Raw genomic sequence first — 55791 nt, 5'->3', positions numbered from 1 at the left:
CGCAGAGCTTGAGGGGTTGAAAACCGCTCTGCCCGCGCCAACCCTACCCAGCCTTGATACGCCCTACGACATCCTGATCACAGGCGTCGGCGGCACTGGAGTTGTTACCGTCGGACAGTTAATCGCAATGGCCGCGAACCTTGAACAAAAGGGCGCGAGCGTTCTTGACTTCATGGGGTTTGCGCAGAAATTCGGCCCCGTCCTCAGCTATCTGAGAATGAGCGCGTCAGAGAATGACGTGAATCAGGTCCGCATCGACACGGGCGCGGCAGATGCCCTGATCGGTTGCGATCTGGTGGTCAGTTCGTCGCCCAAAGCCTCTGTCACCTATCAAAAGGGCGTCACCCGCGCGGTGTTGAACACCGCCCAGATGCCGACCGGGGATTTCACCCGCAACCGCGATGCGGACCTGAAACCCGGACAGCGGATCGCCGAGATTGGCAAAGTGATTGGCGAGGACAGCCTGCGCACGCTGGATGCCAACACGCTCGCCGAACGGTTGGTCGGTGACAGCGTGTTCGCCAACGTCATGATGCTGGGCGCCGCGTGGCAGTCGGGCCTTGTTCCCCTCAGCGAGGAGGCGTTGATGCGAGCGATTGAGTTGAACGGGGTAAAGCCGGACCTCAATAAAGCTGCGTTCAACTGGGGGCGCGTTGCGGCGGAACGCCCGGAGAAAGTCGCGGACCTTGCGGGCGTTGAGGCGCCGCAATCGCAAACGCTTGACCAGATGATCGACCGCCGCGCAGACTTCCTGACCGACTACCAGAACGCCGCGTGGGCGCAGAAATACCGCGCCCGGATCGACCGCGTACAACAGGCCGAGGCCCGCGTGATGGGCGAACCTGTCGCACTGACCGAAGCGGCGGTGAAGGGTCTGTTCAAACTCATGTCCTACAAGGATGAATACGAGGTCGCGCGACTGCATACCGACACCGGATTCATCGAAGGATTGGCGAACCGATTTGACGGCGACTACACCGTCAAGCACCACCTCGCCCCGCCGCTGCTGCCTTCCGGGCGCGATGCGCGCGGCCGGCCCTTCAAGCGCGAATTCGGCGGGTGGGTGCGCAAACCGATGGCGCAGCTTGCCAGGCTGAAGCGCCTGCGCGGCACACCGTTCGACCCGTTCGGCTACACCGCCGAACGTCGGATAGAGCGGGCATTGATCGTGGAATACGAAGCGCTGCTCGACACGCTGCTATCGCACCTGACGCCGGAAAATCACGCCGACGCGGTGAAGATCGCAGGGCTTGTCATGGAAATCAGAGGATATGGTCCGGTGAAGGAAGAAGCGGCAACAAAGACCCGCGCCGAAATCACGACAGCCCTCGCCGCCTACACTGCATAAAAAACGCGGGGCAGCGCACAAAGGCGCCACCCCGCACCCAGTCAAACTGTGCCGCCCAGTGACCCTTCAAGCGTGGCCATTTCCTGACCGCCTGCCATCATGTCCTGAAGTTCCTCCGGCGTGATGTCGCCACGCTTGGCGGTGCCGAGCGTCTGCCCCCGGTTCAGCACGGTGAACCGGTCCCCAACCGCCATGGCATGACGAACGTTGTGGGTGATGAAAACCACGGCGATCCCCTGCTTGCGCACCTTGTCGATGGTCGCCAGCACGTTTGCCGTCTGCCGCACACCAAGGGCCGAGGTCGGCTCATCCAAGATCAAAACCTTCGCGCCGAAATGCACCGCACGGGCGATGGCGACTGTCTGGCGTTCACCGCCCGACAGCGTGCCAACCGCCTGATCCGGGCCGCGCAGGTTGATGCCCATCTTGCGCATCTCCTCCATCGTGACCTCATTGGCGTGGCCGTGATCGAAGAAGGTCAGTGGGCCGACTTTCTTGACCGGTTCATTCCCCATGAAAAAGTTGCGGCTGACCGACATCAAGGGGATCATCGCAAGGTGCTGGTGAACTGTCGCGATCCCGGCGGCGATTGCATCCCGCGGGTCCGAAAAGTTCATCGGCTGCCCTTCAAAGATGATCTCGCCCTTGGTTGGCTTGTGCACGCCCGACATGGTTTTGATGAAGGTCGATTTTCCCGCACCGTTATCGCCCAGAAGGCAATGACATTCGCCGGGCAGAACATCGACGGAAACCCCCGCCAGCGCGATAACGCTGCCGAAGTGCTTTTCTATATTCTTCATCTGGATGATGGCGTCTGACATATCAACGCTCCCCCGTGATGATGCGGCGAATATAAGTGTTCAGGATCACCGCGAACAAGAGAATCACCCCAAGGAACACCCGGAACAGCGAACTTTCGACCCCGGCAAAGAACAACCCCTGCTGCACCACGCCGAAGATCAGCGCACCCAACGCGGCACCAATGACCGAGCCATATCCGCCGGTCAAAAGGGCACCCCCGATGACCACGGCGATGATCGCCTCAAACTCTTTCAGCAAACCACGATCCGCCCCGGCAGAGCCGAACTCCATCACCTGACAGGTGGCGAACACCGTTGCGCAAAAGGCGGTGAACATGAACATCAGGACTTTCACCTTGTTGACCGGAACGCCTGAATTGCGGGCGGATTCCGCATCTCCGCCAGCGGCAAAGATCCAGTTGCCGAAACGGGTGCGGGTCAAGATTATGTGGCCCACGATCACCAACAGGATCGCCCAGACGATCAGCATCGGAATGCCATCGACCACAGGCTCCCCCTGGCGGTTGCCACGCTCAAACGTCGCGATGACACCTGCGTCGCCGAGCCATTGGAAGAAGCCCTTGAAAATCTTGCCACCAAAGGCCGCACCGAGCCAGTCGCCCTCTGCCGCCTCGCGAATGCCACCAATGATGGTCTTGCGTTCGATCGTCTGCGGCAGAAAGATCGTGAACCCGCGCAGGATGAACAGGAAGGCCAGCGTAACGATGAAGCTGGGCAACCCCGTTCGCACCACAATGTAGCCGTTCAGCGCGCCGATCGAGATACAGATGGCAAAGGTCACGAGGATCGCGATCCACATCGGCCACGCCATCGTGACCCCAAGGATTGCAATCATCATACCGGCGAAGCCGATCATCGACCCCACCGAAAGGTCAAACTCGCCCGCAATCATCAACAGACATGCGCCAACGGCGATAATCATGAACTGGGCCGAGACAACCGACCAGTTCATCACACCTTGCGAGTTGAACATTCCACTATCAAAGGCAAAGAGCAAAAAGAAGGTGAAGACAGCGACCGTTCCGACGATCCCACCGAGTTCGGGTCTGATCAGGGCCTTGCGTAGCCCGGACATTTCCTTGACGCGTTCGTCAACCACGGCATCCGAGGTATCCGACATGTCCCTTTCCTTTTCTTTTATATGTGTTGCAGGCGTTTCCAGATGGAAAAAGGGCGGCGCGGAGCTTAGCCCGCACCGCCCGGTGTCGTCAGGACTTAGCGGTATTCACCCGCGAACTCTTCGACTTTCTCAAGTCCGTCCGCGGTCACGAAACCGGGGCCCGAATTGATATTGTTGCCCGGCAGCACACCGTAGCGGTGGTAGTTCGTCAAAACCACGACCGGCAGGTAAGCCTGCAAGAAGGGTTGCTGGTCGATACCCCAGGCGATCACACCGTCCTTGATGCCCTGAACGATGTTTTCGCCCAGGTCGAAGGTGCCGAAGTAGATGTCACCGGCCATACCATTTTCATCCAGCGCCAGCAGCGTCGGGTCAGCCGAAGTCGGGCCGAGCGTCAGGATTGCGTCGGTGTCCGGGTTGGCCGACAGGTAGGCAAGAACGCGGTTCTTGATCTCGGCCGGGTCCTGGCCGCTGTCGATCATCTGATCGCCCAGTTCCACGCCGAGGCCATCAGCGAAGCCTTGGCAGCGTTCGGTCGAGGACGGCGAAGAGATGTAGTGATTCACGCAGAGGAAGCTGCTGACACCATCGCCCTTGGCGCGCAGACCGGCGGCGTGACCAGCATCATACTCCGGCTGGCCGACATACATGAGGGAGCCAACCTCGCGCGCCTGCTCTGGCGTGCCGGAATTCATGATGATCACATCAACTCCGCTATCAACCGCCGCCTTGATCGGGCCACTCAGCACATCGTAGTCGGAAAGGGTCGTGATGATCCCGTCCGGACCGGACGCTGCGGCCTGTTCGATGATGCGTGCCATATCGGCAAGGTCACCGGTCGGCGGGTTGCGATATTCAACCTCGACGCCCATCTGCTCTCCGGCGAGCGCGATGCCGTTCTTGATCGTGTTCCACCAGCTGTCGCTATCGGGTGCGTGGCTGACGAGGATGTATTTCTCCCCTTCTGCGGATGCGACCGTCGCGCCTAGCAGCGGTGCCGCAACCACAGCGGTCGCCAACACCAGTTTCTTGATGAGTGAAGTCATTTTATTCCTCCCTGAATTCACCGTCTATTCTTGGTAGAAAGAGCGGGCCCTGTCCGGCTCTCCAAATCGAAGAAAGCACGAATCGCACCATTTTGCAACCGGTTGCAAAAATCAGTGATTATTTCCATACTGCGAAGAAACGAGGACTGCGGTAAAACCGAACCCAATCGCACCAACGCCCGAGGAACCACGCCCATGCCCGCAACGCTAAAGGATGTCGCCGAACGCGCCGGGGTGTCGCGTTCCGCCGTGTCGCGCACCTTTACCGACGGCGCCTCCGTGTCGGAAAAAATGCGCCGCCGCGTTGAAAAAGCCGCGTCAGAGCTTGGGTATAGCCCTAACTTCCTCGCCCGCAGCCTGACGACCCGACGCACGAAACTTGTCGGCCTCGTGTCCAACAACTTCCACAACCCGATTTTCCTTGAGGTCTTCGATCTGTTCACCCGCAGCCTTCAGGATCGTGGCCTGCGCCCGCTGCTGGTCAATCTGACCGATGAAACCGATCCCGAACACTCCGTCAAAATGCTGCGACAGTATTCGGTGGACGGAGTCGTCGTTGCGTCCTCCACCCTGCCGCCGGGATTTGCCAAGGCGTTCCGCGACGCGGGTGTGCCGGTCGTCCATAGCTTCGGACGCTATTCCAGCGCACCGCAGGTTCACATCGTGGGGATCGACAACGCCGAATGTGGCCGCATGGCCGCCCGCGAATTGATCGCCCGGGGTTACAAACGCGTCGCCTTCCTCGGCGGGCCGGAGCAGGCGACATCGACCCAGGACCGACTAAAAGGCTTCGCGGCTGAACTGTCGAACCGTCCCGAAATCGCCTTCACCCACTCCTTCGCCGACGCTTATTCTTTTGACGCGGGCCGCAAGGAAATGCTGCGCCTGATCGCCAACAATCCTGCCGAGGCGTATTTCTGCGGCGATGACGTGTTGTCCATCGGCGCGCTCAGCGCGGTGAAGGATGCGGGCATGTCCGTGCCTGACGACATCGGCCTGATCGGCCTCAACGATATGGAAATGGCCGGGTGGGAGAACATAAACCTCACCACCATCCGCCAACCGATCCGACAAATCATCAACTCTTCCGTCGAACTGATGGTCGCGATGCTTGATGAGCCGGACCGCTACCCCGAAGCGCGCCTGTTCCCCTGCGAGGTGGTGGAAAGGGGGACGTTGAGGACGCGGGGATGAGGGTGCGTCGAAAGATCGACGAGTTATGCGTCATTATCGAACGGTTGGTACGGCCCCGTTAAGGCGTCGCACCGGTAGGTGTGCGGCACCCCCGCCGGACTTAGTTCTTTCGGGAGTCGTTTTGCGACTTAATCAGCGCTTCCAGCTCGCCCAAGCGGGTCAGCACCTCGTCACGATAGGTGTCCGTCTTTTCGACGTCCTCCTCGTGATGCGCATCCTGCATCGAGTTCACGATCAAGCCGACCAGCAGGTTTACCACCGCGAATGTGGTGACCATGATGAACGGCACGAAAAACGCCCAAGCGTAGGGGTAAACCTCCATCACCGGGCGCACGATGCCCATTGACCAACTCTCCAGCGTCATGATCTGGAACAGCGAATACCCGGACCGCGCCAACGTTCCGAACCATTCGGGAAAGCTCGCGCCGAAGAGCTTGGTCGCCATAACCGCGCCAATGTAAAAGATCAGGCCCATCAGCAGAAAGACCGACCCCATGCCGGGCAGCGCGCTGACCAGACCTTCGACCACCCGGCGCAGCGACGGGGCCACCGATAGTACGCGCAACAGACGCAGAATGCGCAGCGCGCGCAAGACGCTCAACCCCTGCGCGGACGGTATCAGCGCTATCCCCACAATGACGAAATCAAAAATGTTCCACCCCCGCTGGAAGAACCCGAGCCCGCGCGCGAAAAACTTCAGCGCGATCTCAACCACGAAGATACCAAGGCAGATTTTGTCCAGAAGCAGGATCAATGGCCCGGCCTGCTGCATCACCGCTTCGGAGGTCTCAAGCCCCAGAATCACGGCATTGAACAGGATCACGCCAAGTATGAAATTCTGCACGGCGGGCCGGTCGACAAACCGGGCCGCTAGCGTGCGAAGAGACAACGGGGAAAGTGCTTCATCATCCATACGCGCGTATATCGGCGGCTACCCTTGACTGCGCAAGGGGCCACGCCGCGCCGAACACCCTTTTTCGGGATAATTTCGCCAAGGGCGAAGCGGGCTTGTCGAGAAAGGCGGCATCCCGCCGAAGGATCGAAGACGACAAGCACCGTGACGAAGCCGGTGACGCCGCTAGCGAAACATCGGCGGCCTCGCGTCTACCCACGCGCCGTCCGCCTTCCCGCTCTCGGCAACGGCGAACACCGCTGCCATTGACCGCAGCCCATCCTCGGCCCTCGGGTATAGATCCGCTGCCGGGTTGATCGCGCGACCTTCTTTCTCTGCCCGAATCGCCTCTGCCAGATCGGTGTAGATATTGGCGAAGGCCAGCGGCATCCCTTCGGCATGGCCGATGGTGACCCGGGTGGTGCGGTCGGCTTCGGGGGACAGGTCTGCCTCACCTCGTTCGATCACTTGCAGGCGTTCGTTTAGGGGCATCCAGTAAAGCTGGTTTGGCTGTTCCTGCGCCCAGCGCAGCCCGCCTTTTTCGCCGAAGGCCTGCAGGGTCAACCCGTGCTGCCTCCCGATGGCCACCGACGAAGTCCACAGCCGCCCGACAGCACCTCCGTCCATGCGGAAGTTGACCATCGCGTCGTCCTCAAGCTCTCGGCTTTCGATGCACGACACCGTGTCGGCGGACAGTTTCGTGACCTCTTGGCCCGTCACAAAGCTCGCCATATGGAGCGCGTGAATCCCGCAATCTGCGAATTGCGCTGAAACCCCCGCCTGCGCTGGATCATAGCGCCAGCGCACGCGCGGGTTGTCGGCGTCGGCGGCGTCGGCGTGGTGGCCATGGGCGAATTCTGCCTTCACCAGCCGGATCTTTCCCAGATCGCCCCGCGCCACCATCGCCCGCATGTGGCGTACCAGCGAATAGCCGGAATAGCCGTAGTTCACCGCGCAGATACGCCCGGTGGATTTCGCGAGCTTCACGATCTCCTCCCCCTCCTCAACCGTCATCGTCATCGGCTTTTCGCAAAGCACGTGGAACCCGGCCTCAAGATAGGCTTTGGTGATCTCGAAATGGGTCGCGTTCGGCGTCGCCACGGTCACGAGATCGACGCGGTCCTCGCGTCCCTTCTCCCCCTCCAGCATCTCCTGCCAATTGCCATAGGCGCGGTCGGCGGCAAGGCCGAGGCGCTGGCCATATTCGCGCCCGACCTCGGGCCGATGGTCGAGCGCCCCGGCGACGAAATCGAAATGCGCGTCAAGGCCTGCACCCAGCCGATGCGCCGGTCCGATCTGGCTGCCTTCGCCGCCGCCGATCATGCCCCAGTTCAGTTTTGTCATGCTGCCTGCCCTCAGTTGAAGCCGATGGATTCAAGGTATTCCCGATTCGCCTTGGCGTCACCCACTGGGTCCGGGTCGAGCGTTGGGTCGCAGTCCTGCTCAACCGTGCACCAGCCCTTGAAACCGGCGTCCAATAGCACCTGCCGGACGGCGGGAAAATCAACGTCCCCCTGCCCGAGATTGCAGAAGATTCCCTGCCCGCAGGCATCATAGAACCCTGTGCGGTTGGCGATCACGTCTGCTTTGATCTTCGGGTCTATATCCTTGAAGTGCATATAGGAAATCCGGTCGATATGGCGCTTCATGAACGCAACGGGATCGAAGCCTGCGTAGGAATGATGCCCCGTGTCAAAGCAGATTTTCAGAATCGCCTCGTCCACCTCGCCAAGTAGCCGTTCCAGTTCAGGTTCAAAATCCATGAACCCCGCGGCGTGCGCGTGGATGCCGACCGTAAGGCCGTATTCCTCCGCCCCCAACCGGGCGACCGTCGCTATCCGGTCGCGATAGGCCGCCCATTCGGCCTGATCCATCTGTTCCGCTTCTTCGGCCCGCCCCGCCGTCGGCGCGCGACGTTCCGAGATGGAATCGATCAAGACCAGATGCTGCGCCCCGTGCGCCTTCAGCGCCTTGCAGGTCCGCATGGCCCCGTCTATCACGTTGTCCCACTGGTCAGGGTCGTGGAACGGGCGGAAAACCACGCCACCGATCAGTTCCAGATCATGCTCCGCCAAAGCGTCTGCCAACAGTGTCGGGTCTTCGGGCATATAACCAACGGGGCCGAGTTCGATCCCCTTATATCCAGCCTCCGCACAATCCTTAAGCACGCTGCGCCAAGGCGGATTGCGAGGGTCGTCGGGAAACTCCACACCCCAAGAACAGGGCGCATTGCCAATTCTGATGCTCATACAAACTTGCCTTTCAGATGCTCAGAATGTTTCAACGTCAAGCCAGCGTTTCTGGCGCGAAGATTCAAGGGCCGCGGCCACGATCCGGTTGACCTCCATACCGTCGCGGAAGGTCGGCCAGACCGGTTCGTCGGTCTCGATGGCTCGCAGGAAATCGCGGGCTTCGATGATGATCTGGTCCTGATAGCCGGTGCCATGCCCCGGCCCCTGACAGAACGGTTCATAGTCAGGATGAGCGGGGCCGGTCAGGATTTTGCGAAAGCCGCGCTCAGTCTCCGGATCGTCCATGCGGTAGAGCCAGATGGCGTTCTGATCCTCTTGGTCAAAGCGGATCGCCCCTTTGGTGCCCGTGACCTCATAGGCATAGCCCATCTTGCGGCCCGTCGCGATGCGGCTGAAATACATCTGCCCCATCGCGCCGTTTTCAAACCGGCACATCAGTTGCGCGTGGTCGTCGTTCGTGACCTCCCCGCCAGAGCGGGTTGTGTGGACCGTCTCAACCTCGGCAATCAGGCTGCCGACCGGGCCGATCAACGCGAGGGCCGCGTTGATCATATGGGGGGCGAGGTCGCCCATCGTGCCGTTCGCCATCCCCATCGTGCGCCATGTCGCGGCGGCGTTGGGATCGGCGTAGAAATCTTCGGTGTGTTCGCCGCGAAACCACGTGACGTCGCCGATCTCTCCGTCAGCGATCACTTGGCGCGCGAATTGGCTGGCAGGGGTGCGGATGTAGTTAAAGCCGACCATATTGACCGCGCCCGACGCCTCCGCCGCCGCGACCATCGCGCGGCTGTCATCCAGCGATGCGCCCAAAGGTTTTTCGCAGAACACCGGCTTGCCAAGCGCAAAGGCCGCCTCGGCAACCGGGCGATGCGTGGCTTGGGGGGTCGCGATCACCACGGCCTCAACCTTCGGATCGTTGACGAGGATCATCCAATCATCCGTCGCGCGGGCAAACCCGTAGGCGGCGCGGTATCGTTCGGCCGATTCAGGCGTGCTGGCGCAGACCATCTCAAGCCGTGGGCGGAGGGCGGTATCGAACACCGCGCCAACGGCTGACATGGCAACGGCATGTGCCTTGCCCATATAGCCGCCGCCGAGGACGCCAATCCCGATCTCTGACATAGTCGTCGCCTTCGTTTGAATTTCAGTTTGCAACCGGTTGCAAAATTTGTATCCTCAGAATCGAAACCGCGCAAGCGTCTATCGGCCGAAGGCACACAATCCCGACCGCTGAAAAGGAACCGACAAGCATGACCGAAGGTACGATCCGCCTGACCACCGCGCAGGCCATCATCCGCTATCTGGCCAACCAGTTTATCGAGGTTGATGGGAAGGAATATCGCCTTTGCGGCGGCGGCTTCGGAATCTTTGGCCACGGCAATGTAACCTGTCTGGGCGAGGCGCTGTATGCACGGCAGGATGAACTGCCGCTATATCGTGGGCAAAACGAACAAAGCATGGGGTTCGCCGCCGCGGCCTATGCAAAGCAATGGTTGCGGCAGCGGTTTATGTTCTGCACCGCGTCGGCTGGCCCGGGCACGTCGAACCTGCTGACATCGGCAGCACTCGCCCATGCGAACCGACTGCCGATGCTGATGCTGTGCGGGGACACCTTCCTGACTCGCCTGCCCGATCCGGTGCTTCAGCAGCTTGAACATTTCGGCAATCCGACCTTGGGCGTGAATGACGCATTCAAAGCTGTCACGCGCTATTGGGATCGCATCACCCATCCGGCGCAGATCGTCCAATCGCTTCCGAATGCGATCGCGACGATGCTGGACCCCGCCGATTGCGGCCCTGCCTTTCTGGGGCTGCCGCAGGATGTCCAGGGCTGGGCGCACGACTTTCCGGCTGAGTTCTTTGAAAGGAACACCCACCGCATTCGCAGGACCACGCCAGACGCTGATGAAGTCGCCGATGCCGCTGCGCTGCTGAAATCCGCCAAGCGCCCGATGATTATCGCGGGCGGCGGGGTGCAATACAGCCGCGCGGTGGCAGAACTGACGGCCTTCGCCGATGCGCACCAGATTCCGGTTGTCGAAACCATCGCCGGGCGGGCCAATATGCTGGCGACGCATCCGCTGAACATCGGGCCGATCGGCGTGACGGGATCGAACAGCGCCAACGCGATTGCCGAAAAGGCAGACGTGATCGTCGCCATCGGCACACGATTGCAGGATTTCACCACGGGGTCCTGGACGGCGTTTGCGAAGGACGCGCGCTTTATCGCTATTAACGCGGCACGCCACGACGCGGGTAAGCATCTGTCACTGCCGGTTGTTGGCGACGCGAAGCGCGCCCTGACTGTGCTTGGGGCTGAGGTTGCGGGCTACGCGGCCCCGCCCGCTTGGGTCGGCGAAGCGCAGGCCGAGCGCGCGAAATGGGACGACTACGTTGCCGACAACGTCGCACACGGGAACCGTCCGCATTCTTACGCGCAGGCGATTGGCGTGGTGAATGACCTTTGCGATCCACGTGATCGGGTCGTAGCTGCGGCGGGTGGCTTGCCAGCCGAAGTCACCGCAAACTGGCGCACGCTTGATATCGGAACCGTGGATGTGGAGTTCGGATTCTCATGCATGGGCTATGAAATTGCCGGTGGCTGGGGTGCCCGGATCGCACAGGCAGAGCGGGAGCCTGGCAGCGACACCATCGTCTTTGTCGGGGACGGGTCTTACCTGTTGATGAACTCCGATATCTATTCCTCGGTCCTCAGCCGGAAAAAGCTGATCGTTCTCGTGCTGGATAACGGCGGCTTTGCCGTCATCAACAAGCTGCAAAACAACACCGGAAACGAAAGTTTTAACAACCTGATCTCGGACTGCCCGACCGTGCATGATCCCTTCGCCGTGGATTTTGAGGCGCACGCCGCAGCGATGGGCGCAACTGCCGAAACAGTGGCAAATCCCGTAGAGCTGGGCGAAGCCTTCAAACGCGCCAAAGCAAGCGACAAGACGCATGTCATCTGTATGAAGGTCGACGCCTATGATGGCTGGACCGCCGAAGGCCATACGTGGTGGGAAGTTGGAACACCCCACGTCACCGATAGCGACCGCGTTCGCGCCGCGCACGAAGATTGGGAATCTTCGCGCGACAAGCAACGGAAAGGTGTCTGACATGAAGCGTTTTACCGCCGAAACTGCTGACCCCGATGTGATCGTGCAGGAATTGCTGCACGGCGGGGGCGCGGTTGTTATATCCGGCTTGTTCAGCGACGAAGACATCGCCGAGGCCCGCGCCATCGTGATGCAGCATTCCGAACATGAGGCCGAGAAGGTCACGCATTTCCAAGGCGCGGCTGAGGATGACGGCAAGATCAACCTGCAACGTCGGGTCTGGAACCTGCTCGCCAAGGGCGATGTCTTTTCCCGCATGGCCGCGCATCCGGTGCTGATGAAGACCTTGCGCAAATTTCTGGGAACGGAGTTCATTATGGGCTCCATCGCTGCGAACCGCATCCTTCCCGGCGGGCCGGGGCAAGAGCCGCATGTCGACTACCCTTATTGGGATTTTCACAGCCCCGAAACGCACCCAATCGGCCTCAACGGATCGTTCCCGATGAACGCTCAGGTCTCCGTCCTGCTCGACCCGTTCACCAAAGAAAGCGGCGCGACGGGTTACGTTCCCGGCAGCCAGAAGGAACTGCGCTATCCGGGGCCGGAGGATCGGTTCTTTGAGCGGTGCGAGCAGATGACCGGCAAGCCCGGTGATGTTGCGCTGTTTTACGGTGTCACCTGGCACTGCGCGATGCCGAACCGTGCGGATCACGACCGAAGCGCGATCCTGATTCAATACCTGCCGAAGTGGGTGAAGCCGATGGAGGATATGCCCGCCGCCCTTCCGCAAGAATTCGTCGATCGGGCCAGCCCCGACATGCGGCAACTGCTTGGGCTGAACTACCCCTATCCTGAGGTTCTCGACACAGCCCGCGCTGGCAACACCGAGGGGCGCACATGACGCTGCTCGATGGCATTCGGCGGAACAGGTTCCTCGTCATTGGGCGGGCGGGCATGGACATCTACCCCCATCCGCCCGGCACAAAAACCGAAGAAGCGACAGAGTTTCGATCCGGGCTTGGCGGGTCCGCCGCCAACACCGCCGCCGGTATCTGCCGCTTCGGCGGACAGGCCGATCTTGTCACGTCGGTGTCGGATGACAGCATCGGGCGGTATTGCCTTAATGGCCTCGATCAATACGGCGTCGGTCGGGCTTATGTGAAATCCGTGGGTGGGGAGTATCGCAACTCCCTCGCGATTTATGAAACCCGGATTGAGGATCATCAGACGGTCATCTACCGCAACGGGGCCGCGGATTTTCAGATGACTAAAGATGATGTTGAACGCATCGACTACTCCGCCTATGGCGCGCTCATCACCGCCGGCACCGTGTTTGCCGCAGAACCTTCCCGCAGCGCGGCCTTTCATGCGTTTGATCTGGCTCGCGCCGCTGGTCTGCCGATCATCTTTGACGTGGATTACCGCCCCTATTCCTGGCCCTCTGCGGAGATTGCCGCCGATGTTCTAAGCCACGCCGGGGCCGTATCGGATATGATCGTCGGCAACGACGAAGAATTCGGGTTCATGGCCGGAGACATCGACAAGGGCTTGACCAAAGCAAGGGAACTGGCGGGCAGCAGCGCCTCTGTCGTGATCTACAAGATGGGCGAAAAGGGCGCGATCACCTTTGCCGATGGCAAGGAACAACAGACCGGAATCTACAAGGTCGACGCGTTAAAACCGACCGGTGCAGGTGACAGCTTTATGGCAGGGTTATTGTCATCCATCGCGGCCGGGCATGACCTGACGGCCGCTGTTCTGCGCGGATCAGCCTGCGCTGCGATTGTCGTGGGCAAGCCTGGCTGCGCCCCTGCCCTGCCGGACAACGCCGAACTGACCGCCTTCCTTGCCAGCCACCCCGGACCGACGCATGTTTGAAAGGAAATCAAATGCACATCCCCCCCTATGACAACGCGAACAAACCGATTGTCGATGTGGGCCATTCCCATGTGCCGCTGAACTACTTCAACATCGTGAAGCTCACGAAGGGTCAGGCGTTTGAATACCAAGTGCCGGGGTTTGAAACCTGCATCGTGCCAGCAACCGGCACCGTGGATGTAGAGGTTGAGGGGTTCAAAGCCGACGCGCTTGGAAACCGAACCGTGGACGTCTGGGACGGAGAACCTGAGGGCGTCTATGCCCCGACCGGGGCGACCGCCACGATGGTCTGCAGCAGCGATGCGGCAGAGGTGTTTGTCGCAGGCGCGAAATATGACAAGACGCTTGACCCCTTTGCCGTGCGCAGTGCGGAGCTTGACCTTGTCCAATACGGCTCCGACGACACGAAGACCCATCGCAAGATCAAACATATCCTCGGCCAAAAGCAGCACGACAAGGTTGGGCGTCTGCTGGTGAGTGAGCTGTTCACCGTCGGCCAAGGCGGCTGGTCCGGCTTTCCGTCGCACAAGCATGACACCGACCGCCTGCCCGACGAAACGCGCCATGACGAAACCTATAATTTCCGGTTCCGGCCCAACCACGGATCGGGCGTGCAGATGTTGCAGCGCGAGGATGGCAAATCCGGCGACGCCTATCACATCGTCGATGGGTCAACGATCTGCCTCGACAAAGGCTATCACCCCTGCGCCGTTCTGCCGGGGTATGAGATGTACTACTTCACGATCCTCGGCGGGCTTTCGCAACGCTCTCTCGTGCAGTATTTCCAGCCGTCGCACGCCAATCAGGTGGAAACGATCCCCGGTATCAAAGACATGATCGCCAAGTTCAAATGACGCTCGCGACTCTGTCAGACGTACTTCTGCCCGCGTTAAGGGGTGGCTACGCCGTCGCGGGCCTTGTGACGCTGGGCTGGGAGGACATGCGGGCTTACGTGGCCGCGGCAGAAACCGAAGGCGCCCCGGTGATCCTGCAAGCTGGCCCAAGCTGCCGCGCCCATACGCCCCTGCCCGTGCTTGGCAAAATGTTCCGGCATCTGGCGGACGAGGCAAGCGTTCCGGTTGTTGCGCATCTCGATCACGGATACACGTTCGAGGAATGCAAAGCGGCGCTTGAGAGCGGGTTTACTTCGCTGATGTATGACGGTTCGCGCAAACCGCTTTCCCAAAACATCGAAGAAACCGCGGCGATTGCGGAACTTGCGCATAGCGCAGGGATTTCCTGCGAGGGGGAGATTGGATTTGTAGGCTATTCCGGCGGGGAGGACTCCGACGGGACCGACCCCGACGAAGCCGCCCGGTTCGCCCGCGAAACCGGGGTAGACGCGATGGCGATTTCGGTCGGTAACGTGCATTTGCAGCAGGACAAGCAGGGCGGGCTGGACGAGGATCGCATCCGCGCGATTGAATCCGTGACGGACGTGCCGCTGGTGATTCACGGCGGGTCCGGCGTTCCGATCGCGCAGCGCCATGCGCTCGCCAAAGGCTCAAACATCTGCAAGTTCAATATCGGAACGGAGCTGCGTATGGCCTTTGGGTCAGCACTGCGCACCGCCGTCAACAGCAACCCGGATCGGTTTGATCGGGTGGCGATCCTGAAAGAAACCCACGATCCGATCGTTGCGGCAGCGCGTCGCGTGATCCGGGCGATCAGCAAACCGGAATAGGACAGCCCCATGATGAACATAGGTCTTCTTGGATGCGGGCGGATTGGCCAGGTCCACGCGCGCAGCACCGCACAGATCGAAGGCGCACGAGTTATTGCGGTTGCCGATGCGGTTCCAGCGGCGGCGGAAGCGTTGGCCGTGAAAACGGACGCCCGCGTTCAATCCGCCGATGACATTATCGCCAGCGCCGATATAGACGCCATTGTCATTGGCACGCCGACCGACACACATTATGACCTGATCCACGCCAGCGCGCGGGCGGGCAAGGCGATATTCTGCGAGAAACCAGTGGACATGTCTGCGGACCGCATTCGGGACTGTATTGCTGTCGTCAACGACTCCGGCGTGCCGTTCATGACCGGGTTTAATCGCCGCTTTGATCCAAGCTTTGCCGCGATCCAATCCCGCTTGCGGGACGGAGAGATTGGCGATGTGGAGATCATCACCATCCTTTCGCGTGACCCGTCGCCACCGCCGATTGAGTATATCAAAAGCTCCGGCGGATTGTTCCGCGATATGATGATCCACGACTTTGACATGGCGCGTTTCATGCTGGCGGAGGAGCCGGTGCAGATATTCGCGGTTGGGTCGTCATTGGTCGACCCAGCCATTGGCGCGGTGGGCGATGTTGACACCGCCGCCGTCACGCTGACCACGGCGAGCGGTCGGATATGTCAGATTTCGAACTCTCGCCGCGCTACCTACGGCTACGATCAACGGATAGAAGTGCACGGATCGAACGGAATGCTGCGGGCCGAGAACATTCTGGAAAACGCCGTCGAATTCGCTGGGCCAGACGGGTTTCGCAAAGCCCCTGCGCAACATTTCTTTCTCGAACGATACGAAGCGGCCTATCGCGCCGAGATGGCGCATTTCGTTGACGCCGTGGCGCGCGGCGTTGCGCCCTCGCCCAGTGTTGAGGATGGGCTTCGCGCCCAAATCCTTGCCGACAGCGCGGCGAAGTCATTGGAAACCGGTGCGCCGGTCAGTCTTTGACGGCGCACCGGAAGGTCATGCGGCCAGTTTGACGTCCGCGCCGCGCGTTTCAATCAACGCGGCGTGTAAGGTGCGGATTGACGTTTTCAAATCGTCCCGGTTCATCACGAACTGCACATCCACATTGCGCGGAGTTTGGTGCGCAGCGATGACTTCGACGCCGGCCTCCTCCAACGCGACAAGCCCGCCGGTCAGTGCCCGAGCACCCGACAAATCCCGGCCAATCGCCGAAGCAATCGAAAGCGAGCGCACGTTGAGCGTGGCCGATGGATAGGTCCGTTCCAAATCACGCTCCACCCGGCGCACGGTTTTCAGCGACGCCTCGACATAATGCGTGATCGTGTTCGCGTTCGAGGTTTTAGATACGATCCGCACCCGATGACGGCGCAAAGCCTCAAGGATTTCGACGTCGTAGCCTTTGACGCCGACCATGTCCTGTTCGAACAGTTCCAACGCCACCACGTCTAAACCCGTGATGATCTCTACCCCCGGTTCCGCAGCGGCACGGTCATCGATCAGGGTGCCGGGATCGTCGGGATCAAAGGCGTTCGTGACGCGCAGCGGCACGTCGGCCTGACGCAGGGTCTTCGCGGCCTTGGGATGGATCGCCTCCATCCCCATGTTCGACAGTTGGTCCGCCACGTCGTAGTTCGTCTGGCCCAACTTGCGCACGGTATCCGCACCGACAAGGTTCGGATCGGCAGAGGACAGATGGAATTCCTTGTGGATGATCGCCTCTCGCGCGCCGGTCATGGCGGCGATGCGGCTGAACGTGACCTCGGAATAGCCGCGGTCGAATTCCTGCATCAGCCCTTCCTTGCACTGGGCGTAACCCGTCGCGATCAGCAGCTCTGACGACAGATCGACACCGGAAAGGGCAGACTCGATCCGTTCTTCCAGCGTGTATTCGCCCTCATCCCGCCAACCGCTCAGGTCGATGAACCTCGCGTTCACACCTTCGCGTTGCAGAAGCAGCATCGTCACAAAGGCGGAGTGCGCCTCGCCCAACCCCGACAGAAGTTCGCGGATCACCAGCATATGCTGGGACAGGCGGAAATGGCCGTAGGAGCACAGGCGTTGAAGATCGAACAGACAGCTTCGTGCCCCTTCGATCCGTTCGCGGACAAATTCGTCGGCAGCGGACAGATCGGCGGCGTGATTGAGAACCTCATGGTGCGCGTCTCGCATGGCGTCAGCCACCTTCGTCAGCGCATCCAGCCAACCGTGGTCGTTATCCGCATTGGAAAACAGCGCATAGACACCCGGCGCACCGGATTTCTTATGCTCCAACAGCAGATCGGTGATCCCGCCGAAAGCAGAAACCACAAAGATGCGGCCGTAAAGGTCAGCGCCCTCGCGATCCCCGATGAACAGAGTATCGCGCAGGTCGCGGACGCGCGACATCGACGTCCCACCGATCTTTTCGACGGTATGTGTGGGAAAATTCAGCATGTGATCCTCTGGTCAGCTGTCTTCCAAGGCATAGGAGCCGTCGGCGCGGTGCACTTCCTTACCCGTTACGGGCGGGTTGAAGACGCAAGCCATCACCAGTTCTTCTTCGGCGCGCAGCGTGTGGCGATCATGTTCATTCAGGGCATACATCACGCCCGGTCTGATCTCATGCGTTTCGCCGGTTTTGAGGTCGGTGATCGACCCTTTGCCCTGCATACAATAGACGCTTTCAAAGTGGTTCTTGTATTCGAACGTGTGTTCTGACCCGGCATCGAGGAACGTGATGTGAAAGCTGAAGCCCATGCCATCATTGGCCAGCAACATCCTGACGGATGTCCATTGCGCATCGGACACGGTTCGATCGGTTTTGGCGAGTTCGTGGAAATCTCTGACGATCATTGGATCACTCCGCTGCGATTTGTGATTGGACGGTGATGTCGCGCGCTGCATCCTGAAGGATGTTCAGCCCTTTGCGGAAGGTTTCCATGGGCGTCGTCAGCGGCGCAAGCACTTTCACCACCTCATCTTTTGAGCCGGAAGTTTCGATAATCAGACCCTTCTCAAAGGCGCGGCTGCAAATCTCGCCCGCCAATTCGCCGGAGCCGACATCGACACCCTGCATCATACCGCGCCCTTTAAGGCGTGCGCCCGGAACCATGTCGGCCACGACCTGAAGTGCCTCGGTCAGGACATCGGCCTTTTCAGCAATCTCATGCTGAAAGGAGCTGTCGGCCCAGAATTTTTCAATCGCGACGCGGGCGGTGACGAAGGCGTGGGTGTTGCCACGGAACGTGCCGTTATGTTCAGCCGGGCCGAAAATGTCGTGTTCTGGCTTCACGAGGGTCAGCGCCATCGGAAGGCCGAAACCAGAGATCGACTTTGCCATCGTCACGATGTCGGGGTCGATATCCATATCATCGAACGAAAAGAACGTGCCGGTGCGGCCGCAGCCTGCCTGGATGTCGTCAACGATCAACAACGCGCCGTGGGTTTTGGCAAGCTCTGCCACGCGCTTCACCCATTCGGGCGACGCTGCGTTCAGGCCGCCTTCGCCCTGCACGGTTTCAAGCAGGATTGCCGCAGGGGCGTCCACACCGCTTGAGCCGTCCTCAAGCATCGCTTCAAGATATGCAGCGGCATCAAGGTCGTCGCCCATGAATCCGTCAAACGGCATCCGCGTGACACCGTTGATTTCAGCGCCTGCACCGCCCCGGTGGTACCCGTTGCCGGTCGCGGCCAGGGCACCCATCGTCACACCGTGAAAGCCGTTGGTGAAGGCGATAATGTTGGTGCGGCCCGTCACCTTGCGTGCGATCTTCATCGCCGCTTCGACGGCGTTCGCGCCGGTCGGTCCGGTGAACATCACCTTGTGATCCATGCCGCGCGGGCCAAGGATATGGCGATCCATCGCGTCAAGGAAAGCGGCCTTGGTTTCGGTATGCAGGTCAAGCCCGTGGGCAATCCCGTCAGCGCTGATGTGTTCTATCAACGCTTGCTTCATATCGAAATCGTTGTGGCCGTAGTTCAGCGATGAACAGCCGGCGAGAAAATCGATATAGGTCTGGCCAGCGGCATTGGTCATTTCGGACCCGCTGGCGGATGTAAAGATGGTATCGAACCCGCGGCAGTAGCTGCGCGCATCGGATTCGCGTCGTTTGAATACAGATGTTTCGGCTGACGTGTCAGTCGACATAGGAATTCCTTTGTTTTGAGTCTGAGTGAATGCGCGGCGGATTTAAGCGGCGCGTTTCGTTTGTTCGGACAGTTTGATCGTGACCATATGTTCTGTCGCGTGTTCACCATCGAAATGGTCATCGCGCTTGAAGTGCGGCTCACTCTCAATCGATGCGCCTTCGCGGTCGGCAAATCGGGTAAACAGCGCCCAGGACGCTTCATTGTCCTTGGTGATCGTGGTTTGAACCTTAGTCACATCGGCACACATTTCGCGGTCAAGCAGCGCGTTCAGCATACGACCGCCAAGCCCCTGCCCCCGCGCTTTTTCAGATACAGCAACCTGCCAGACAAACAGCGTTTCGGTGTCGTCGGGCAGAACATAGGCCGAGACCCAACCAACGACATCGCCGTTCATTTCGACCAGAACGCAGGTATCGCGGAAATGATCGCACTGGATCAGGTTGCAATACATCGAATTCTCATCAAGCGGCGCGCAGTCCTTCACCAGCGACCAGATTGCCGCGCCATCTTCGCTGTTCGGTTTACGCAACCGTGGCTTGGCATTCAGAGTTGTCGGAGTGTTCTGCATCGTTCGTCGAGCCTTTCATTTAGTTCGCTTATCTAAATATAACAGCTATCCTGAATTTTCAACCGGAAGCCGATATTAGGGATTTTTCGGCAAAAATCGGGAATTTGGCCCTGTTGAATGCATAATAGTCAATAGAATATATTCGATAATCTAATTATTATGTAATTTTGAGCCGCCGGAATTGAAAAACACCGGGTTGTTTGCGACGTTATGAAGCACGAACACGGAGTATCGACGATGAACCGGACGGACAGCAGCCTAATCGCGCTTCGGCGCATCCTTCGGGCCACGGAATTATTTGGGCGGGAACTGGCGAAAGGGTCGGGCCTGACCCCCGTGCAGTTCCGCGTGCTTCAGGTCGTTGCGGAAACGGGTCGGTCAACTCCCAAGGATATCTCTGTCCGCATGGGGGTGTCGCAGCCGACGATCACGTCGCTGATTGACAAGCTTGTTGACCGGGGCGCGGTCAGGCGACAGCAATCCGAAACGGACCGACGGCAGACCAATATCCTGATTACGGAGCTTGGCCAGTCGATGATCGACGACAGCCCCGACCCGCTTCAACAGCGATATGTCCGCAAGTTTGAAGCGCTGGAGGATTGGGAACAGGTGCAGCTGATTTCCTCGCTTGAGCGGGTCGCGGCAATGCTTGACGCAAGCGATATTGACGCCTCACCAGTGCTTGCGGTCGGGGATATCAAGAAAACGCCCTGATATCCGCATCGCCAAAGCGATGGACATTGCCTTAAGTTCAGATACCCTTGATTGAGTGATACACAATTCAGGTTTGCTAAAGTGGCAATCAAGATTGAAATGCTTCGTTGTTTCACGGCGGTCGCCCGTCACGGCAGCCTGTCCGACGCCGCCGAAGCGCTTGGGCGCACGCCATCCGCCGTTTCGATGATGCTAAAACAGTTCGAAGACAATATCGGCGCGCCGCTGTTTGAAACGGCCCGCAAATCGCGGTTGACGCCTTTGGGCCAGTTGATCTTTGACGAGGCGCGGCGCGAGGTTCGCCATTTTGAAAACACGGTTTCGGTCATCGAAGGGCTGGCGCGGTCGGATCTGGGGTATCTGCGTCTGGCCGTGACCCCATCCGTCGCCAATACCTTTCTACCGGATGCGGTTTTGCAGTTCACGCAGGCACATCCGAAGGTTCAGATCGACATCCGGGATATGGACTCCGCCTCTATCGCGACGGAACTGCGGCGGGAGCGCGCGGATATCGGCATTGGCACATTGGAAGCGATTGAGGGGTTGCACCGGACCCATCTGTTCAGCGACGAATTCGGTGTTGTTTGCCGGAAAGATCACAACCTGACGCAGAATTGGGATGAGCTTACGTGGCGCGACATGCACGATCACGTCTTTATCGCCAATGGCCTGTGCCACCTTATCACCGACACAGACTTCGGACCGATCCTGGCCGCGTCGCGGATGATGGTGCCGAACACGACCTCCCTCATCGGGTTGGTCAAGGCGGGCGTTGGCATCACTCTTCTGCCCCGCCTTGCCGCGGCCGCATGGCAGAACGATTTGGCGTTCCTGCCGCTTGTCGATGTCACGGCGCGGCGGGACGTTCATATGGTCACGCAACCGTCGCAGGTGCTTACCCCGGCGGCGCGGACCTTTGGCGAATTGGTTAGCGCCCTGAACCGGGACGGCATGATCGGGTGAAAAACTTAAAATTCAGCTATTCTGAATTAAAATACAGTTTATTCCAATTGCCTTAATCAACGCTATGCGGTCTTCTTGCCGTGCGCACACTATGCGCGCCACTCATCAGCAGGAAGCGCACCATGACCACCGAAAACCTCAACTACATCGCAGGCGAATGGGTCGGCGGCGCTGACGAGATCGAAAACCGCAACCCGTCGGATCTAAGCGACCTGATCGGTATGTTCGCGCAGGCGACGCCGGATCAGTTGGATGCAACGCTCGACCAAGCACATAAGGCGCAAGCGGAATGGGCCGCTGTCGGGATCGAGCGGAAATACAACGCCTTGATGGCCATCGGCAACGAACTGATGGCGCGGGCGGAAGAACTCGGCACATTGCTTGCGCGGGAAGAGGGTAAACCGCTGGCAGAGGGTAAGGGGGAGGTCTACCGCGCCGGGCAGTTCTTCACCTACTACGCCGCTGAAACATTACGTCAGATGGGCGAAACCGCGGACTCCGTGCGTGACAGCATCGAAATCGACGTACGCAGGGAACCTGTCGGCGTTGTCGCCGTAATCTCTCCCTGGAATTTCCCGACAGCGACGGCGTCGTGGAAAATCGCGCCCGCATTGGCCTATGGTAACGCGGTGGTCTGGAAGCCAGCGAACGCCACGCCTGCTTCGGCCGTTGCGTTGGTTGAAATCATCTCACGTCAGGACATTCCGAAGGGTCTTGTGTCCCTCGTCATGGGCGCAGGTAGTTCTGTTGGTCAGAGATTGGTTGAAAGCCCGAAGGTCAACGCGATTTCCTTCACCGGTTCGGTTCCCGTTGGCAAAGGCATCGCAGCCGCGGCGATTCAGAACCTGACCCGTGTGCAGATGGAGATGGGGTCAAAAAACGCGCTTGCCGTAATGGATGATGCAGATCTCGACCTTGCCGTATCGCTCGCCCTTGGCGGGGCGTTCGGCGGGTCCGGGCAGAAATGCACAGCGTCCTCCCGATTGGTGGTGCATCAGGCGGTGCACGACCAGTTTGTCGAAAAGCTTGTCGCCGGTGCAAAGGCGATGAAGGTCGGCCACGCGCTTGAGGCCGGAACACAAATCGGCCCGGTCGTGTCCGAACGGCAGTTGACCGAAAACCTCGCCTATGTCGACCTCGGTAAATCCGAAGGCGCAGAACTGCTGTGTGGTGGGGCGCGTTTGGATATGCCGACCGATGGCTACTACATGTCCCCCGGCGTCTTTGTCGGCACTAACAACGATATGCGGATCAACCGCGAGGAAATGTTCGCACCCCTCGCCTGCGTGATCCCCGTCGCGGGCTATGATGAGGCGTTGCACGTCGTCAACGACACGAATTTCGGCCTGACCTCGGGCATCGTCACCACGAACCTTGCCCGCGCGACGCACTTCCGGCGCAACGCCAAGACGGGGTGCGTGATGGTCAACCTGCCGACGGCGGGCACCGATTACCACGTGCCATTCGGCGGTCGCGGTGACAGTTCGTATGGCCCGAGGGAACAAGGCCGATACGCCGCTGAATTCTACACCATCGTCAAAACATCCTACATCGCGTCGGGCACTCCATCATGATGCGGATCGACAATCTTCAATACGCCAATTGGTCTGAGAAGATTTTTCGCCAAATGCGCGACGGAGGTGTCGACGCCGTTCACGTCACCATCGCCTATCATGAGAACTTCCGCGAAACCGTGCTGAACTTCGAAAAGTGGAACAGGTGGTTCGAACAATATCCCGACCTGATCCTAAAGGGCGAGTGGGCCAGTGACATCGACCGCGCCAAGGCAACCGACCGCACGGCGATATTCTTCGGTTTCCAGAACCCAAGTCCGATTGAGGACGACATCGGACTTGTCGAAATCGTTCACACCCTCGGCGCGCGCTTCATGCAGTTGACCTATAACAACCAATCCCTGCTCGCGACCGGATGTTATGAGGCTGAAGACACCGGCATCACCCGAATGGGCAAACAGGTCGTCAAGGAAATGAACCGTGTCGGGTTGGTGGTCGACATGAGCCATTCAGCTGATCGCTCCACCATCGAAGCAGCTGATACTTCGGAACGCCCCATCGCCATCACTCACGCCAATCCCTACGAATGGTCACCGGCCCTTCGCAACAAGAAAGACGATGTAATCCGCGCCGTGACGGAAAATGGCGGGATGCTGGGGTTTTCGGTCTACCCGCATCACCTGAAGGACAAGTCCGACTGCACCCTAGACAGCTTTTGCGAAATGATTGCCCGGACCGCCGAAAAGTTCGGCTGCAACCACCTCGGGATCGGCACGGATTTATGTCAGGACCAGCCTGACAGCGTTGTAGAATGGATGCGCGTCGGGCGGTGGAGCAAGGAAATCGACTATGGCGAAGGGTCAGCCGCCGCGCCCGGTTTCCCACCGATGCCAAAATGGTTCCGCGACAACTGCGATTTTGGTAATATCGAAGAGGGTCTTCGCCGCGTCGGTATGAACGAAGAGGAGGTCGCGGGGATCATGGGTGACAACTGGTATCAGTTCTACGCAGCTAACTTCACACCGATGACTTAAGGGCAGGATAAATATGCTCAAGACCCAGTCGCCATTGCAGATACCACGCCGTGACCCGGCTTTGGTCATGCGGCTTGCGCGTCTTGGGTCATTCCATCAATCGCGCCTGTCGTTCATGCGGATTCTGACGCGTCGGATGAAACGCGAAAACTGGACGTTCTCGCGCCCCACATTCGACATCGACGCAAACGGCGTGGGCCACGCGGTCTATTGCGCCCATACGCCTGACCGCACCTATTCCCTTATCGCTTTCGCGCATGACCTGCCGGCGGATAAACGGTCCGACCGCGTCATTGCAGAGGCTTGGGACAGCACGTTCACGTTGTTCGATGGCGTGCCGACTGGTGATGATATTGAACGCCTGTCGAAAAACATCCCACTGCAAGAAGCTGGGCGCGTCAGCGAAAAAGAACTGTCCGTGTCGCGGGCGAACAGGTCCGTCCGGCTGTGGGAACATGCCATCGCCGCGCTGGCCGCCGGAGGGCAACCCGACCCGGCTGAGATCGCATCGGTCGGATATCTGATGCGCACGACGGCGGTTTACGGTTCCGGAAAACTTGGCGCGGCGGACCGAGAGATGATCGCCACGCGCCCGGAATTTACAGCGCCCTTTCAGGTAGAGATGCTATCGGTCTTCCTGACCCGCGCTTACGTGCGCGATTTGGTTCAGCACATGGCCGATCAGCGCGGAGGATCGCAAACCGCCAAGCTTGACCCCGAAATCGCGCGCAGCATGGGGATCGGCAATTCCACCGGCCTTGGGATGGCACCGTTTCTGTTGAACCATCCGAACCTTATCAACAACTGGATAACCGTCCGGGAAGAGGCGATTGCCCGCGTCCGCAACCTGCCATCGGCGAGCGAGGATGAGGTTCAGCACTTCCGCGAACTGCTGGCCCGGTCGCAGATGTCTGCCGATATTTGGCGGTCTGAACACCCAGCGCAGATCGAAAAACTCGCCATCCTGCGGGCCGATCTTGCGGCACTGGCGGATCATGTTTTGTCGTCTGATCTGAACGAAAACCTCCCGTGGGATCGCCTTTACAGGTGGACTGAAAAATCGCTCGGCTTGGATGCGCAGGAATGCCTCGCCTCGCTGATGCTCGAACCTTACGGCGCGTTGGTGGACGATCTGGCGGATCAGATGTCGGTGCCGGATGCGTCAACGTTCCGCATCAATGGTGCGATGACGATTGGCACATTGAAATCCGTGTTGTCGCGCAACTATGGCTGGGCGCTGGGCCTTGACTGGGCCGCGAAAGAAAACTGCGCCCGCGCGTGGTATGTCTCGGCGGAAAAGCTTGAACCCCGCCTCGGCGAACGGTTTGAAGAGCCGATTGCGGCTTATGAACAGCCGCTCGCGCCCGGACGTGACGCCGCACATCTCTATCACGAAGTTTCGTCGTGGCCCGAAGACACGACCTTGGCGGAATTCCTTGTCCGCCACCCCGAACATCGCCACACGGTCCGCCGCGCACAAATAGTCGACCTCGCGCCTTATGCGGAAATTCACGATAACACCATCGGATCGGACCTGCTGCCGATTGATATGCTGCGCTGCAAACTGTCGTTCTTTGGTGCGACGCATTTCGATCCACGCTCTGATCGGTGGGTGCGCATATGCCTTTATGGAAACGCGCCCTACCCTGAAGAACTGCAAGAATGTGACGCTGATTTCTGGCCCTATCCGCCGCTTGAAACGACCGCGCCATGAGCCATTCATTGAACGAAATCGACGCACAAGCAAAGCGGGCCGCACGGGGCGCGGGTCTGTCCTGGGGAATCTCAGAGGAAACCGGAAAAGCCGTCAGATGGCTCGCCTCACACGATTTGCCCGGAGTCGCATCCCTCGCGGACTTGTTGGGGCGGATCGATCAGGCCGCCGCCGAAACACTCGCCCCAAAGACGCTGAATGGTGTCTGGGCGTCGTTTTCGGGGCACCTTTGTCCGCTGCTGGGCGGCGCGGCGCTTAACGATTGTGCAGACTTGCTCGCGCGAAACAGGGAAATCCGCATGCAAAATGTGCTGCATCCAATCCTGCTCGTGCCGTTCGCGGCATGGGCAGCGCTTCACATCAAAGCGCCAGTTGCGGTGTCGTGGCTGAAGGTCACATTCGTGACCGACGGGCGCAAGCTCGCGGTCAACGGCCCGGCCGAGCAGATCAACACCCAAACCGCCGCAGATGTCGTGTGCAAAAAGGCCAACGCACTGTCGAACGCTAAAGCCCCCACTAATCGGGGCAGCGTCGGTGGCAAGGCATGGGCGCGCCTGGGCGAATTCGCACAGCGCACCTACGCCCCCGCAACCGAAGAGTCCCGCCTACTTGGGGCTGGCGCGGGGGTATCTGACAATGACTGATTTACAACCTAACCATCTGGGAATTGCGCAGTTCACAGGTGGCAACAAAAAAGAATGGGCGCGGCAATCGACTTCTGCCGCGTTCAAGCGCATCACAGCTGACAGGGGACGAACATGTCAATCAAACCACCATTTACCGATCTGGAGATAAAGAAAGCTCCGACCGGTTTTTACGAAGGCTACAGCCTTCCTATCGCGCTGGTCAGTAAGATCAGTATGTCGCTACTCGTGATCTGGGCGCTGATCTGGCCCGGCAATGCCAGCAGTGTGTTGTCGGCGGTGAACGGCAGCCTGCTAAACGGGTTCAATACGTTCTATATCATCGCCGTCGGTATCTTCGCCTTCTTCCTCTTTATCCTCGCGGCACTTCCCGCGACCGGTAGAAAGAAGCTTGGCGGAGAAGGCGTCGTGCCTGAATTCTCCAACTTCTCGTGGTTCTCGATGATGTTCGGGGCCGGTCTGGGCGTCGGCCTGATGGTCTTCGCAACGGCTGAACCGCTGGGGCTTTGGGGTTCAAACCCGGTGATCCTAAGCGGTGAAGTTGCACCTAACTCCGAAGAAGCCGTGCAATCGGCCTATCGCTATACCTTCCTGCACTACGGCTTTCACGCTTGGGCGATCTACGTGATGACCGGCCTTTCGCTGGCTTATTACGCCTACACGCGCGACATGCCTTTGACGATCCGTTCGGCGCTGACCCCCCTGTTGGGCAAAGCCGCGAATGGCCCGATCGGGCACCTGGTCGACGTGCTTGGCGTGGTTGCCACGATCCTTGGCGTGTCCGTCACCATCGGGTTTGGCGTCAGCCAGTTCGTCGATGGCGTCTATGCGGTCACGGGTGTTGAGTGGTTGATGAACGGCGATGCCGAGGCTCCGAAGCCAAGCACCGTCGGTCTGATCAGCGCGTTGCTGGTGATCATGGGTCTGTCGATCCTGTCCGCCGTTTCCGGCGTCGGGCGCGGGATCAAATACCTGTCCAACCTGAACCTCGTGCTATCAATCATCCTGCTACTGACATTCATCGTCTTCGGGTCCTTCCTGTTCGCGATGACCAAGTTCGGCGCAGGGCTGGTGGATTACATCATGCACTTCATCCAGCTTTCGTTCGGCGCATACGGCCCGCAATCTGCGGATGCCTTTACCGCAGCACTTCCCGAAGCTGTGCAGGCACTGCCGGCAGAGGACGTTTCTGCAATCTATAGCAGCGCAACTTCGCCCTGGGGGTCGCCGGCTGGCTTCACCGAAGGTCTGCCCGCGTCCGCCGCTGCACTGGAAAACCCAGAGCAGGTGTCCGCAGCCGTCTATGAGGCCGGAGAGCAGGGTCGCCAGTTCGGCTGGCAAGCCGGGTGGACGACGTTCTATTGGGCTTGGTGGATCGCGTTCTCGCCCTTTGTCGGGCTGTTCCTTGCACGTATCTCCAAAGGTCGGACGGTGCGTGAGTTCATCCTTGGCTGCGTCATCGCTCCTGCGATCGTCTGCTTCCTGTGGATGACCATCCTTGGCGGCACAGCCATTGATCTGGAACTGAACGGCGATGCAGCGGGATCGATCATCGGGGCCACGAATACGGCCAAGCTGTTCGTAACGCTTGAACAGATGATCTCGGGCGGGTTCCTGTCGGGCATCACCATCATGTGCGTGGTGCTGATCATGACGTTCCTCGTGACGTCGGCAGACTCCGGTATTCTGGTCATGAACACGATCATGTCCGGTGGTGAGCAGGAAACCGGCATCAAGCACCGCATCATCTGGGGTCTTATCCTGACCGCGGTGATCGGTGCGTTGATCATTGCGGGCAATAGTGGGGCCGAAGCCAACCCGTTCGGCGCCTTGCAGAACGCGATGATCATCGGGGCGCTGCCCTTTACGATCGTCATGGTGCTGATGCTGATATCGCTGGTAAAAGCGCTATACCGCGACAGCATCCGAGAGAAATCGGATCTGGTCGAAGCGACCGCCTGATCTGAAGACTTAGAAATGGAAGGCGGCTGCGTGTTTGCGCGGCCGTTTTCATTTGGACCGTCGCGTCGGCATCGAGCCTGCCGCCTTCAGATCAACCGCCTGCTCCGTTAAGGCCATACTGGTGCTTTCGTTCGGCATCCCGGCATCGGTGCCGAGCGACATTCCATAGACTAGCTGTCTTGCACCAAGGCCGACGACAGACCGCGCAAGTTGGTCTTTCCGACCTGCGCGAGCGTTACGCTGATATCCTCAGCGATCAAATCGCAGTAGCGGCGAAGGCCTTCTTCCCCACCTGCCGCGATGGCGAATTGCAGGGCGCGGCCGAAAAACACGAAATTCGCGCCCATCGCGTAGGCTTTGACGGCATCCTCCCCCGACCGCAGGCCGGTATCGTAGAGCAGCGGGAAATCCTCCCCCACCGCCGCGCGAATTTTCTGAAGCGCGAGGATCGGCGGCGGGGCGCTGTCCAATTGCCGCCCGCCGTGGGTCGAGACCTGAATCGCGTCGACCCCGGCGGCCTTCAGCGTCTTCGCGTCTTCGACCGACGTGACGCCCTTCACGACCAGCTTGCCCGTCCATTGCCCGCGCAACCGATCTAGGAGGTCCCAATCGGCAGCTGCGCGGCTGGCTGTTCGATCAAATTCAAACCCCGGCTCGGTGAAATTCGCCATCTCGGGTTTTCCGTTGGCAAGGGTCGATAGCGACCAGCGCGGGTGCATTGCGAAATCGAGGAACTGCTTGGGGCCAATACGGAAGGGCATTTTGAACCCGCGACGCAATTCGCGGGGTCGGCGACCCACCTCCGGAACGTCGACCGTCAGGATCAACGTGCGATAGCCCGCCGCCTTTGCCCGTTCGATCAGGCGATCCGTGCCGCTGCGGTCCCCGCTGATGTAAAGCTGAAACCAAGCGTGGCCATCGGCGACTTCGATCATCTGTTCCAGCGAGGTCGACGCGACCGTTGAAACCCCAACCGGCATCTGATGGCGGGCGGCAATACGGGCCAGCATCAGGTCGGCACCGGGGGCCGATAGGTTGCACATACCCATCGGACTGATCCCGAAAGGTAGCTTGCCGCCGTGGTCAAACACCGGCATCCCGATGTCACGGCCTTCGACGTTCACCAGCACGCGCGGTTGCAGGCGGATGTCGCGCAATGCGGCCAGATTCAGCGCTTCGCCATGTGCCTCGCCCGCCGCACCGTCGATATAGTCGAACACCATCCAAGGCAGACGCCAGCGCGCGATGGCACGGGCGTCTGCGTAGGATTGGATTTGCGGCGTGCCGAACATCGGTTCAGCGTGTCAGCTTGCCACGGCGTTCATGAACCGATCACGGATAACGACGGGGTCCTTGGTGATCACCGGCAGCTTGATATTGCCACTTTCGCATTTGCAGACGATCACGGTCATCTTCTTGCTGTCGATGGCGGCCTGCAGCACTTTGCCTGTGTCCTCGGCCTGACACTCCACCACGTTTTCGCAGCCACACGCTTTAGCGACCGCGGTTAAAGAGGTCTTTTTCCCCGCATATGTCGGCTGATCGCCTGTCGAACCATAACTGCCATTGTCGATAATCAGCAGGATGAAATTGTCAGCGACGTTGTTCGCAATCGTCGGCAGGGTGCCGAAATTGGTCAAAACGGACCCGTCCCCATCGATAGAGATCACGGTCTTGTCTTGCGCGAGCGCAACCCCCAGCCCGATGGACGAAGCAAGCCCCATCGTCCCGAGCATGTAGAAATTCGTCGGCTGATCGTCGATCATGTGCAGTTCCTGGCTGGGCAAGCCGATATTGCAGACAACCAGATGATCACGAATGACAGGCGCGATGTCGCGCAGAACTTCGGAACGTATCATTGGTCTCCGTAGCCTCCCCAGAAAGATGCGTCGGTCAGGATGGCGACCGGCTTGTTGCACATGAAGGTGTATTTCAGGATCGCGTCGAGTTCGTCCGCATCCGATTCCTTGTGGAAGTGATAGGTCGGGATGTGCAGTTGGTTCAGCAGTGCCTTGGTATGCACCGCCATTTCCACCTGACAGGCGACCGGTTCGCGCAGCTCTCCGCGATAGCTGATCAGCATCGGCAGCGGCATCCGGTAGAACTGGGTCAGCGTGACCAGCGTGTTCACCGTAACCCCGATGGCCGTGTTTTGCATGATGATCGCCGGACGTTTGCCGCCCATGAAAGCCCCGGCGCAAAGGCCCATGCCTTCGTCTTCCTTGTTGGACGGGATGTGATGAATCTCGGGTCGGGCCTCGACCTCATCAATCACGCCGGCAAGCTGCTTGCACGGGACTGTGGTTATAAATTCGACGTCATTGGCGACGAAATCATCCACGATTTTAGTGCTGATGGACACGTTCGTAGTTCTCCTTATGGCGCTCGGTCGCATTGACCCAGCGGGTGTTTGTTGTTCCTTAAATCCGTCAAGCCGGTTCGCGCAGGACATGCACCGCACAAGGCGCGTGGCGCACGACGCGGGCGGCGGTCGAACCGAGCAGATAATCGATCAGCCCCGGTTTATGTGACCCAAGCACGATGCAGTCGGCGTCTATTTTAACGGCGAAGTCGATGATGCCCCGCCCGCTATGCCCCTTGACGATAGCCGCTGTGACGTCCGGCTGATCTTTAGCACGCTCCTCAAGCTTGGCCTTCGCCTTTTCATAGGCTTCCTGCACGACCTTATCGTCAAGATAGGCGCTCGCCGTGCCGGACGGCGCTTCGTAAACGTGCAAAGCGGTGATTTGGCCGCCCTCGGCCAGAAGCGTGCGGGCGATGGCAAGCGCGGCTTCGCCGATACCGTGGTCAAGCGCCATCGGGATAAGGATGTTTTTATACATGCTGCACCTTCGCTGGTTGATGGGTTGTCAGTGATCTTGTCATCACGGCTCCAGAATGATCTTGGGCGCGGCGACCTTCCCGGCGCGGATATCGGAAAACGCCTGCGCACCATCACTCAACGGGCGTGCTTCGGTCCAGTCAAGGGGGCCGAGGCTGCCGTCAAAGATCGCCTGCGCCGTGTCGCGGAAATCCTGCGCGGTGTAGGTGTAGGTGCCGATGAACGTAATCTCCTGCAACGTCATGCGCCGGATATCGAGGCCATCTGCCGCCTCGCCCAGCCCGACATGGACGATGACGCCACCGGGCCGCGCAATGGCAGAGGCATCGGCGCGGGTCGCGGCATAGCCAACACCGTCGACGACCAGATCCGCCTCAGCAATCGTGCCGGGTGCGACGGCGTCGAACCCTTCGATCTGGTGAAGCGTTGCGCGGCGCATCTCGTTCGGCTCTGCGACATGAATATCCGTCGCCCCGAACGCGCGGAGCGCAAGCGCCGCGCCGACGCCAATCGCCCCGCCACCGATCACAAGGCACCGCGCCTGCTGCAACGGTATGTCGAGCGCATCGCCCGCAAGCCGCACCGCGTGCCAGCCGCAGGCCAAGGGTTCCGCCAACGCCGCCTTTGACAGCGGAACATCATCCGGCACCGGAATAAGGTTTTCGTCGCGCATGACAACTTGTTCGGCAAACGCACCTTCGGCCGGCGGCATGGAGATGATCTTGCGCTCCGGGCACAGGTTATCTCGCCCGGCACGGCAGGCGCGGCATTCCCCACAAGTGACGAGCGGGTTGATCGTCACACGCTCCCCATCCCTCGCGCCACCGACGACGATGCCAGCAGCCTCGTGTCCAAGGATCAACGGGGCGGGGCGGCGTTCGTCGTGCCCCAGATAGGCGTGCATGTCAGAGCCGCAAATGCCCGACGCCTCTATTCGGATCAGGCTTTGGCCCGGCCCTGGCTGCGGCTTTGGCACCTGCTGGTAGGCGAGCGTTTCGACTCCGGTGTAAACAAGCGCTTTCATTTCGCGGTAAACCCTCCGTCAACCATCAGGATTTGCCCGGTCACGTAGGCCGATGCCTGTGAGCACAGGAACAAAAGCGGGCCGTCGATATCATCCAGCTCGCCATTGCGCCCGACGCAGGTCTGCGCCGCGTTGCGATTGGCGCGTTCGGGGTCGGCGAAAACCGGGCCGGTCAGTTCCGTCGGAAAGAACCCCGGTCCAAGCGCGTTTGCGGTGATCCCGTGTTTCGACCACGCCTCTGCCATGGCGCGGGTCAGTTGGCCTATGCCCGCTTTGGACGCGCCGTAGCTGACACCACCGGGAAAGGCGCGGGTGGTTTGAAGCGACGCGAAGTTGACGATACGGCCCCAGTTTTTCGTCCGCATCGCCGGAACAAACGCTTGGCTCAGGAAAAACGGCGCGGCGAGGTTTAGGTTCATCGTCACGTCCCAGCCTTCGTCGGTTACATCGTCGGCGCCCTCTCGTGCGTTGATCCCTGCGGCATGGACGGCGATATCCGGCGGCCCAAACAGCTTGGCCACGTCGTCGGCAATACGGCCAATCTGGTCGCGCTGGGACAGGTCCGCAGCGACGACAGCGGCGTTTGCGCCCGTCTCAGCGGCCCAACCCCTCAACGCGTCTTCCCGGCGTGCGACCCCGACGACTTTGGCCCCGGCGGCGATCAGAACATCCGCCGCGCGACGCCCCAGCCCCGCACTCGCGCCAGTCACGCAGGCCACACGACCGCTTAGGTCAAACAGATCGCCCGGGCTACTCATCCGCTGTCAGGTCAAAGGTTTCATCAGGGAAATACTTGGCCAGTCGCACATCCGCCGCGCGGGCGTGGCCCTCCATCCCTTCAAGGCGGGAAATCCGCGCGGTCGCTTCGGCCACTCGTTTTGATCCGTCGCGCGTTGCCCGCTGCCACGTCACGATTTTCATGTATTTGTGGATCGACAGCCCACCTGTATAGGACGCAGCGCGGGATGTCGGCAGAACGTGGTTCGTGCCGGAGGCTTTGTCGCCGTAGGACACCGTCGTCTCTTCACCAAGAAACAGCGAGCCATAGCAGCTTAGCCGGTCCAGCCACCATTCAAGATCGGCAGCCTGAACCGTTAAATGTTCCGGTGCGTATTCGTCCGAGGTTGCCGCCATTTCTTCGCGGTCGGCACACAGGATGACTTCGGCATAGTCGCGCCAAGCGGCGCGGGCGTTGTCGCGGTTCAACTCAGGCAGATCATCGATCAAGCCGGGCACGCGGCCCATCACGTCTTCGGCTAAGGCACGATCATCCGTGACCAACCAAACGGGCGAGTTATAGCCATGCTCCGCCTGACTGACGAGGTCGGTCGCGACGATATGCGGATCGGCGGTCTTGTCCGCCAGTATCAAGCTGTCGGTCGGGCCAGCGATCATATCGATGCCAACGCGCCCAAACAGAATCCGCTTGGCTTCGGCAACGAACTGGTTACCGGGTCCGACGAGGATGCTGGCCTTCGGAAGTCCGAACAGGCCAAAGGTCATCGCCGCCACACCCTGCACACCACCCAGCGCCATGATCTTATCGGCACCGCAGACATGCGCTGCATAGATGATTGCCGGGGCCACCCCGACGCCCGGATGCGGGGGCGATGTTGCCGTGATGTGGTTGCACCCCGCGACCTTTGCCGTTGTTACCGTCATGATCGCGCTCGCGATATGGCTGTAACGCCCGCCGGGAACGTAGCAGCCCGCCGCATCAACCGGGATCGCCTTTTGCCCGGCGACAAAGCCCGGCACGACCTCATATTCAATATTGCGAACGGTTTCCTTCTGCGCCTCGGCGAACCGACGAACGTTGTCGTGCGAAAACTGGATGTCGGCTTTCAGCTTCTCGGGCACCAAGGCGCTCGCGGCCTCGATCTCTTCCGGCGTGAGGATGATGTTGCCATCATACTTGTCAAACTTCGCCGCGTATTCAATCGCTGCGGCATCGCCGCCTGCTTCGATGTTTGTCAGGATTTCCTGCACAACTTCATGGACATCCGAGGCGCCGGATTGAGCGGTGAGAGTAGCCTTTTTAAGATAGTCGCGCGCCATTTGAGTATCCTATTTGAGTATATCTGGGAGCATCGTAGTCGAAATTGCCGGAACATATGCGATCAACAACACGACAACCAGCATGAAGAAAACGAACGGCACAGCGCGCCAGGCGATCTTCAGAATCGACTCTCCCGTGATGCCGGACACAACGAAAAGGTTGAGGCCAAGCGGCGGCGTGATGAAGCCAACGCCAAGCGCCGTGATCATCATGATGCAGAACTGAATTTCGTTCATGCCGATGTTGTCGGCCAAAGGCTTCAGGATCGGAGCGAGGATCACGATATTCGGTGTGGTCTCCATCACGCAACCCGCCGCGATCAGGATACCGATCATCATCAGCGTCAGGATCATTGGGTTGTCGGTCAGCGTGGTGATCGAATAAACAAAGCCCTGCGGCACACCCATGATCGCCAGCGCCTGCGCCAGTGGCAGAGAGAATGCGATGATCGGCAGGATGATCCCGTTCACCTTGGCCGAACTGATCAGCATCGCCGGAAAATCGGACAGTTTCAGCGTGCCGAGGATGAAGCCAATGATGATGGTGACGATCACCGCGGTCGCGCCAGCCTCGGTCGGGGTCAGGCGGCCAGAAAAGATGCCGTAGAAGATGATACCCGGCACGATGAACGCATACCAACCAGAGCTGAGCGCTTTGACAAGCTGCCCGCCCCATTCGGCGAAGGACATGTTGCCACCGCCCTCGTACCCATAGATGCGATTGACGATGATGTTCGTCACAAGGATCGCCGTTAGGATCGCAACGCCCGGAATAAGGGCCGCGAGGAACAACGTCGATGCGGATATCCCGAGCACCAAGCCGATAATGATATAGGCGATGGACGGCGGGATCAGGATGCCGGTGCAGGCCCCCGCCGCGACCAACGCACAGGCATAGGGACGCGGGTAGCCGCTTTCGACAAGCCGATCAATGGTCATTCGGCCAACGGCTGCGGCGCCAGCCGCGTCAGAGCCGGAGATCGCTGCAAACATGCCGCAGACAAGCACAGTCGCAGAGCCGAAGCCGCCTTTTGCAAACTGTGTCAGCGCCTCTGCCACGTCCAGAAATTTCCGTGACAAGCCGGTGCGCACCAACACGTCGCCGGTCAGGATAAACAACGGCACAGCCGTCAAGGCAAAGGCGTCAATCCCGTCAAACAAACTTTCCCCGACCAACGCCAACGGCAGGTCGCCCGACATCAGCAGCATGGTAATTGCCGCGACACCGATAGAGGCCCAGACCGGCACCGCAAGCGCACACAGAACAACGAAGATGATGACCGGTAGGTAGAAATCCCAGCCGAGCTCGACGGTTTGATTAAGGGTGTTCCAAAGCATCTCTTATCCCCTCAATCGAACAATTTATCGCCTTCGTAGACGGGCGTGCCGTCACGAAGCGAGCGCAGATCGCGCAGGAAAGACTGAATCAGGCGGATGATCATCAGCGAAAAGCCGACCGGAACCGCCAGCAGGAACCACACCATCGAAACGCGTAAACCGTGACTGACCGAACCGAACTTCCAAGACACGTGGACAGTCTCAAGCGACCAGTAAAGCGCGATCAGCGCGACGCCGAACATGACCAGATCACCAAAGATATAAAGCAGCGCTTTGGCCCGCGGCCCGAGGTAGTGCATGATGACATCGATGCGGATATGCGCACGTTCCTTGACCGCAGCGGCCGCGCCAATCCATGCCAGATAGATGAAGGAATAGCGCACGATCTCTTCGCCCCAAATCGAGGAGTAGGCGAAAATTTCGCGTCGCAGCACTTCGACCGCCATGGTCAAGACAAGCATCACGTAGAAGACCAGCAAGGCCCACCGTTCAGCGTCTCGGTTGAGTATGCGCAGGAAATGCATGGTGCCTCCTTCGCGTCGCCAAAGCGGCGGGTGCCGCGCGACCCGGATCGCGATTCAAACTAAGTCAGTGGAAGAGTGACGAGCGCCTGGTAGGCGCTCGTCAAATTTGGATCAGGCGTCGTGGACGTAGTAGCGACCTTGGGTGCCTGCTGCTTCTTCAAGCTTGGCAAAGACTTCCATCGAGCCTGCCAGTTCCGTCTTGAAGCTGTCCCATTCGGGCAGCTGATAGCCCCCGGCGGCTTGCCATTCGCCCAGTTGATCGTCGGAGAGCGAGTGGAACTCAACACCCGCCTTGCGTAGTTCGGCCATCGCGTAGTTACGCGCGGACGGCACTTTGGCAAGGTTCTGGTGGCGGGTGATTTCCGACGCGACCATGATCCCGTCCTGCACGTCGGCGGGCATCGAATTGAACCACTCAAGGTTACACGAATAGACTTGGCTGTCCGGAACGGCTTGAGTGAAGGTCACGTGGCTGAGGATGTCGGTGAAGCCAAAGACGTGCAGCGCCCCAACAGCGGGGTCAAGCGCATCGGCGACGCCCTGCTTGATCGCAGAAGGCGTTTCGCCCCAAGCAACCGGCGTCGGGTTCGCGCCGACCATCCGGTAATACTGCTGCAACATGGCCGAACCCGGCACGCGGAACTTGACGCCCGACAGATCGGATGGCGACAGAACCGGACCCGCGCCGCCTGCCCGAACCGCAACAACGCGCGGGTCGATATTGACGTAGAACAGAGCCTTGAAGCCCGCCGCCTCAATCTTGGGATCAACCTCGGCCGCCCAGACATCGGAGTGGACGAGGTTGGTGAAACGCTGGTTCGAACCGCAAAGATACGGCATGTTGATCAGGTCGACGACAGACGCGAACGGTGCGAAGTTCGACAGTGAATGCTGCGCGGCCTGGATCGTGCCGGTCTGCACCTTCTGCGCCAGCGCGCCACCTGCACCAAGCTGTCCGCCGGGCGCCAGTTTCACATAAACCTTGCCGTTGGTTGCGTTCTGAATGTTCTCTTTCAGGTCCAACTGCATGATCGGGTAGCTGCGCGTCGCGCCAAGCACATAGGCCGTCGCGACGGTCATCACATGCTCTGCCGCACTTTCACGCTCGGACTCTTCGTTGGCCGTTTGGGCGGTTGCCTCGCTTGACCAAAGTGTTCCGGCTGCACCGGCCACAAGCGCCGCTGTGAAACTGCCGGTCCCAGCCAGTTTCAGAAAATTGCGGCGTTCCGCAGACTTCAGTTCTTTGTTGTCTTTATCCAATTTGTCGTCCTCCCTGGACAATGCTCCGCTGCGTTATCTTTTTTCGGCAGCTTCCCTTTTTATGATCGCCACGACGAACAGGATTGCAGTGGCAAACAGAAGCAGCATTTCGCTGATATCGCTGAGAAACGCAGATCCGGTCATCGACCCCAGACCCACATTTGCCGCAAAAATCACAAACAGAATGATCGCCCCAATTAGCGGCATGTCACATTCACTCCCTCTCGGACGCTGATTCTACATCTCATGTAAGCGCTTACATCGCAAAAATGCAAGCGTTTACATAAATCGCACTTCCAGCCCTATGTCTTGGCTGAGAATCCAGCTAGTTAAGCAAGAGGATTTGTGGGGAAAGGCATGACAACCCAACGACCGACGCCAACATTGCATGACGTGGCCGCGAAGGCTGGCGTGTCGACGGCGACGGTTTCCCGCTGCTTGAATTTCCCAGATCAGGTCGCGGAACGGACGCGCAAAAAGGTGATGACTGCGGTCCGCGCTTTGGGGTATTCGCCGAACTTCGGCGCCAAGGCGATGGCGGCCAAGCGCACCAACACCATCGGCGCAATCATCCCGACGATGGAAAACGCGGTCTTTGCTCGTGGCCTGCAAGCCTTTCAGGAAGAGTTGCGCGTTCACGGCTTTACCCTACTTGTCGCGAGTTCGTCCTATCGGCCTGACGTCGAAGAGGAACAAATCAGATCGCTCGTCGCCCGCGGCGCCGAGGCGCTGCTGCTGATCGGCCACGAACGAGACCCCGATGTTTATCGCTTTCTGGAAACACAGGGCGTGCCGTGCGTCGTAACCTGGGCCTATGATCCGCACCAGCCGCGCCCTTCGGTCGGCTTTGACAACTGCGAAGCAATGCGAACGCTGGCCGCTAGGGTGATCAGCCTTGGGCATCGCGATCTGGCGCTTATCTCCGCCGACACGGCCTCCAACGACCGCGCCAAGGCCCGCCAACGGGGCATTGAGCACGCGATGCGCGAGGCCGGACTATCACCAGAAACGCTGAGCATCATCGAAGCCCCCTACAGCATCGAAAACGGTGCAACCGCGTTTGAAACGCTGATGAGTTCCAATATCAGGCCGACCGCCGTGTTTTGCGGGAACGACGTCCTCGCCGTCGGCGCATTACAGCGGGCGCGCGACATGAAGATCGCAGTGCCCGACGATGTCTCTATCCTTGGCTTCGACGATATCGAACTTGCCCAAGTCGCTTTCCCGGCCCTCACAACTGTTCACGTGCCCCACCGCGAAATGGGCCGCCGCGCCGCGCAAGTTCTGGTGCAACAGGTTCAGGGTCAACCCATGCTTGAACCGGTGGAGTTGACCGCCGAGGTGATTATTCGTGACACACTCGCCGGAGTGCGGGCGCACTGACATTCAGGCATGCGCGTGGTAAGTTCCCCGCAGACGCATCAACTGGCAGGGGGCGACAATGCGCTTATCATCAGCGGCCCTAATTCTGATCGGAACCGCAACCGTCAGCCTTGCGGATGAATTCGACCCAAACGATCACGCCGGCCTATGCGCACAAATGGCCGAAAAGCATGAATGGGCCGACGGATCAAACGCCGTATCGAACTGCCCATGTTCGATGGAAAAACTTCAAGCCGCGATGTCGCCCGAACGGTTTGAAATCACGATAAAATGGCAGCTTGATCCCAGCAGCCTCTCCGACCTGCTGCCCCAAGACATGAACACCGCACAGTTCTACGACACCGTCGGACCACTATTCGGCGCGATCGAAGCGAAATGCGGGCATATGCGATAGGGTAGGAAGGTCACTTTCAGACACGTCGCTGATGCCTTGTGGCGGAGACGAAGGGATTCGAACCCTCGAAACGGTTTCCCGTTTACTCCCTTAGCAGGGGAGCGCCTTCGACCACTCGGCCACGTCTCCGTCGGTGGGTCTATCCTATTGCGGCTGAGGGAAACAAGGCTCAAACGACAGGTTTCGGAAAAAATGCGCCGACGGTGCGGGGATGGGATGCGCCGCGGGTTAGGACGCCTTGGAATACTGCGCCTCTGCCGGGGCGTAGGCGTCATAGGCGCTGGCGATGATGCGGGTCAGGGGGTGGCCTTCGGGTTTGATCGCGAGGGCGCTATCGGTCAGCGTGATGAACGGTGCGAATTTGCGGGCTACCTCGGCATGGGTCGGGGCGAGTTGCGCGGCATTTTCTCCGAATTCATGCTGCAACTGGTCTAGGTCTAGCGCGAAATCGCACATCAGCATCTCAATCGCCCGCGCATGTAACACGTCGTCCTGCGACAGCGGGTGGCCACGATATCCGGCGAGCGTGCCCGCTTCGATCCGCTGCATATAGGCGCCGGTCGCGGCAGCGTTCTGCACGTAACCTTGCGGATAGCTTGAGATCGAAGAGGCGCCCAACCCGATCAGGCTGCTGCAATCGTCTTCGGTGTAGCCCTGGAAGTTTCGGCGGAGGGTGCCTGCTTGGCTAGCGCGGCTCAACGCGTCGGCGGGCTTTGCGAAGTGGTCGATGCCGATGGCAGCGTATCCGGCCCCGACGAACATCTCTGACGCTTTTTGAAACAGGTGATACCGCAGTTGATCGCCGGGCAGATGCGCTTGGTCTATCAGGTTCTGGCGCTTTGCCATATGGGGCACGTGGGCGTATCCGAACAAGGCAACACGGTCGGGGTTGAGGGTCAGGACACGCTCTACCGATGCTGCGATTTTATCGAGCGTTTGGTGCGGCAGGCCATAGACCAGATCGGTGTTCAGCGATGTGATGCCAGCGGCGCGCAGCGCATCGACGCATCGCTTTGTCGCCTCGAAAGATTGCTCGCGGCCAATCGCTTCTTGCACGTCTTCGGAAAAATCCTGAATGCCGATGCTGGCGCGGGACATGCCTTCGGCTTGAAGGGCGGCGATCTTGGCGTCGTCGACCATCGTGGGATCAATCTCGACCGAGAACTCAAAACGTTCGGCGGGCGGGATGGCGGCTTTGATCGCCTGCGCCAGCCGGTTAATCATATGCGGTGGAAGGATCGTCGGGGTGCCACCGCCCCAGTGCAGCCGTCCCATCTTGATCCCAGCGGGCAGCGTTTTGGCGAGCAAGGTAAGCTCCGCCTCTAGCGTGCCGAGGTAGCTTTCAACCGGGCTAAGCGTCCGGGTGCCTTGGGTCCGGCAGGCGCAGAACCAGCAAAGGCGTTCGCAAAACGGGATGTGGACATAGACGGACACGGGCGCTGCCGGATCAAGGGCGCGAATGCACTCCACCTGGAAGGCTGAACCGGTGTCGGTCGAAAAGACGGGGGCGGTCGGATAGCTGGTGTAGCGCGGCACGCGCTGGTCAAACAATCCGAGTGTTCTGAGCTGATCGATATGTTCCATATCGCAAGGCTTAGCGGGCGGATCAGGCGCGGACTTTGCGGCAGATCAAACCGCGGGCAAGTTCAGCCCCTCTCCTGTGATTGATCGACGCGGTCCATCAGGCGACGGATGTGGCGGGCGAAGGCCCACGTTGCTGGCACGCCGAGGATCAATCCACCGATGATGGCTTCGGTCGGCAGTAGAACCCGCCAACCAAGCCATGACAGGATCAGCGAGAGGAAGAACAGGTTTACGGCCATCGCACCCGCCCCGAACGGGTAAAGAACCACGGTCATCCGCGCGACGGACCAGCCGGACCGTCTCATTGGCGATTCACGAGCCGATGGACAAGATAAAGCGCCCCGATCATCGCAAGCGATGCGAGCAGAAACCAAAGCTCCGCCGTCGCGCTTTGTGGCTGCGGCATGGGGCGTTCATACCCGGCGGCAAAGGCTCCGCCCGGCGTAAAGGCAAGAAGGGCTGCGATAAGTCTGGCTGACATGGTCAAATCTCCTGTGTCAGGGAACGGTAGATTTCAGGAAGCGCCCGCGTCAGGCGGGCTGGTTCCGGCAAAAGCGAAAATCCGGCACGGTTGAAGATGCGGGCGAACCAATCCTGCCCGTCCTCGTCGATCACGATGCCATGCACGGTTTGGCCCAGTTGACGAGCCTCGCGCACCGCCATGCGGCTGTCTTCGATCCCGTGCACCCCCTCGTAGTGGTCAAGGTCGTTGGGCTTGCCGTCCGTCAACACGATCAGCAGTTTGCGTGCGGCGGTTTCCTTGTCGAGCATCGCGCTGACATGCCGGATCGCGGCGCCCAGACGGGTGTAGTGGCCGGGCGTCAGGCTTCCGATGCGGGCCGTGACTTCGGGCGAAATCGGCGCATCAAAATCCTTGCAGCGGGACAGGAAGACCCGGTCGCGCTTCAGGGACGAAAATCCCCATATGCCCAACCTATCACCGCTGACCTCAATCCCGCTTGCAAACGCGGCGAGCGCTTGGCGCGCCACGTCGATGACACAGGTGTCACCGACAGCGGCCTCGGTCGATCGTGAGGTATCGAGCAGAAACGCGACAGACAGATCGCGGTCGATAGAGCGCATACTTTGATAGATCCGGTCGCTCGATTCCCCAGTCGCCTTCATATCGACCCGCGCCGTGATCAGCGCATCAAGGTCAAGCTCTGACCCCTCAATCTGGCGCGGGCGTAGGATGCGGCGGGGGCGAAGCGCTTCGAACTGCCGACGGACGTGGCGCACAAGCTGCGGGTCGGGGGCGAATACCTCATCGCCCTGCTCTTGTTCGGCCTCCAGCACACGGCAGTGATCTGGCATATAGCTGCGGTTCTTGTGGTTCCATTCGGGGTAAGTGAATTCGCCCGACATGCGTTCGTGGTCTGCATCTTCCGGCGACAGATCAAGGTGCATCCGCAGACGGGTCGCTGCTTTTTTATCGTGACGTGAAAGCGTGATGTTGTCCTGATCGTCCGCCGCCTTCTGGGCGTTTTCATCCTCATCGTCATCTACCATGCGGTTAAGGTTCATGCTCTCGACCCAGCTCAGGATCGCCTCGAACCGGTGGATGATAAAACTGTCGAGGCGGTTTGCCTCATCCCGGTTCTTGCGGGTGGCGAGCTTGCGTTTGGTGGTCGCGGCGGCGGGGGGCGGGGCGGTATCTTCCTCTGCCCGCGGGGCATCTTCTGACACCTCGGGCACCCCGAAGGACAGCCAGATCGGCACGGGCGCGTAGGGCATGTAGCCCCTGCCCGCGCCCTTGGTTGGGCAGCGTCCGCATTCGACACCTGATAGCTGTTCGCGGATCGCGTTTTCCACTCTCGCCTCAGCCGGCGGCAGGATCGGTCGGCGGCGGGTTTGCAAGATGTGATCGCACATCGCGCGATAGGCTACCCGCAATCCCGGGCAAGCGGCAAAGACCTGATCTGCCGCTTCGCTGTTCGCCCGGATTTGCGCCCAATCGAACAGTTCCGCATTGTCATTCGGCGCCGGACACGTCGCGAACGCGCCCATCGCTGTCAGCCAGCGATAGGCGGCGCGGTTCAGGCCTGCGTCGGGGAAGGCATCGATAACCGGCGGCAACCCCAACCGCGCCCCGTCAAAGCGTGGCACCTGCAGGGTTTCGCGCGCCGTGCCCAGTTTGCGCGACACGCTCAGCCGATGATCGGTGCGCACCGCTGGCGCCTCACCAATCTCAACGCTGGCGTCGCCGCCGAGGGCACGGAACAGCATGACGAGGCTGTGCCTGACATCGCTTAGCGTAACAGCCTCATCGTCGAACCGTTGATCCGCGCCGATCCCGCTGGCGTAGTCGTGCCAAAGGTTGCCGACAGTCTCTTCCGGCTCCATCAGGTCGAGAGGGTGGAGCGCCATAGCCTAACCGTAAACCGTCATGATGAGATCGCGCAGGGCCTCCTGCACGTCCGGTTCATCCGTCAGGGGTTCAATCACTGCGGCCTGCAGTGCTTTTTCAACCGCCATGCCCCCCGCGATCAGCGAGGCTGCGTAGATCAGCAGACGGGTCGACACGCCCTCCTCCAGATCCATACCGGACAGCGCGCGGATGTGGCCCGCCAACCGGATCAACGGCCTAACGCGGGCAACGTCCAGCCCGCTTTCCTCGGCAACCACGGCGATTTCTGTCGCCGCATCAGGAAAGTCGAATGTGACCGACAGGAACCGCTGGCGGGTCGACGGCTTTAGCCGCTTCAGGATGTTCTGGTAGCCGGGGTTGTAGCTCGCCACGAGCATGAACCCCTTTGGCGCCATCAGTTCCTCGCCCGTGCGATCCAGCATCAGGGTGCGGCGGTTGTCCGTGAGTGGGTGCAGGACGACAGTGACGTCCTTGCGAGCCTCAACCACCTCATCCAGATAGCAGATCGCGCCTTCACGCACCGCGCGGGTCAGCGGGCCATCGACCCATTCGGTTTCGCCCCCGCGCAGCAGGTAGCGCCCGATCAGGTCCGCCGCCGACAGATCGTCATGGCAGGCGACGGTATAAAGCCGCCGCCCAAGACGCGCCGCCATATGTTCGACGAACCGCGTCTTACCGCAGCCGGTCGGCCCCTTCAGAAGAAGGGGCAAACCGTTTTCATGGGCCGTCTCGAACAATGCACATTCATCGGCAACCGGCTGATAGAATGGCACGTCAAAATCGTGCTTTTGGGTTGTCATGCTTTCTCTCCTTCAGGGACCGGAGGAAGGTCGCCCGGCTTCACGATCTCCTTCCGGGGGAAAGCCATCGCGTAAAGGAACACGAGCGCGCCGAGCACGACAGCAACACCAGCGCCGAACCGCATGATGTAGAAGATCGAAAGCTGATCCTGCACATCCATGTAGTAGTCGCCGATCACCCGCTGCATGTGGGTCTGGATCGTCCCTGCGAAGGTCAGAACGAAGGTCATGAACGCCATGCCGCCGGTCATCAGCCAGAAGCTGCCCATGTTCAGCACCTGGTTGTAGGGGTCTCGCCCGCGCAGGATCGGCAGCGCATAGCTGAACACCGCGAGGTTCAGCGCGACGTATGCGCCGTAGAACGACAGGTGCCCGTGCGCCGCGGTGATCTGGGTGCCGTGACTGTAGTAGTTGACCCCATGCAGAGTGTGCAGGAACCCCCAGACGCCAGCGCCGAAGAACGCGACGGTCGACGACCCCAGCGACCACAGCAACGCCGCCTTGTTCGGGTGGTTGCGGCGGCCCTTCCAGACCATGACGAACGCGAAGCTCATCATTAGGAAGAAGGGGATGACCTCGAAGGTCGAGAAGATCGACCCCAACCATTGCCAGTAACCCGGCAGGCCAATCCAGTAGAAATGGTGCCCGGTGCCGAGAATGCCGGAAAACAGCGCGGTTGCGACGATGACGTAAAGCCATTTTTCAACAACCTCGCGGTCAACGCCAGTCAGCTTCAGCAGCAGGAAGGCAAGGATCGCCGCCATCACCAGTTCCCAGGTCGCCTCGACCCACAGGTGGACAACGAACCACCAATACATCTTGTCCAGCGACAGGTTGTCCGGGTTGATAAACGCGAATATCCACAGCAGCGACAGCAACCACAGGCCCAAAAGCAGGATGTTGGTTATCGCGGTTTTCTTGCCCGCGAGCGCTGTCATTGAGATGTTGAACAGGAAGATCAGCGCGGCGACGAGGATGCCGAACTTAACCCACAGGGGTTGCTCAAGAAACTCCCGCCCGCCGTGGATACCGACGAGGTAGCTGCCGACCGCGCCAAGCGTTCCGACGATCAGGATGATCAGTTGCAGATAGGCAAGCTTGACCGAATAGATTTCCCGCTCCGCCTCTTCCGGCACAAGGAAATAGGCCGCGCCGAAAAAGCCAAGCAGCAGCCAGACGATCAGCGCATTGGTGTGGATCATGCGGACGATGTTGAACGGCAGAAGTTCCGACAGGAAGTTGGGGCTGACATAGATCCACCCCGCCAGCAACCCGCCGACCACCTGAATGCCGAACAGGGCCATCGCAGCCGCGAAGTACCAGAGGGCCACTTTCTGAGATTGATATTTCATGGTGTTTCTCCTTAACCCGCGTCGTTTGGCGGCCAGTTCTGGGTGTCGGTTTGGTCAGCCCAGCGCAGGAATTCAGCAAGCCCGCGCATCTCTTCTTCGGTGATTTCGAAATAGGGCATCTGGCGCCGGCCTTCGACGCCGCTCGGCTGAGCCTTCATCCATCCATCAAGAATTTCATAGGCCAGTTCCGGATCGTCATTCGCGCCCCAACGGGTCATGACGTTGCCAAGCTCCGGCGCGAAATACGCACCCTCGCCGTGCAGCGTATGGCAGTTGATGCAGCTGTGCCGTTCCCAGACATGCTTGCCCAGAACGACCTCTTCGCTCAACGGCATACCGGCGGTTGAGGTGTTTACGATGTAACGGTGGCTTTGAAAGGTGAGGACGGCGAATACGATTATGAAGAACAGCGATCCTCCATAAAAGATATTCCGCGCCCGCGACTTTGTAAGGATCTCAGACATATGGGGAATCCTGCATAGTTGTGGCTATCACCAGCGTCATACCGGACCGCACCCGCGCGGAGTTTGTTGCAGCGCAAAGAACTTCGGGAAAGTCTGACTCAAACTCGGAACGGTGAGCAGACCGCGTGCCAACCCGCACGGTCAGGTCTGAGGAGAGGATGTGATGAGAGATATGTTACCAGTCAGCGATACGCTTACCGTCTTTGAAATCATGGACACGTGGCCGGAAACGATTTCGGTGTTCCTGCAATTCAAGATGTTGTGCGTTGGATGCTCTGTCGCGCCGTTTCACACGGTCGAAGAGGCCTGCATGGAGCATGAGATTTCCGAAGATACCTTCCGCGACGCGCTTCATTCCGCAATCAAAGGGGCCGAGTCTTAAGCCTGCGCGCCGCTCAGCAGGACGAGCTGGTGCGGCTCTGTCACCATGATCCGGCGGCGACCGCTTTCAACGATCCCCTGCTTTTCCCACGCGCTGAGCAATCGGCTGACCGTATGCAGCGTCGTTCCCGTCATTTCCGAGATATTCTGCCGCGTGATGGGAAAATCGATCAGGATACCGCGATCTTCCTTTTTGCCGGACTGGTTAATCATCCGAAGCAAGGCGCACGCCACCCGCTGTTCGACATGCTGGGTCGCCATTTCAACGATGCGGTTGTTCATCTCTCCGACCCTCTCGCCGACCGTCTTGTAGGTCTCGGTCGCGAAGCCATCGTATTTAGCGATGAAATCGGACCAGATCGTGCTGGGCCACGAAAGGGTCAGGCATTCATCCGCCGCCATTGCCGTCGCGGGATAGGTATCCCGCCCCAGCGCCTGCGCGATACCGAATAGCTGCCCGCTGGTGATGTGCAGCGCAATGATCTGCTCCCCGCCCTCGGTCGTGCGGACAACGCGGACATGGCCATCCAGCAGCAGATAGAATCGATCCGCCGGGAACCCTTCCTCAAACACCGCAACGCCCGCGTCAAACCGCTTGGCGGTCGCAAGATCTAGGATTTCGCGAATCTGCGCCCGATCCAGTCGACGGAACGGGGGAATGTCGATCAGCAGGCTTTCATCAAGTTTTTTCAAGAGCCGTCCCAGAGTTTGCGGAAGCACAAAGAACAAGGTGGTCGTCTACACCATATAGAGCGCGAGGAAAACAGACGCATGTCGAATGAAAGGACGAAACCAATGTTTGTTAAAACGCTTGCACTCACAGCCGCTCTGACGATGACGACAGCCATGGCGCAGGCTGAGACCTTCGAGATTCAAATGCTGAACCGGGGCGACGATGGCGCGATGGTGTATGAACCCGCTTACGTGGCCGCCCAACCTGGCGACACGATCACCTTCCTGCCGACAGATCGCGGCCACAACGCCGAAACGATCGAAGGCATGATTCCCGAGGGCGCAGAAGCCTTCAAAAGCGGCATGAACGAAGAATTCTCCGTGACCCTCGACCAAGAAGGGCTCTACGGAATCAAATGCACCCCACACTATGCAATGGGGATGATCATGCTGGTTCAGGTCGGCGACGCCGTTAACCTTGAAGAAGCGCAATCCGTTGATCAGCGCGGCAAGGCCAAATCCCGCTTTGCGCCGCTGTTTGAGCAAGTCCAGTAACACGCGTCCCTGCTTGTCTGGATTTGGGCGGCCCCTGCAAAGGAGCCGCCCTTTTTTTCACTCACACCTGAAAGGTTATCCAATGGCGCCGTCAAATCGCGCGGACTATCGCGGCCCCGCCCTGTTCAGCTATGGCTTTCGCCCGTTCTTTCTAAGCGCTGGCGTTTTCGCGTTGATTGTCATCCCGCTTTGGTTGGTGATCCATTCTGGGCACCTGACGCTGGGCGGTCCTTTCGCGCCACTGGACTGGCATATTCATGAGATGATCTATGGCTACAGCGCAGCGGTGATCTGCGGGTTCCTGTTCACTGCGATCCCGAATTGGACAGGGCGTTTGCCGACCCGTGGCTGGCCGCTGATCCTGCTATTGACGCTCTGGCTTGCGGGGCGTTTGGCAGTCGCGGGGGTTGGAGACTTGCCCCATTGGGCCGCGGCGGGGATTGACGCCGCGTTTCTGATCGCAGTCGTTGCGATGGCGTTGGTTGAAATCATCGCAGGCAAGAACTGGCGGAACCTCAAGGTGGTCGTTCCGGTTCTGATCCTGCTTCTCTCTAACATCCTCTTCCATGTCGAAGTCATGGTCGCGGGCGCCAGCGATATCGGCCAGCGCTTGGGGATCGCGGTCGTGGTCTTCCTTATTACCCTGATCGGCGGGCGGATCATCCCAAGCTTTACGCGCAACTGGCTGAACAAGCGCGGTGCGGCGGCCCTGCCGACACCATTCAACCGGTTTGACGCTATCTGCATCGGGGCGGGCGGGATCACTCTACTGTTGTGGGCGTCGGGGATGCAGAATGCCGTGACCTCCACCGTGCTGCTGATCGCGGGCATCCTGCACGCCGCGCGGCTGACCCGCTGGCAGGGGCATCAGACGTGGCGTTCTCCCATCCTGCTCATGCTGCATGTCGCTTATGGGTTCATCCCGCTTGGCCTGATCGCGCTGGCCGTCGCGGCCCCGGTGGTCGGGTTGCACTTATTGGGGGTTGGAGCGATTGGCGGCATGACCCTTGCGGTGATGATGCGCGCCACGATGGGCCATACCGGGCGTGATCTGACCGCGGGCGGTTTGCTGACCGCGGCCTTTGCGCTGCTGATCACAGCCGCGCTGATCCGCAGCCTTGCTGGAACCATAACCATCGCCGGACTAAGCGGGATCACCCTATCCGCGACCCTCTGGGCAATCGCGTTCGGAGTCTTCGTCTTCCGGGTCGGCCCGTGGCTGCTGACATCGCGCGTTGCGCGGCGACAACCAAACCGGGCCTAGGCCGACTCCCGCACCAGACGGAAGCCCAAGTAGTCCGGCGGCAGCCCAACGGCGCAGCCGCCGACCTTGGCGTCGCGAACAAACTCAATGATAAACGCCCGGTGCCGCCCCTGCGCAACCCGCACGCCGCAATAGGTCGAGCTGTCGAGTATGGTTCCTCCGGATTCGTCCATCTGGGCGTTAATCATGCAGGTGTCGGTCCATTCCCAGACATTCCCGGCGAGGTCGAACACTCCGTTTGAGTTCGCCCCAAACGCCCCGAACGGGCGCAGCTCTGCATCCGCATCGCCGCGTTCGATCACGTTTTGGGAATATTCCCGCAACCATCTGGCCGACGGATCACCGGTTGTGTCGTTGACGCCGACTGCGTCGTCAAAGAACCGCTCCCCGGCGGCGCGAACCCATTCTTCGTCATTCGGCAGGCGCCATTGCTGGCCGGTCTGCTTGGAAAACCAGTCCGCATAGCTGACCGCGTCAAGAAAGCTCACATGAGTTTGCGGAATCTCCGGCCGTTCGGTCGTGCCGACGGACGGACAAGCGCCATCGGCAACACAGCGGGCGTAATCTGCCTGACTGACCGGGTATTTCATGATCTCAAGCGGGGCGTCCGCCTCGCGTTCTTCCAGCGGGCCGTCAACCACACGGGTCCCGGCGCGGAAATCGCCTGCCAGACGATAGCTGTAGGTGCCGGCGGGGATTTCGACCAATTCGGGCAGATCGGTGATCGCCGGTTCGGGCGTCCGACCCAGCATCAGCGCCACGGCCCCAGTAGCGGCCAGCCCGGCGCCCAATATCAAAATGCTGCGTTTCACGTTCAGATCCTTCACAAAAAAAGGGTGGCCACACTTGGCGGCCACCCCGGTATCATGGTTTCGGAAGGGGCAGCCCTATGGCAGCGCGGTCCGGCCTTCGTAGTTGATGTCGTAGACAGTCGGCGCGACCACCTGCTCCATCAGATCGTTGTTCCAGTCACCGCCGACCAGAACGTGGGCCGTCGCACCAAGGTTCACCGCCTCGATCAGGTTGTGGTTCACGTAAGCGTAGACGCCCGGCTGCAAGAATTCATAAAGCGCAGCGCCCGCAGACCCACCCCGGATGAACCAGGTTTCAAGGTCACGATCCGGCACGTTGTTGAACTTGCCCGCTTCCCAGACAAGGTCGCCATGCCCACCGATCAAGTGAGGTCGCGAATCCCGGTTCGCCTGGCTGTGAACAAACAGAACCTTTTCGCCTTGCTCGGCCTTCAGCGCGTTTTCCCCGGTCAGGGCGCCAACCGCGCCGTTGAAGGTCACGTGTGTCGGGATCAGCCCGTTCATCACGTCGAGCGTATCTGGATAGCTTTCCCCGACATCGGCAAAGCGCTTGTAGTTCCCATCCTCGTCCTTCGGAATGTAGAAGTCGTTTTCGCCGATATAGTAAACGCGGTCATAGCTGACCGGATTGCCTTTATCGTCTTTCAGACCGTCACGCGGCAGAACCATGATTGCGCCCGACATACCCGAAACAACGTGCCACGGGATCATGGGGCCACCCGGCGCACAGTGGTAAACGAACGTGCCGGGGCGGGTTGCCTTGAAGCGCAGAACCGTCTTTTCGCCCGGATTGACCAAGGTGAGAGAGCCACCGCCCAGCGCGCCGGTTGCGGCGTGGAAGTCGATGTTGTGCTGCATCAGGTTTTGTGGCGGGTTGTAGAGGGTCAGTTCGACATAGTCGCCCTCATGCACCACCATCAGCGGACCGGGCATTGACCCGTTGAACGTCATCGCCTGCAAATACGTGTCATCCGCGATCTGCATTTCCTGCTCAACAATCATCATCTCGAATTCGACGACAACCGGGCCTTCTGATGCGACCTGTTCGTGCTCATGCACGAATGGCGGCGCGACCAGCTTGCGTTTCACGCGCTTCAGGCTCGACAGGTCGACCGGTGCTGCGTCGGATGTGTCGAGAATCTCTTCTGCAGATGCGGTCTTGGTGACCAATGGCGATGCTGCGACAAGCGCAGCCCCCATCAGTGCAGCTCTACGTGTCAGCATTTCACTCTCCTTCTCAGTGCTTAAATCACTTGAGAAGGGGTCTACGCCCGACGCCTGCGTTCTTCTTTGCGCTTTAACAACGTTCGGTATTATTCGCCTTTAAGGCGAGTAATTCGCCGATCTTAGGCGTTGAACAGGAAATGCAGAACGTCGCCGTCCTTCACTTCATACCCCTTGCCCTCGACCCGCATTTTGCCCGCATCCTTCGCGCCCTGTTCACCGTTCAGCGCGACAAAGTCGTCATAGGCGATGGTTTCGGCGCGGATGAAGCCGCGTTCGAAATCGCCGTGGATCACCCCTGCGGCTTGCGGGGCAAGCGTGCCCTTGCGGATTGTCCAGGCGCGTGCCTCTTTCGGGCCGACGGTGAAATAGGTTTGCAGATGCAGAAGATCATATCCGGCCCGGATCAACCGATCCAGACCCGCTTCGTGAAGGCCCATTTCCTCAAGGAACATCGCGGCCTCTTCGTCGTCAAGCTGGCTGATCTCTTCCTCGATCTGGGCGGAGATTACGACATGCGCCGCGCCCTGCGCCTCTGCCATCTTGGCCACGCGGGCAGAATGGGCGTTGCCCTCAGCCGCTGATGCCTCATCGACGTTACAGACGAACAGGATCGGCTTCGCTGTCATCAGTTGAAGGCTTTTCCACGCTTTCGCGTCGTCGGCATCAACCTCGACCGTACGGGCGGGTTTGCCTTGTTCAAGCGCTTCCATCGCGGCTTTCAACAAACGTTCCTGTTGCACAGCTTCCTTATCGCCGCCCTTCAGCTTGCGTTGAAGGTTCTGAATCCGACGCTCCGCCGAATCGAGATCGGCGAGCATTAGCTCCGTCTCAATCGTCTCCGCGTCTTCAATCGGATCGACACGACCATCAACATGCGTCACGTCGCCATCTTCAAAACACCGCAAGACATGCGCAATGGCGTCGACCTCGCGGATGTTGGCCAGGAACTGGTTGCCCAACCCTTCGCCCTTTGACGCGCCTTTCACAAGGCCCGCGATATCGACGAAGGTCATACGGGTCGGGATGATCTGCTTTGACCCGGCAATCGCCGCCAGCCTGGCCAGCCGCGCATCTGGCACACCGACCTCACCTACATTGGGTTCAATCGTGCAGAACGGAAAGTTCGCCGCCTGCGCCGCCGCTGTTTTGGTCAGCGCATTGAATAGCGTTGACTTGCCCACATTCGGCAAACCGACGATGCCCATCTTGAAACCCATTGCACGCTCTCCGTTTCTGCGTGGGCGCATGTAGTGGTGTTGGGTGCGGGGCGTCAAGCGGGGCATTGATTTCCACCGCAGTTTCGCGCAAACCGCATGGATCAGAGTGTGAGGATACCCATGACCCGGATCGACGCCAAATTCGCCGCCCTCAAGGCTGAGGGGAAGAAAGCCTTTGTCTCCTACGTGATGGCGGGCGACCCGGATTATGAAACCTCGCTGGACCTCGTGCGCGGGCTTCCGGCTGCGGGTGTCGATATCATCGAACTCGGCCTGCCCTTTACCGATCCGATGGCGGACGGCCCGACGATCCAGCTTGCCGGGCAACGGGCGCTTGATGGTGGCATGACGCTGCAGAAAACGCTCGACCTCGCCACGGAATTTCGCAAGGGCGACGAGACGACGCCAATCGTACTGATGGGCTACTACAACCCGATCTACAGCCGCGGCGTTGATCGCTTTCTGGCGGATGCCAAGGCCGCTGGTATCGACGGGCTGATCGTCGTTGATCTGCCGCCTGAGGAAGACTCAGAACTTTGCATCCCTGCGCAAAATGCCGGGCTGAACTTTATCCGGCTCGCGACACCAACCACCGATGATAAGCGCCTGCCCAAGGTGCTGCAAAACACGTCGGGCTTCGTTTATTATGTGTCGATCACCGGCATCACCGGCGCGGCTGAAGCGGAAGCGACCGATGTTGGCCCCGAGGTTGCGCGCATCAAATCCGCGACCGACCTTCCCGTGATCGTCGGCTTTGGCATCAACACGCCAGAGAAATCCGAAACCATCGCGAGCGTCGCGGATGGGGCGGTCGTCGGCTCTGCCATCGTGAAGCAGATCGGCGAGGGTCGCCCGACTGCTGATGTCCTCGCCTTCGTCAAGACGCTGTCCGATGGCGCGCACCGCGCCTGATTCACACCGCTCAAACCTGCCAATCACGATCCCTCCGCCGCACTTCGTGGCCTGTATCCGTATGGACGCAGGAATCCGTTTGCGCGATATGTGATAAATTGGTAAGGAAGTTTAACCAATAATTGCCGGAACATCCCATGCCCGTCATCACAAACATCGACGACCTCAAGCGGCTCTACAAACGTCGCGTGCCGAAAATGTTCTACGATTACGCCGAAACTGGCAGTTGGTCAGAACAGACGTTTCGCGAAAACACGTCGGATTTTGACAAGCTCTATTTCCGCCAGCGCGTCGCCGTCGATATGACGAACCGCACCACGGCGACGCAGTTGATCGGGCAAGATGTGGCGATGCCCGTCGCGCTCGCCCCCGTCGGTCTGACCGGAATGCAGCACGCGGACGGAGAGATCAAAGCTGCCCGCGCCGCCGAGAAGTTCGGCGTGCCCTACACCCTTTCGACCCTCTCTATCTGTTCGATCGAAGACGTGGCGGAGCATACGACCAAGCCGTTCTGGTTCCAGGTCTACACCCTGAAAGACAACGATTTCATGCAGCGCCTGTTTGATCGCGCGCGCGCGGCGGGATGTTCGGCCATCGTCATCACGCTTGACCTTCAGGTGCAGGGACAGCGGCATAAAGACTTGAAAAACGGCCTGTCCGCTCCGCCAAAGCTGACCGCGAAATCCATTGCGAACATGATGACCAAGGTGCAGTGGGGCCTCGGCATGCTCGGCACCAAGCGGCGGTTCTTCGGCAACGTAATCGGCCATGCGAAAGGTGTATCGGACCCGGCATCGCTATCAAGCTGGACAGCGGAGGCATTCGACCACGCGCTTGACTGGGACCGGGTGCGCGAGCTGATCAAGATGTGGGGCGGTAAGGTGATCCTGAAAGGCGTGATGGATGTCGAAGACGCCAAGATGGCCGCGAACGTGGGCGCCGACGCCATCGTCGTTTCGAACCACGGCGGGCGGCAGCTTGACGGCACGATCAGTTCGATCCGCGCCCTGCCCGCCATCGTGGACGCCGTCGGCGATAAAGTCGAAATCCATCTTGATAGCGGTATCCGATCCGGTCAGGACGTGCTGAAAGCGGTCGCGATGGGAGCCAAGGGCGTGATGATCGGGCGGGCCTTTGTCTATGGCCTCGGCGCGATGGGTGAGGCGGGCGTGACATCGGCGCTTGAGGTGATCCACAAAGAGCTCGACACATCAATGGCGCTGTGCGGGCACCGCGATATCAATGAGGTGGACCGCGATATTCTGTTTGTGCCTGAAGATTTTGAAGGCCGGTGGAGCTAACACGTTCCGTCCGGCGCAGCATCCATAGGAACAGCGGAACGGCACCCAGAACGGCGGCGACAAAGACAAATGACCAGCGCAAGCCGGCAAGCTCTGCCACGCCGCCCATGATCGGTGGGCCAAAGAAAAACCCGAGATATCCTATCACTGCGGCTCGCGAAATCGCCTTTGCTCTGTCCTGATCCGTGACGCGGCGTCCGACCAGCACAAACGCCATCGGCGCGATGACCGACACGCCAAGCCCGAGGATCGCAAAGCCGATATTCGCAACCAACGGCGACGGCGCAATCGAAGCGAGGAACGCGCCGCTCGCCGACAATAAGGCCGCATAGAATAGCACTCTCGCCTCTGGAAACCGCGCCGAAACAAGCTGCCCGCCCAGGCGCCCGAAGGCCATTGTCAGCCCAAGCATCGCAGGGCCAAGCGCGCCTTCCGACGCGCCACCGCCGAGCGTTCGTTCGATGTGAAGCGCAGACCAACCCTCGGTCGCGTTTTCGGTCAGGAACGCTGCGAAGATAATCATCCCGCCCCAGATCACGGCGGTTGGCAGTTTGGTGGTATCGCGCTGTTCCTCCACCTCTCCGCCCTCCGGCATGACGGGTTCAATCATCGACGCCGCGCAAATCACAACCGCCGCGCCAAACCCGGCAAAGACCACAGCGGGCGACAACGATGCTTCCCGCGACAGGCCGGCAATGATCGCTGCCCCCGCGTAGGCGAAGGAAAATCCAGCGTGGTTCAGGTTCATCAGTGACGTCCGCGTTCGACTTTCGATCAAGCTGAGATGCGCGTTCATCACGACGTCAAGCAAACCGGACCCGGCCCCGACAAAAAACATCATCGCGCCAAAGACCCAGACCTGATCCGTCTGCATCGGCAGTTGGAAGGCGATTGCCAGAATGATCGCAGCCAATGCCATCGCATACCGCCCGAACCGGGCCGAAAACAACGGCGCCAGCCACATCGCCGTCACAGCCCCAATCGCGGACATCAGCAGGACATAGCCAAACTGCGCATCGCTTGCACCAATTCCTGCCTTCAGAACCGGAGCGTATGCACCGAAACAGCCCCAAAACACCCCCTGCGCTGCAAAGGCCGGAAGCGTATTTCGGGAGTGTCTGATCGCCGCGCGCGTTGACATGATTTGGCAGTGACACGGCCCACCCAATCAGGCAAGAGGCAAAGCAAATGCGCCCTGTGAACGAATCCGCACAATCGCGCCGGATTCCCTCTTCCCTTTGGATGTTATCTGCCCTATACGCGCGTCTTCACGCGGGCATACAGCCTTGGAGGATGCCCGCAAAACCTAGGAGAACTATCATGGCTGGTCAGATTCCTGATCTTGAGGCCACGGTACGAACGGGGACAGGCAAGGGCGCCGCTCGTCAATCTCGCCGTAATGGCAACGTACCTGGTATCGTATATGGCGGCGGCGTAGACCCCGTTGCAATCGACATTCCTTTCAACGTGCTTCTGGCAAAGCTGAAGGCAGGCCGGTTCCTGTCAACGCTC

Annotated in this window: 57 protein-coding genes and 1 tRNA gene (2 of these 58 cut by a window edge); 23 read left to right on the top strand and 35 right to left on the bottom strand. The window is 59.8% G+C overall.

All coding sequences use genetic code 11. The features are described 5' to 3' along the window. Positions 1–1348: the 3' end of an indolepyruvate ferredoxin oxidoreductase family protein gene (locus ACEWPJ_RS02415; protein WP_416510618.1), read on the top strand. 2093 nt of this gene lie to the left of the window's left edge; 1348 of the gene's 3441 nt are visible here — the last part of the coding sequence; its start codon lies beyond the left edge, outside the window; it ends in the stop codon at positions 1346–1348. 41 nt (positions 1349–1389) lie between these two features. Here ACEWPJ_RS02415 and ACEWPJ_RS02410 read toward each other — a convergent pair whose 3' ends face one another. The 3 genes from ACEWPJ_RS02410 to ACEWPJ_RS02400 all read right to left on the bottom strand — a co-directional run bounded on the left by ACEWPJ_RS02410 (position 1390) and on the right by ACEWPJ_RS02400 (position 4335). Beyond that, a complete protein-coding gene (locus ACEWPJ_RS02410) occupies positions 1390–2169 on the bottom strand; it encodes an ATP-binding cassette domain-containing protein (RefSeq protein ID WP_416510616.1) in 780 nt (259 codons plus the stop codon). 1 nt (position 2170) lies between these two features. Further along, complete coding sequence (locus ACEWPJ_RS02405) at positions 2171–3289, bottom strand: ABC transporter permease (protein WP_416510615.1); 1119 nt, start codon at positions 3287–3289, stop codon at positions 2171–2173. A gap of 95 nt (positions 3290–3384) precedes the next feature. Then, positions 3385–4335 carry a sugar ABC transporter substrate-binding protein gene (locus ACEWPJ_RS02400; RefSeq protein ID WP_416510614.1) on the bottom strand — a complete coding sequence of 317 codons (951 nt, stop codon included), beginning with the start codon at positions 4333–4335 and terminating at the stop codon, positions 3385–3387. 195 nt (positions 4336–4530) lie between these two features. On the opposite strand from ACEWPJ_RS02400, the gene ACEWPJ_RS02395 reads away from it, so the two are divergent. Further along, positions 4531–5529: a LacI family DNA-binding transcriptional regulator gene (locus ACEWPJ_RS02395; protein WP_416510613.1), complete on the top strand. Its 999-nt coding sequence runs from the start codon at positions 4531–4533 to the stop codon at positions 5527–5529. Between the two features lie 100 nt (positions 5530–5629). On the opposite strand, the gene ACEWPJ_RS02390 is transcribed toward ACEWPJ_RS02395, so the two are convergent. The 4 genes from ACEWPJ_RS02390 to ACEWPJ_RS02375 all read right to left on the bottom strand — a co-directional run bounded on the left by ACEWPJ_RS02390 (position 5630) and on the right by ACEWPJ_RS02375 (position 9795). Then, positions 5630–6442 (bottom strand): ion transporter, encoded by an 813-nt coding sequence (locus ACEWPJ_RS02390; protein ID WP_416510612.1) that lies wholly within the window; start codon positions 6440–6442, stop codon positions 5630–5632. A gap of 165 nt (positions 6443–6607) precedes the next feature. After that, positions 6608–7765: a Gfo/Idh/MocA family protein gene (locus ACEWPJ_RS02385; protein WP_416510611.1), complete on the bottom strand. Its 1158-nt coding sequence runs from the start codon at positions 7763–7765 to the stop codon at positions 6608–6610. A gap of 11 nt (positions 7766–7776) precedes the next feature. After that, positions 7777–8670: a sugar phosphate isomerase/epimerase family protein gene (locus ACEWPJ_RS02380; RefSeq protein WP_416510609.1), complete on the bottom strand. Its 894-nt coding sequence runs from the start codon at positions 8668–8670 to the stop codon at positions 7777–7779. A 21-nt stretch (positions 8671–8691) separates the two neighbouring features. Beyond that, positions 8692–9795 carry a Gfo/Idh/MocA family protein gene (locus ACEWPJ_RS02375; RefSeq protein ID WP_416510608.1) on the bottom strand — a complete coding sequence of 368 codons (1104 nt, stop codon included), beginning with the start codon at positions 9793–9795 and terminating at the stop codon, positions 8692–8694. Positions 9796–9923: 128 nt separating this feature from the next. Between ACEWPJ_RS02375 and iolD the strand changes: the two genes are divergently transcribed. The 6 genes from iolD to iolG are packed head-to-tail and all read left to right on the top strand — an operon-like array spanning position 9924 to position 16287. Next, positions 9924–11789, top strand: coding sequence for a 3D-(3,5/4)-trihydroxycyclohexane-1,2-dione acylhydrolase (decyclizing) (iolD, locus tag ACEWPJ_RS02370; protein ID WP_416510606.1), 1866 nt, complete (start codon positions 9924–9926; stop codon positions 11787–11789). A 1-nt stretch (position 11790) separates the two neighbouring features. Then, positions 11791–12630 (top strand): phytanoyl-CoA dioxygenase family protein, encoded by an 840-nt coding sequence (locus tag ACEWPJ_RS02365; protein WP_416510605.1) that lies wholly within the window; start codon positions 11791–11793, stop codon positions 12628–12630. Then, on the top strand, positions 12627–13607 hold the full coding sequence (iolC, locus tag ACEWPJ_RS02360) for a 5-dehydro-2-deoxygluconokinase (RefSeq protein ID WP_416510604.1): 981 nt from the start codon (positions 12627–12629) through the stop codon (positions 13605–13607). Before ACEWPJ_RS02365 ends, iolC begins: the two co-directional genes overlap by 4 nt. 11 nt (positions 13608–13618) lie before the next feature. Then, positions 13619–14461: a 5-deoxy-glucuronate isomerase gene (locus ACEWPJ_RS02355; protein ID WP_416510602.1), complete on the top strand. Its 843-nt coding sequence runs from the start codon at positions 13619–13621 to the stop codon at positions 14459–14461. Then, on the top strand, positions 14458–15291 hold the full coding sequence (locus tag ACEWPJ_RS02350; RefSeq protein ID WP_416510601.1) for a class II fructose-bisphosphate aldolase: 834 nt from the start codon (positions 14458–14460) through the stop codon (positions 15289–15291). The genes ACEWPJ_RS02355 and ACEWPJ_RS02350 overlap by 4 nt, the downstream gene beginning before the upstream one ends. A 9-nt stretch (positions 15292–15300) precedes the next feature. After that, positions 15301–16287 carry an inositol 2-dehydrogenase gene (gene iolG / locus ACEWPJ_RS02345; protein ID WP_416510600.1) on the top strand — a complete coding sequence of 329 codons (987 nt, stop codon included), beginning with the start codon at positions 15301–15303 and terminating at the stop codon, positions 16285–16287. Positions 16288–16302: 15 nt separating this feature from the next. On the opposite strand, the gene ACEWPJ_RS02340 is transcribed toward iolG, so the two are convergent. From ACEWPJ_RS02340 to ectA, 4 genes are read right to left on the bottom strand one after another with little or no spacing between them, the layout of a single operon-like run. Continuing rightward, positions 16303–17739, bottom strand: a complete 1437-nt coding sequence (locus ACEWPJ_RS02340; protein ID WP_416510598.1) for an aspartate kinase — start codon at positions 17737–17739, stop codon at positions 16303–16305. Between the two features lie 12 nt (positions 17740–17751). Beyond that, entirely contained in the window at positions 17752–18138 is a 387-nt protein-coding gene (locus ACEWPJ_RS02335) for an ectoine synthase (RefSeq protein ID WP_416510597.1), read from the bottom strand. Positions 18139–18142: 4 nt separating this feature from the next. Continuing rightward, positions 18143–19432, bottom strand: coding sequence for a diaminobutyrate--2-oxoglutarate transaminase (gene ectB, locus ACEWPJ_RS02330; RefSeq protein WP_416510595.1), 1290 nt, complete (start codon positions 19430–19432; stop codon positions 18143–18145). Positions 19433–19474: 42 nt separating this feature from the next. Beyond that, complete coding sequence (gene ectA, locus ACEWPJ_RS02325; RefSeq protein WP_416510594.1) at positions 19475–20002, bottom strand: diaminobutyrate acetyltransferase; 528 nt, start codon at positions 20000–20002, stop codon at positions 19475–19477. A gap of 237 nt (positions 20003–20239) precedes the next feature. On the opposite strand from ectA, the gene ACEWPJ_RS02320 reads away from it, so the two are divergent. The 7 genes from ACEWPJ_RS02320 to ACEWPJ_RS02290 all read left to right on the top strand — a co-directional run bounded on the left by ACEWPJ_RS02320 (position 20240) and on the right by ACEWPJ_RS02290 (position 28547). Further along, positions 20240–20716, top strand: a complete 477-nt coding sequence (locus tag ACEWPJ_RS02320) for a MarR family winged helix-turn-helix transcriptional regulator (RefSeq protein ID WP_416512987.1) — start codon at positions 20240–20242, stop codon at positions 20714–20716. Between the two features lie 99 nt (positions 20717–20815). Further along, positions 20816–21679: a LysR family transcriptional regulator gene (locus tag ACEWPJ_RS02315; RefSeq protein ID WP_416510592.1), complete on the top strand. Its 864-nt coding sequence runs from the start codon at positions 20816–20818 to the stop codon at positions 21677–21679. Positions 21680–21801: 122 nt separating this feature from the next. Then, positions 21802–23253, top strand: a complete 1452-nt coding sequence (locus tag ACEWPJ_RS02310) for an aldehyde dehydrogenase family protein (RefSeq protein ID WP_416510590.1) — start codon at positions 21802–21804, stop codon at positions 23251–23253. Next, positions 23253–24227, top strand: a complete 975-nt coding sequence (locus ACEWPJ_RS02305; RefSeq protein ID WP_416512986.1) for a membrane dipeptidase — start codon at positions 23253–23255, stop codon at positions 24225–24227. The genes ACEWPJ_RS02310 and ACEWPJ_RS02305 overlap by 1 nt, the downstream gene beginning before the upstream one ends. Positions 24228–24240: 13 nt before the next feature. Continuing rightward, a complete protein-coding gene (locus ACEWPJ_RS02300) occupies positions 24241–25941 on the top strand; it encodes a hypothetical protein (protein WP_416510588.1) in 1701 nt (566 codons plus the stop codon). Next, the gene (locus ACEWPJ_RS02295; RefSeq protein WP_416510587.1) at positions 25938–26585 is read left to right on the top strand and encodes a DUF3726 domain-containing protein; all 648 of its coding nucleotides are present in this window, start codon (positions 25938–25940) and stop codon (positions 26583–26585) included. The genes ACEWPJ_RS02300 and ACEWPJ_RS02295 overlap by 4 nt, the downstream gene beginning before the upstream one ends. A 114-nt stretch (positions 26586–26699) precedes the next feature. Continuing rightward, a complete protein-coding gene (locus ACEWPJ_RS02290; RefSeq protein WP_416510585.1) occupies positions 26700–28547 on the top strand; it encodes a BCCT family transporter in 1848 nt (615 codons plus the stop codon). A 170-nt stretch (positions 28548–28717) separates the two neighbouring features. Here the strand turns inward: ACEWPJ_RS02290 and ACEWPJ_RS02285 are convergent, their stop codons facing one another. The 11 genes from ACEWPJ_RS02285 to ACEWPJ_RS02235 all read right to left on the bottom strand — a co-directional run bounded on the left by ACEWPJ_RS02285 (position 28718) and on the right by ACEWPJ_RS02235 (position 37800). Continuing rightward, positions 28718–29839: an alpha-hydroxy acid oxidase gene (locus ACEWPJ_RS02285; RefSeq protein ID WP_416510583.1), complete on the bottom strand. Its 1122-nt coding sequence runs from the start codon at positions 29837–29839 to the stop codon at positions 28718–28720. A gap of 12 nt (positions 29840–29851) precedes the next feature. Then, positions 29852–30406, bottom strand: coding sequence for a sulfopyruvate decarboxylase subunit beta (gene comE / locus ACEWPJ_RS02280; RefSeq protein ID WP_416510581.1), 555 nt, complete (start codon positions 30404–30406; stop codon positions 29852–29854). After that, positions 30403–30909, bottom strand: a complete 507-nt coding sequence (locus ACEWPJ_RS02275; protein WP_416510579.1) for a thiamine pyrophosphate-binding protein — start codon at positions 30907–30909, stop codon at positions 30403–30405. The genes comE and ACEWPJ_RS02275 overlap by 4 nt, the downstream gene beginning before the upstream one ends. Positions 30910–30976: 67 nt before the next feature. Next, entirely contained in the window at positions 30977–31390 is a 414-nt protein-coding gene (locus ACEWPJ_RS02270; RefSeq protein ID WP_416510577.1) for a universal stress protein, read from the bottom strand. Positions 31391–31432: 42 nt separating this feature from the next. Next, on the bottom strand, positions 31433–32413 hold the full coding sequence (locus ACEWPJ_RS02265) for a zinc-dependent alcohol dehydrogenase (protein ID WP_416510575.1): 981 nt from the start codon (positions 32411–32413) through the stop codon (positions 31433–31435). Then, positions 32410–33171 (bottom strand): SDR family NAD(P)-dependent oxidoreductase, encoded by a 762-nt coding sequence (locus tag ACEWPJ_RS02260; RefSeq protein ID WP_416510573.1) that lies wholly within the window; start codon positions 33169–33171, stop codon positions 32410–32412. Before ACEWPJ_RS02260 ends, ACEWPJ_RS02265 begins: the two co-directional genes overlap by 4 nt. Next, a complete protein-coding gene (gene hisD / locus ACEWPJ_RS02255) occupies positions 33164–34471 on the bottom strand; it encodes a histidinol dehydrogenase (protein WP_416510571.1) in 1308 nt (435 codons plus the stop codon). The genes ACEWPJ_RS02260 and hisD overlap by 8 nt, the downstream gene beginning before the upstream one ends. A gap of 9 nt (positions 34472–34480) precedes the next feature. Beyond that, positions 34481–35809 carry a TRAP transporter large permease gene (locus ACEWPJ_RS02250; RefSeq protein ID WP_416510569.1) on the bottom strand — a complete coding sequence of 443 codons (1329 nt, stop codon included), beginning with the start codon at positions 35807–35809 and terminating at the stop codon, positions 34481–34483. A gap of 11 nt (positions 35810–35820) precedes the next feature. Then, complete coding sequence (locus tag ACEWPJ_RS02245; protein ID WP_416510567.1) at positions 35821–36333, bottom strand: TRAP transporter small permease; 513 nt, start codon at positions 36331–36333, stop codon at positions 35821–35823. Between the two features lie 111 nt (positions 36334–36444). Continuing rightward, positions 36445–37593: a TRAP transporter substrate-binding protein gene (locus ACEWPJ_RS02240; RefSeq protein ID WP_416510566.1), complete on the bottom strand. Its 1149-nt coding sequence runs from the start codon at positions 37591–37593 to the stop codon at positions 36445–36447. Between the two features lie 33 nt (positions 37594–37626). Next, complete coding sequence (locus tag ACEWPJ_RS02235) at positions 37627–37800, bottom strand: hypothetical protein (protein WP_416510565.1); 174 nt, start codon at positions 37798–37800, stop codon at positions 37627–37629. A gap of 150 nt (positions 37801–37950) precedes the next feature. On the opposite strand from ACEWPJ_RS02235, the gene ACEWPJ_RS02230 reads away from it, so the two are divergent. Beyond that, a complete protein-coding gene (locus ACEWPJ_RS02230) occupies positions 37951–38976 on the top strand; it encodes a LacI family DNA-binding transcriptional regulator (RefSeq protein ID WP_416510563.1) in 1026 nt (341 codons plus the stop codon). Between the two features lie 58 nt (positions 38977–39034). Continuing rightward, positions 39035–39370, top strand: coding sequence for a hypothetical protein (locus tag ACEWPJ_RS02225; RefSeq protein ID WP_416510562.1), 336 nt, complete (start codon positions 39035–39037; stop codon positions 39368–39370). Between the two features lie 39 nt (positions 39371–39409). On the opposite strand, the gene ACEWPJ_RS02220 is transcribed toward ACEWPJ_RS02225, so the two are convergent. The 8 genes from ACEWPJ_RS02220 to ACEWPJ_RS02185 all read right to left on the bottom strand — a co-directional run bounded on the left by ACEWPJ_RS02220 (position 39410) and on the right by ACEWPJ_RS02185 (position 45938). Then, positions 39410–39499: transfer RNA gene (locus tag ACEWPJ_RS02220), tRNA-Ser, on the bottom strand. A gap of 99 nt (positions 39500–39598) precedes the next feature. Next, positions 39599–40954 (bottom strand): oxygen-independent coproporphyrinogen III oxidase, encoded by a 1356-nt coding sequence (hemN, locus tag ACEWPJ_RS02215; protein ID WP_416510560.1) that lies wholly within the window; start codon positions 40952–40954, stop codon positions 39599–39601. A gap of 62 nt (positions 40955–41016) precedes the next feature. Further along, positions 41017–41229 carry an NnrT protein gene (locus ACEWPJ_RS02210; RefSeq protein WP_416510558.1) on the bottom strand — a complete coding sequence of 71 codons (213 nt, stop codon included), beginning with the start codon at positions 41227–41229 and terminating at the stop codon, positions 41017–41019. 26 nt (positions 41230–41255) lie between these two features. Next, a complete protein-coding gene (locus tag ACEWPJ_RS02205) occupies positions 41256–41435 on the bottom strand; it encodes a hypothetical protein (protein WP_416510557.1) in 180 nt (59 codons plus the stop codon). A 2-nt stretch (positions 41436–41437) separates the two neighbouring features. Beyond that, positions 41438–43321 (bottom strand): nitric oxide reductase activation protein NorD, encoded by a 1884-nt coding sequence (locus ACEWPJ_RS02200; protein WP_416510555.1) that lies wholly within the window; start codon positions 43319–43321, stop codon positions 41438–41440. Between the two features lie 3 nt (positions 43322–43324). Continuing rightward, on the bottom strand, positions 43325–44122 hold the full coding sequence (locus ACEWPJ_RS02195) for a CbbQ/NirQ/NorQ/GpvN family protein (RefSeq protein ID WP_416510554.1): 798 nt from the start codon (positions 44120–44122) through the stop codon (positions 43325–43327). Next, on the bottom strand, positions 44119–45474 hold the full coding sequence (locus tag ACEWPJ_RS02190) for a cbb3-type cytochrome c oxidase subunit I (RefSeq protein WP_416510552.1): 1356 nt from the start codon (positions 45472–45474) through the stop codon (positions 44119–44121). Before ACEWPJ_RS02190 ends, ACEWPJ_RS02195 begins: the two co-directional genes overlap by 4 nt. Positions 45475–45485: 11 nt before the next feature. Beyond that, positions 45486–45938 carry a c-type cytochrome gene (locus ACEWPJ_RS02185; protein WP_416510551.1) on the bottom strand — a complete coding sequence of 151 codons (453 nt, stop codon included), beginning with the start codon at positions 45936–45938 and terminating at the stop codon, positions 45486–45488. Between the two features lie 163 nt (positions 45939–46101). Between ACEWPJ_RS02185 and ACEWPJ_RS02180 the strand changes: the two genes are divergently transcribed. Beyond that, complete coding sequence (locus ACEWPJ_RS02180; protein WP_416510550.1) at positions 46102–46320, top strand: DUF1858 domain-containing protein; 219 nt, start codon at positions 46102–46104, stop codon at positions 46318–46320. Here ACEWPJ_RS02180 and ACEWPJ_RS02175 read toward each other — a convergent pair. Further along, positions 46317–47012: a Crp/Fnr family transcriptional regulator gene (locus ACEWPJ_RS02175; protein ID WP_416510548.1), complete on the bottom strand. Its 696-nt coding sequence runs from the start codon at positions 47010–47012 to the stop codon at positions 46317–46319. The genes ACEWPJ_RS02180 and ACEWPJ_RS02175 overlap by 4 nt on opposite strands. A 102-nt stretch (positions 47013–47114) precedes the next feature. On the opposite strand from ACEWPJ_RS02175, the gene ACEWPJ_RS02170 reads away from it, so the two are divergent. Further along, positions 47115–47546, top strand: a complete 432-nt coding sequence (locus ACEWPJ_RS02170) for a pseudoazurin (RefSeq protein ID WP_416510546.1) — start codon at positions 47115–47117, stop codon at positions 47544–47546. An 82-nt stretch (positions 47547–47628) separates the two neighbouring features. Then, positions 47629–48810 (top strand): NnrS family protein, encoded by a 1182-nt coding sequence (locus tag ACEWPJ_RS02165; RefSeq protein ID WP_416510544.1) that lies wholly within the window; start codon positions 47629–47631, stop codon positions 48808–48810. Here ACEWPJ_RS02165 and ACEWPJ_RS02160 read toward each other — a convergent pair. From ACEWPJ_RS02160 to ychF, 3 genes are all read right to left on the bottom strand, one after another. Next, positions 48807–49622: a formylglycine-generating enzyme family protein gene (locus ACEWPJ_RS02160; protein ID WP_416510543.1), complete on the bottom strand. Its 816-nt coding sequence runs from the start codon at positions 49620–49622 to the stop codon at positions 48807–48809. The two genes, ACEWPJ_RS02165 and ACEWPJ_RS02160, sit on opposite strands and share 4 nt — an antisense overlap. Positions 49623–49697: 75 nt before the next feature. Then, on the bottom strand, positions 49698–50846 hold the full coding sequence (gene nirK, locus ACEWPJ_RS02155; RefSeq protein WP_416510541.1) for a copper-containing nitrite reductase: 1149 nt from the start codon (positions 50844–50846) through the stop codon (positions 49698–49700). A 122-nt stretch (positions 50847–50968) separates the two neighbouring features. Next, a complete protein-coding gene (gene ychF / locus ACEWPJ_RS02150) occupies positions 50969–52066 on the bottom strand; it encodes a redox-regulated ATPase YchF (RefSeq protein WP_416510539.1) in 1098 nt (365 codons plus the stop codon). Positions 52067–52186: 120 nt separating this feature from the next. On the opposite strand from ychF, the gene trpA reads away from it, so the two are divergent. Next, positions 52187–52978: a tryptophan synthase subunit alpha gene (gene trpA / locus ACEWPJ_RS02145; RefSeq protein WP_416510537.1), complete on the top strand. Its 792-nt coding sequence runs from the start codon at positions 52187–52189 to the stop codon at positions 52976–52978. 137 nt (positions 52979–53115) lie between these two features. Next, complete coding sequence (locus ACEWPJ_RS02140; protein WP_416510536.1) at positions 53116–54279, top strand: alpha-hydroxy acid oxidase; 1164 nt, start codon at positions 53116–53118, stop codon at positions 54277–54279. Here the strand turns inward: ACEWPJ_RS02140 and ACEWPJ_RS02135 are convergent. Then, positions 54218–55420, bottom strand: a complete 1203-nt coding sequence (locus ACEWPJ_RS02135) for an MFS transporter (protein WP_416510534.1) — start codon at positions 55418–55420, stop codon at positions 54218–54220. The genes ACEWPJ_RS02140 and ACEWPJ_RS02135 overlap by 62 nt on opposite strands. 179 nt (positions 55421–55599) lie before the next feature. Here ACEWPJ_RS02135 and ACEWPJ_RS02130 point away from each other — a divergent pair, with 179 nt between their 5' ends. Next, positions 55600–55791, top strand: partial view of a 50S ribosomal protein L25/general stress protein Ctc gene (locus tag ACEWPJ_RS02130; RefSeq protein WP_416510532.1) — the 5' end (the start) only. 486 nt of this gene lie beyond the right edge of the window; only the first 192 of its 678 coding nucleotides appear in the window; the start codon lies at positions 55600–55602; its stop codon lies off the right edge, out of view.

Origin of the sequence: Aliiroseovarius sp. YM-037, assembly GCF_048060095.1 — a bacterium.
Lineage (GTDB): Bacteria > Pseudomonadota > Alphaproteobacteria > Rhodobacterales > Rhodobacteraceae > JBLUOA01.
This window is presented reverse-complemented; position numbering and strand designations above follow the sequence as displayed.

Coding starts and splice junctions, on each gene's coding strand:
- ACEWPJ_RS02410 (WP_416510616.1), bottom strand. CDS start 2,169: ATGTCAGACGCCATCATCCAGATGAAGAATATAGAAAAGCACTTCGGC.
- ACEWPJ_RS02405 (WP_416510615.1), bottom strand. CDS start 3,289: ATGTCGGATACCTCGGATGCCGTGGTTGACGAACGCGTCAAGGAAATG.
- ACEWPJ_RS02400 (WP_416510614.1), bottom strand. CDS start 4,335: ATGACTTCACTCATCAAGAAACTGGTGTTGGCGACCGCTGTGGTTGCG.
- ACEWPJ_RS02395 (WP_416510613.1), top strand. CDS start 4,531: ATGCCCGCAACGCTAAAGGATGTCGCCGAACGCGCCGGGGTGTCGCGT.
- ACEWPJ_RS02390 (WP_416510612.1), bottom strand. CDS start 6,442: ATGGATGATGAAGCACTTTCCCCGTTGTCTCTTCGCACGCTAGCGGCC.
- ACEWPJ_RS02385 (WP_416510611.1), bottom strand. CDS start 7,765: ATGACAAAACTGAACTGGGGCATGATCGGCGGCGGCGAAGGCAGCCAG.
- ACEWPJ_RS02380 (WP_416510609.1), bottom strand. CDS start 8,670: ATGAGCATCAGAATTGGCAATGCGCCCTGTTCTTGGGGTGTGGAGTTT.
- ACEWPJ_RS02375 (WP_416510608.1), bottom strand. CDS start 9,795: ATGTCAGAGATCGGGATTGGCGTCCTCGGCGGCGGCTATATGGGCAAG.
- iolD (WP_416510606.1), top strand. CDS start 9,924: ATGACCGAAGGTACGATCCGCCTGACCACCGCGCAGGCCATCATCCGC.
- ACEWPJ_RS02365 (WP_416510605.1), top strand. CDS start 11,791: ATGAAGCGTTTTACCGCCGAAACTGCTGACCCCGATGTGATCGTGCAG.
- iolC (WP_416510604.1), top strand. CDS start 12,627: ATGACGCTGCTCGATGGCATTCGGCGGAACAGGTTCCTCGTCATTGGG.
- ACEWPJ_RS02355 (WP_416510602.1), top strand. CDS start 13,619: ATGCACATCCCCCCCTATGACAACGCGAACAAACCGATTGTCGATGTG.
- ACEWPJ_RS02350 (WP_416510601.1), top strand. CDS start 14,458: ATGACGCTCGCGACTCTGTCAGACGTACTTCTGCCCGCGTTAAGGGGT.
- iolG (WP_416510600.1), top strand. CDS start 15,301: ATGATGAACATAGGTCTTCTTGGATGCGGGCGGATTGGCCAGGTCCAC.
- ACEWPJ_RS02340 (WP_416510598.1), bottom strand. CDS start 17,739: ATGCTGAATTTTCCCACACATACCGTCGAAAAGATCGGTGGGACGTCG.
- ACEWPJ_RS02335 (WP_416510597.1), bottom strand. CDS start 18,138: ATGATCGTCAGAGATTTCCACGAACTCGCCAAAACCGATCGAACCGTG.
- ectB (WP_416510595.1), bottom strand. CDS start 19,432: ATGTCGACTGACACGTCAGCCGAAACATCTGTATTCAAACGACGCGAA.
- ectA (WP_416510594.1), bottom strand. CDS start 20,002: ATGCAGAACACTCCGACAACTCTGAATGCCAAGCCACGGTTGCGTAAA.
- ACEWPJ_RS02320 (WP_416512987.1), top strand. CDS start 20,240: ATGAACCGGACGGACAGCAGCCTAATCGCGCTTCGGCGCATCCTTCGG.
- ACEWPJ_RS02315 (WP_416510592.1), top strand. CDS start 20,816: ATGCTTCGTTGTTTCACGGCGGTCGCCCGTCACGGCAGCCTGTCCGAC.
- ACEWPJ_RS02310 (WP_416510590.1), top strand. CDS start 21,802: ATGACCACCGAAAACCTCAACTACATCGCAGGCGAATGGGTCGGCGGC.
- ACEWPJ_RS02305 (WP_416512986.1), top strand. CDS start 23,253: ATGCGGATCGACAATCTTCAATACGCCAATTGGTCTGAGAAGATTTTT.
- ACEWPJ_RS02300 (WP_416510588.1), top strand. CDS start 24,241: ATGCTCAAGACCCAGTCGCCATTGCAGATACCACGCCGTGACCCGGCT.
- ACEWPJ_RS02295 (WP_416510587.1), top strand. CDS start 25,938: ATGAGCCATTCATTGAACGAAATCGACGCACAAGCAAAGCGGGCCGCA.
- ACEWPJ_RS02290 (WP_416510585.1), top strand. CDS start 26,700: ATGTCAATCAAACCACCATTTACCGATCTGGAGATAAAGAAAGCTCCG.
- ACEWPJ_RS02285 (WP_416510583.1), bottom strand. CDS start 29,839: ATGTTCGGCACGCCGCAAATCCAATCCTACGCAGACGCCCGTGCCATC.
- comE (WP_416510581.1), bottom strand. CDS start 30,406: ATGATACGTTCCGAAGTTCTGCGCGACATCGCGCCTGTCATTCGTGAT.
- ACEWPJ_RS02270 (WP_416510577.1), bottom strand. CDS start 31,390: ATGTATAAAAACATCCTTATCCCGATGGCGCTTGACCACGGTATCGGC.
- ACEWPJ_RS02265 (WP_416510575.1), bottom strand. CDS start 32,413: ATGAAAGCGCTTGTTTACACCGGAGTCGAAACGCTCGCCTACCAGCAG.
- ACEWPJ_RS02260 (WP_416510573.1), bottom strand. CDS start 33,171: ATGAGTAGCCCGGGCGATCTGTTTGACCTAAGCGGTCGTGTGGCCTGC.
- hisD (WP_416510571.1), bottom strand. CDS start 34,471: ATGGCGCGCGACTATCTTAAAAAGGCTACTCTCACCGCTCAATCCGGC.
- ACEWPJ_RS02250 (WP_416510569.1), bottom strand. CDS start 35,809: ATGCTTTGGAACACCCTTAATCAAACCGTCGAGCTCGGCTGGGATTTC.
- ACEWPJ_RS02245 (WP_416510567.1), bottom strand. CDS start 36,333: ATGCATTTCCTGCGCATACTCAACCGAGACGCTGAACGGTGGGCCTTG.
- ACEWPJ_RS02235 (WP_416510565.1), bottom strand. CDS start 37,800: ATGCCGCTAATTGGGGCGATCATTCTGTTTGTGATTTTTGCGGCAAAT.
- ACEWPJ_RS02230 (WP_416510563.1), top strand. CDS start 37,951: ATGACAACCCAACGACCGACGCCAACATTGCATGACGTGGCCGCGAAG.
- ACEWPJ_RS02225 (WP_416510562.1), top strand. CDS start 39,035: ATGCGCTTATCATCAGCGGCCCTAATTCTGATCGGAACCGCAACCGTC.
- hemN (WP_416510560.1), bottom strand. CDS start 40,954: ATGGAACATATCGATCAGCTCAGAACACTCGGATTGTTTGACCAGCGC.
- ACEWPJ_RS02210 (WP_416510558.1), bottom strand. CDS start 41,229: ATGACCGTGGTTCTTTACCCGTTCGGGGCGGGTGCGATGGCCGTAAAC.
- ACEWPJ_RS02205 (WP_416510557.1), bottom strand. CDS start 41,435: ATGTCAGCCAGACTTATCGCAGCCCTTCTTGCCTTTACGCCGGGCGGA.
- ACEWPJ_RS02200 (WP_416510555.1), bottom strand. CDS start 43,321: ATGGCGCTCCACCCTCTCGACCTGATGGAGCCGGAAGAGACTGTCGGC.
- ACEWPJ_RS02195 (WP_416510554.1), bottom strand. CDS start 44,122: ATGACAACCCAAAAGCACGATTTTGACGTGCCATTCTATCAGCCGGTT.
- ACEWPJ_RS02190 (WP_416510552.1), bottom strand. CDS start 45,474: ATGAAATATCAATCTCAGAAAGTGGCCCTCTGGTACTTCGCGGCTGCG.
- ACEWPJ_RS02185 (WP_416510551.1), bottom strand. CDS start 45,938: ATGTCTGAGATCCTTACAAAGTCGCGGGCGCGGAATATCTTTTATGGA.
- ACEWPJ_RS02180 (WP_416510550.1), top strand. CDS start 46,102: ATGAGAGATATGTTACCAGTCAGCGATACGCTTACCGTCTTTGAAATC.
- ACEWPJ_RS02170 (WP_416510546.1), top strand. CDS start 47,115: ATGTTTGTTAAAACGCTTGCACTCACAGCCGCTCTGACGATGACGACA.
- ACEWPJ_RS02165 (WP_416510544.1), top strand. CDS start 47,629: ATGGCGCCGTCAAATCGCGCGGACTATCGCGGCCCCGCCCTGTTCAGC.
- nirK (WP_416510541.1), bottom strand. CDS start 50,846: ATGCTGACACGTAGAGCTGCACTGATGGGGGCTGCGCTTGTCGCAGCA.
- ychF (WP_416510539.1), bottom strand. CDS start 52,066: ATGGGTTTCAAGATGGGCATCGTCGGTTTGCCGAATGTGGGCAAGTCA.
- trpA (WP_416510537.1), top strand. CDS start 52,187: ATGACCCGGATCGACGCCAAATTCGCCGCCCTCAAGGCTGAGGGGAAG.
- ACEWPJ_RS02140 (WP_416510536.1), top strand. CDS start 53,116: ATGCCCGTCATCACAAACATCGACGACCTCAAGCGGCTCTACAAACGT.
- ACEWPJ_RS02135 (WP_416510534.1), bottom strand. CDS start 55,420: ATGTCAACGCGCGCGGCGATCAGACACTCCCGAAATACGCTTCCGGCC.